Source organism: Polyangiaceae bacterium (genome assembly GCA_016715885.1).
Classification (GTDB): Bacteria; Myxococcota_A; Polyangia; order Polyangiales; family Polyangiaceae; genus Polyangium.
The window spans coordinates 230,686-288,356 of record JADJXL010000021.1; the positions used below are offsets into that span (position 1 = coordinate 230,686).

Below are 57,671 nucleotides of genomic sequence, written 5' to 3' on the forward strand. Positions count from 1 at the left end.
CGCTCTATCTCCAGACACCAAGACCGAGGTCGATGCGATCGTCGAGACGATCATCTACCTCTACACCGAGTCCCGTCGGCTTACGAAGGGCATGGCGGCCCAGTTCGGCCTCACCGGCCCTCAGCTCACCGTCATCAAACTCCTCGAAGAGCTCGGTGATCTCTCACTTTCGTCGCTCTCCGAACGCATTCGAGCGCAAAACAGCACCGTCACCGGCATCATCGACCGCATGGAGCGCGAAGGGCTCGTCCGGCGCGAACGAAGCACCACCGACCGCCGCATGGTGTTCATTCGCCTCACGGACAAAGGCCGCGAGCTTGCACGCGGGATCGAAGTCGAGCCGCTCGAGATTTTCCGCAATGCGCTCACCAGTTTGCCCGAGCGCGACGTGGGCGAACTGCTGCGTATCCTCATGAAATTACAAAAGAATGTCCTCACCCGCGTCGAAGGGGCAACGGGCTTGGGGGCCGAGGTCGAGCGAGACAAAGTGCCCGACGTCGAGCGCGAAAAGGTCGAGAAGGTGGAGGAGTCATGAAAGAAAAACTATCGCATACGTTTACGGGTGAACCAAAATCGGCCGAGGGGCGTGATCCGGACGTTTGTGTCGTCACGTGTGCGGTGACCGGCGTTCTCGCCAATCGCCGTCAAAACCCAGGCATTCCGTACACGCCGGCTGAAATCGGCGAAGAATGCAAGCGCGCGTATGACGCGGGCGCGTCGGTCGTCCACATTCACGCGCGTAACGACGATGGCTCGCCCACGTTTTCCCCCGCAGTGTTTGCAAAAATCAAAGAAGAAGTCCGATCGCGCTGCCCGATTATTCTCAATTTCTCCACGGGCACGATCCTCGAAGACGTCACCGAGCAGTGCACGTACATTCGCGAGAGCAAGCCTGAAATCGCGGCGCTCAACATGGGCACCATGAATTATTCGAAGTATTCGCGCGCGCGGAAAAACTTCGATTTCGACATGATTTTTCCCAATACGTACGAAAAAATCATCAAGCTCCTCAAAGCGATGAACGACGCCGGCGTGAAGCCGGAGCTCGAATGTTTCGATACGGGGCACACGCACGGCATCTGGCCGCTGCTCGATATGGGCGTATTGAAAAAGCCCCTACAGTTTTCCTTCATCGTCAATGTGCTTGGAGGCATCCCGGCGCACGTCGAATCGCTCCAGCTTCAAACGAAAATCATGCCCGCCGGATCGGAATGGGAGGTCATTGGCATTAGCCACGGCGCATGGCGCATGCTCGCGACGGCGCTCGTGCTCGGCGGAAACATTCGCTGCGGCCTCGAGGACCATTTGTATTTGCCGAATGGCGAGATGGCCAAATCGAACGGCGAGCTCGTCGACCAGGCCGTACGTCTCGTGCGTGGCGTTGGTCGTCGTCCGGCGACCGTGGAAGAGGCGCGGCAAATTCTGTCGCTAGGGGCAGCGCAATGACCGAGCGGCAATACGGATTCATCGAGGTCTCCGGGAAAAACCATGGGGCCTTGTGGATCACGCTGAAAAACCCGGTCAAGAAAAACGCAATTGGTCCCGCGATGGTCAACGAGCTGCTTTGGGCACTCGAAGATGCATCCAAGGACGATTCCGTTCGTTCGATCGTCTTCACGGGAGCTGGGGACGCATTTTGCGCCGGAGGGGACTTCACGCAAATGGCATCGTCCGGCCCCGGATCGGAATTGCCTCCCAAGGGCGATTATGCCGATCTCTTGCTCGCAATTGCGAATTATCCCAAACCGCTCGTGGCTCGCGTCAATGGCCATGCCATGGGCGGAGGCCTGGGGCTCGTGGCGGCATGTCATTTTGCCGTTGCGTCGCGAAATGCAAAATTGGGCACGCCGGAAATCAATGTCGGGCTCTTTCCGATGATGATCATGGCGGTGCTCGCGAGGGTCGTGCCGCAACGGCGCCTCATTGAAATGATGCTTTTCGGCGAACGAATGGACGCCGATGCTGCAGCCGCCATTGGGATCGTTGGCAAAGCCGTCGATGCCGACGCGCTCGATGCCGAAATCGAGCGCATTACGCAAAACATCGCGTCGAAGAGCCCCATCACCGTGCGCCTTGGCCTCGAAGCGTTTGCAGCGCAAGCCGATCTTGCGCTTGCCGATGCATTGCCGCTCCTTCGCGGACGTCTTGGCGCCGTGCTCGGCACGGACGATGCGCGCGAGGGCCTCATGGCATTCTTGGAAAAACGTCCACCGAAGTGGACTGGAAAATGACGCGATAGAAACGAGAGGTGTGACGTGGACATGCGTGCGCTTTTGAAGGACCTCGAAGCCCGCCGCGCGGAAGTGCGCAAAATGGGCGGCGACGACAAAGTTGCCAAACAGCATTCGCGCGGAAAATTGTCCGCTCGCGAGCGACTAACGGCATTTTTCGACGACGGCGTGTTTTTCGAGGTCGGCATGCATGGCACCCAAATGGGGCTCTCTGCAGGTTCCGACGGCAAAGACAGACCAGCCGCCGATGCCGTCGTTTGCGCCTTTGGCAAAGTCGACGGAAGAATGGTTTGCTCGGCAGCGTACGACTTCACGGTCAAGGGCGGAAGCATTGGTCACACCGGAGAAGAAAAAGTCACGCGTCTGCGCCAAATGGCGCTTCGCGGGCGCTGGCCCATGGTGTGGTTCATCGATTCCGCGGGCGCTCGAATCGACCCAGGTTCGACCCACCCCGATATGATTTCCTTGTTTGCCGGAAGCGGACACCTTTTTCGCGAACAAGTCATCATGAGCGGCGTCGTTCCTCAAGTTGCCGCAATGGTGGGTCCTGGCGCCGCCGGAACGGCCTATATCCCGGGCCTCGCCGATTTCGTTCCCATGGTCAAAGACATTGGATCCATGGCGCTCGGCGGGCCACCGCTCGTCAAAGCAATGACCGGCGAGGACATTTCCGAGCAGGAGCTCGGCGGATCAAAGGTGCATTGTACGAAAAGTGGAGTAGGCGATGGAGAATACAAAACCGACGCGGATTGTATTCTTGCAATCAAGAAATACTTGTCGTATTTCCCATCGCATTGCGAAGAACAGCCGCCGCATTTGCCGGTGACGGATCCGGTGGATCGTCGCGAGGAATCGCTCCTCGATCTGCTGCCCGAGAATCCGCGTCGCGCGTACGACATGTACAAGCTCGTCACGGCGATCGTGGATCACGGAGAAATCCTCGACATCAAGCCGCGTTTTGCTCGACAGATCATCACGTGTCTTGCGCGTATCGGTGGGCAAAGCGTGGGGATCGTGGCGAATCAGCCGAACCACATGGGCGGCGTGCTCGATGTCGATTCATCCGACAAAGCCGCGCGATTCATGCAAATCTGCAACGCCTTTGGCATCCCGCTCGTGTTCCTGCAAGACGTGCCCGGATTCATGATTGGGTCCAAAGTCGAGCATGAAGGCATCATCCGGCATGGTGCGAAGATGCTGCATGTCATGAGCGCCGCGACCGTTCCGAAGGTGACGGTCGTCGTGCGCAAAGCGTATGGCGCGGGGTACTACGTGATGTGCGGACGTGCGTACGAGCCGGATCTCATCGTCGGATGGCCGACCGCGGAAATCAGCGTGATGGGACCGGAAGGAATGCTTGGCATCGCCGCACGAAAACTTTTTGGTGACGCTGCTCCGCCTCCAGAAGTCAAGCAGCAAATCATCGACATGATCCAGCGCAATATCGACGTCACCAAGGTCGCGGGCTGGGGTCTCATCGATGACATCATCGACCCGCGCGACACGCGTCGTGCGATCGCGTGGGGGCTCGAGCTTGCCAGGCACAAGCGCATCGAACGGCCTTACAAGAAACACGGTATCATTCCCGTCTGAGTGTTCGTCGTCGGGCGGTAAACTGCTTGGAGTCTTGCGGCAGGTCAAAAGAATGTCGTGTGGGCGCGGCTCCATGCTACGCTGGCTGGGGTGCGCGTAATGGGGCGCCATTCGATCGGAAGATTGACTTTGTGTGAACGCTCCATTGTTCTGCGGCTCTGACACGGGCTGACCACGAGGAAAAAATGAACAACGACCAAAAGTTGCTGGTTCAAAAGACATTCGAGATGGTGGCTCCCATCGCGGAAGTCGCAGCCGGGTTGTTTTACGGCCGGCTCTTCGAGGTCGATCCGTCCCTGAAGCCCCTGTTTCGCGGGGATCTGAAAGACCAGGGCAAGAAACTCATGTCGACGCTCAAAGTCGCCGTGCAATCGCTCGATCGCCTCGAAGCGCTCGTGCCCGTCGTGCAGGCGCTTGGACGGCGACATCTCGCATACGGCGTTCGAGACGAACACTACGACACCGTTGGAGCGGCTCTTATGTGGACGCTCCAAAAAGGCCTCGGCGACGCGTTTACCCCTGAAGCGAAAGAGGCGTGGGAGACCGTCTTCGGCATCCTCGCCAAGGTCATGAAAGACGCGGCGAACGAAGTTGCACCTCTGTCGCTTCGCACGCCCATGTCGCGTCGCCCGTCGGCGCATGTATCAGCCACCAAGCGTCCGAACTTCCGTCCTCCCATAGCGCGTCCCTCGGGACCTCCAGGATCGCGCATGCCAAGCTCGATGCATTCGTCGATGTATCCCGGCTCCGCCGCGCCTTCATCGAAGGGCGGTAGCGGATCGGTTCCTCCTCAGCGCGTTCCCATCATCAGCTAACGAACGGTTACATCCACGCGTTCGACGAGCACGTTTTTGTCATTCGTTGCTACTCCAACGTTTCGTGGTGCGTTCGAGACAAACCTATTGCTGCCTCGAGCACATGGTTCACGTCTCGCGCAGGACATCCGAGAAGCCCTGCGATTTTGCCACGATGGATGGGCGCGTTCTCGTCCAGGATCGATGAGAACACACGCTCGGCAACATCCGCTCGCACCGCCCGAGGTCCGAACACCGGATACCCCATGGCTGCATGAAAACGCTCGTTCACGCCGCGTTTTACCGGGAAGGAAACGCTCGATGCACGCGGTATGGCCGGCGCATCCTTGGCATCCGCGAAGGCTCGCACCAGCGCCGCTCGCTGCACCAGCGCATGACCTCGCACGAGCGCCGGTACGAAAATGACCGTTCGGCCCAAGACGACCCCGACCGATGAAAGTTTGTCTCGGTCATCCGCCGTCAGTTGTGCCAGTTGCTCCTGAGCGTCTCTCGCAAGAGTCGTCCCGAGCCCCTCTTCGAGTCGATACAGAATTCCGCGAGCCGCGCCACTCAATTCGTCCGACTTGCATAGGCGTAAAGGCATGAGCAAATAAACGACCAAATCTCGGGCGAATGCCAATAAACGCCTCGAAATCCGCGACCGCGTCCCTGCGCCAAGCTCGTTCATGCCCACGAGGCGCACGTCTGGCAAAAGCAAGCTCGTTCCTCGCGCCAGCGCGCCAAGCACGCGCCCGTCCTCGAAAACGATCCGACCCTCGGGATCCAGCGATAGTTGCGTGTGATTGGCCTCGACGACCGCCTCGACCCATGACGTATCGGCGCTTGTTGGGGCATTTTTAACAGCAATCGAAGCTTTCCAATTTTCGAGCTTTTCGTACGGCTTGGAAATACGTTCTTTTGACCCTGCCTTGTTGGCCGGTTCAATGCGTATCGAATGATGCCGTCCTTTCCGCCCTTTCTCGACGAATCGTTGCACGAGCCGCTCGTGCAATGCGTCGCTCAGACGATCCTCGATGGCCGCAGTTCGAGCTTGCCAATCGGCCGCATGTTTTATCCACGTGTCCCGATGCGATACGTAGGTCCACGTGCGAATCGATTGAATGCGCGAAATCAACGTGTCGATGTCACCCGACGGATCATCGATGGCCGCGACGCGTTCCGACATCCATTGTTCGTCGATCGTCCCGCGTGCGCTTGCAAGATGCTGGTACAATTCGGCGAGCAGCGCGACGTGGGATTCGAGCAGCAGTTTGCGATAGTCGGGGATGCAGCACACGTCCCATAAAAGCTTTACTGCTTCTTTTCCGACGGCGCGTGATCGAATCCATGGATCACGCGCAAGTCGTTCGAGCGCCAGCGAATCATCCGCATGCGACTGCAGCAGCAGCGCACGGTGCGTGGGCGTTTGCCTCAGCGACGCGGACAAACCATCGATGGAACCGAGGTCGAGATCGCTGCTTCGCCACATGAGTTTTCCCACGGCGGGAAAACGATGCGCTTCCACGGCGGCCGCAAGTCCCGGTGGAATCGATAGCGGAGCGAGCGTTCCGAACGAGCCATCGGTCGTGTAACGCCCCGCGCGTCCGGCAATCTGTCCAATTTCGGAAGGATCGAGCTCTCGCGCTTCGCGCCCATCGAATTTTCGCATCGATGCGAATGCCACGTGCTTGACATCCAGATTGAGCCCCATGCCAATCGCATCCGTGGCCACGATGTAATCGACGTCGCCCGCTTGAAACATGGCGACTTGCGCATTGCGCGTGCGTGGCGACAAGGCTCCGAGCACCACGGCGGCGCCTCCGCGCTGTGCTCGCAGTCGTTCGGCCACTTCGTACACATCCTGCATGGAAAACGCGACGATGGCGCTACGTACGGGCAAATGCGTGAGTTTGTCCGAACCGGTGAAGGCCAACTTGCTGAGGCGTGGATGCTCGGCGATTTTTGCAGCCGGCAGCAGGCCCGAGACCATCGGCTTCATCGACGCAGCCCCGAGAAACCACGTTTCCCGCTTTCCTCGCATCTCGAGCAGCCGTTCGGTGAACACGTGACCACGTTGCGAATGCGCGGCGAGCTGAATTTCGTCGACGGCGACGAAGTCCACTTCTCGTTCTTTGGGCATCGCTTCGGTCGTGCAAATCCAGTAATCCGGGCGCCGGGGAATGCGTTTTTCCTCGCCCGTCACCAGCGCTACGCGAGCTTCACCGATGCGTGCCGTGACTTTGTCGTAGACTTCCCGTGCGAGCAGCCGAAGCGGCAAGCCGATCATCCCCGACTCGTGTTCGAGCATTCGCTCGATAGCGCGGTGCGTCTTGCCAGTGTTCGTTGGACCGAGCACCGCGGTGACCAATGCGCCGACCATTTTCCGCCGCAAGACTAGCGCGGCCTCGGCAGGATGCACGAGTGAAGGCTCGAGGCTGTTTTTTTCGTGATCTCGCCCGTTCGCGCCGACGGGCTGCCATGGTAGAAAGAGCGGGCATCATTTCTTGGCGCCGATGATGAGCCAGAACCCGTTTCCAGGACCGCAGCCTTTTCGAGCGACCGATCGGGCCCATTTCCACGGGCGCGAAGATCTTTCCCGGCGTCTCGAAGGGGCGATTTTGGTCCATCGCGCCGTCGTGGTTCACGGTCCATCGGGGTCTGGAAAATCGTCGCTCATCCAAGCTTCGGTGCTGCCCAACCTGCGCGATGCCGAAGACGTGCGCGTCGTGCAGCTCGATGGGTGGCCCCCTGGCGAGGATCCCACGCATTGGCTTTCGATTGCGATGCATGGCGAGCTCAAGCAAGGCTCTCCATCGGCCGATTCGTCGCCGCCCGAAGCCGTGCTCAATTCGCTGAAGCGTGCGGTTCGAGGTTCGTCCCGTATACTCGTCATTTGTATCGATCAGCTCGAACAGCTTTTTTATCCGGGCCGCGACACGAAACAAACCGAACGATTTTTCGATTGCGTGAACGACATTCTCGATTTGCCATTGCGCACGCTACGCGTCGTCATGTCGCTGCGCGAGGATTACCTCGGGGTTTTTCGCGACAGACTTCGAGATCATCGCCGCGTGCTCGGGCAAGGTTTTCGCGTGGGCCCGCTGTCGGTGGCCGAATTGACCGATTCGGTGTGCCAAACGGCGACAACTGGAGTGCCGCCGCAAGCGTGGTCGCCGGGTGACATGCGCGCGCTCATGATGCAGGTGCGCGTGCCGGGGCAACCCGAATCCGACGATGCCGAGGCGCAATCGGCGTACGGGCAAATCGTTTGTCGCGCATTGTTTCAAGAACGTGCTGCAGGTCAGACGAGTACCAATGAGGTTGCCCAAGCTGAACCCATTTTACAAAGGTATCTCGAAACCACACTTGCGGATCTCGGCGCGTTGCGCGAGCGAGCCGATCGATTGCTCGAAGATCATCTCGTCAGCGGCGATGGTGGTCGCACGTTACGTACGGAAAAGGAGCTTCAGCGCTACTTTTCGTCAGCGGATCTTCAAACGATTCTCACGGCGCTCGAAGGGGCGGCGATTTTGCACGCTGCGTCTCATCAAGGAACGCGATATTTCGAGATTGGGCACGATTGGCTGGCGCGCAAGGTATTTGAAAAACGTCAAATTCGCGAACGAGAAGAGGAACGTCTTCGTCGCGAAGAAGAGCAAGCGAGGGCGCTCGAAAAAGTGCGCAGAGAGCGTCGGGTGCTTTTCTTCATCACGATCGCTTCGCTCGTAGGTGTAGCTGGCGCTACGGCAGGCGCCCTATGGGCAGCGGCTGAAAAAAAGAAGGCCGAGCGGGCGGAGGAAGCGGCAAATCGCGCGGCGCTGGTGGCCAAAAGAAGCGAAATCGATGCCCGTGACGCTAGCATTTTGTCAGGCGTGCGTGAGCTATCGTCACGCGGAAAACTCACGTGGGCGATGAAGCTATTGCCGGAAGTCGCGTTGCCGGCAAAACGCCGAGGTTGGGTGGCTCTTGCCAGTGATCTTTTGGCAGGGAATGCTCTGCGTTCCACGCTCGAAGGACACACCGCATCCCTGACGACAGCCTCCTTTTCGCCCGATGGCAAGCGTATTCTCACGGCGGCCATCGACGGCACCGCGCGCATTTGGGATTACGAAGGTGAAACCGCACCGATTGTTTTATCAGAACATGCCGATAGCATTACGATTGCAAGATGGAGCCACGACGGCAAATACTTTCTCACAGCATCCAGGGACGGCACGGCACGTATTTACGAAGCGAGCGGCAAAGGCACTCCGGTCGTCTTGGAAGGGGCCAAAGGGCCGCTCACATATGCCGATTTCAGCCCTGACGATACGCGTGTCGTGACCGCATCTCGTGATGGGTTCGTCCGTATATATCCAGCACGTGGTAATATGCCTCCCGTTGAAATCGAGGCCAGCAAAGCGGCGGTTTATTGTGCCATTTTTCATCCGGATGGAAAACGCGTTTTTTTCTCCTCGCATGATGGTTTCGTTCAGTCCTGGGACGACAAGCCCCGCACGAAACCCGTCAAAATCGGCAAACACGAAGCCGCTGTCACGTTTCTCGCATTGAGCCCCGACAAGGTCCATCTCGCTTCCGCTTCCATCGACGGCACGGCCCACATTTGGAACATCGACCTCGCCAAACCCCGCATCGTTGCGACCATTGTTCACGACGGTCCCGTGAATCATTTGGCATTCAGCCCGGACGCGCATTACGTCGCAACGGCTTCAGCAGATCATCGAGCCAAGGTGCTTCGTATCGGTAGTGGCGATCCCCCCATCGTTCTTTCTGGCCATAAACAGTCGATTACGCAAGTCGCATTTCATCCGAATGGTAAATTCATTGCAACAGCCTCGCTGGACATGACCGCGCGCATCTTCCGTATTCGGGGCGGAGCATCCTTTACATTGCGTGGGCACGAATCCGCCGTTCGCACGATTGCGTGGAGTCCCGATGCTTCCGCCATCGTCACCGCTGCTGGTGATGGTACGGCTCGATCGGCGGATGAAACAGCAAAGATCTGGAGTACTCGAGCCATAGAGCAAATTGCGTATGGTGTTCACGGTCCTTTCACGTTTCACCAAGCGGATATCGCTGTGGATGAAATGGCGATCGTCACGGCACACGACGATGATACCGCGCGCGTTTTTCGTCGCGAGGACGGAGATGATTTCATTCCTTTGACCGGTCACAGCGGTTGGGTGCACCATGCGTCGTTCGCTCCTGACAGCAAATCTGTGACGACCGCATCGTTCGACAAGTCCGTTCGTGTGTTTCGTTTGGACAAACCATCGAATCCCATTACGCTTGGTCAGCACGAAGCCGAGGCACGATTTGCTCTGTTCAGCCCCGATGCAACGCGAGTGCTTTCTGGTGGCGACGATTCCAAGGCCATGATCTTTGCGGTCGATGGCAAGAGTGCACCCATCACGCTCGCGGGTCACCGAGATTGGCTTGTCGCAGGCGCTTGGAGCCCGGATGGTAAACGAGTCGTTACGGCGTCATTCGACAATACGGCGCGCATTTGGAATGCCGATGGAACGGGTATCGCCGAAGAGCTCGTGGGGCACAAGGCAGAAGTGGTGGCAGTGGCATTTTTCCCCGACGGAAAGCGGGTCGTTACGGCATCAGCTGATCATACGGCCCGTATTTGGCAATCCGGTCAGACGTCACGACAGCTCCTTCATGGAGGGCCCGTGTCGCTCATTGCCGTGAGCTTCGACGGAAAGTTCGTCGCGACATACTCCGGAGATCTCCTCATTCGCATCTGGCGGGCGGATTCCGATGAACAACCAATCGAGTTTGAAGCAAACGCTCCGCTCCGAGTGCTCAAGTTCGACAAAGATGGCCGAATCATCACGCTCGACGTAGACAACGCCATGCATACATGGATGATCGATGTCGACAAGCTCCGCGAGCGCATCGTGCGAGCCAACGCAGATTGTTTGCCGGCTGCAATCAGAATGCTCTACTTGCACGAAATCGCGACCGTTGCGGACGAGCGATATGCTTCATGCAAGAAAAACCCATATCAGATGCCTTGGTATCTGCCGGTCGACCAGGCGGTGCTGGCGGTGGATGCCAACGACGTCGCCTATTCCCTGCACGCGCCCACGCTCGAGGATTACGCCGCGACGGAATTGGGTCGAGACTTGGTTCGCGTCAAAGTCGTGGTAATCCCCAGCGACGCCGCGGTTGAAGTCGACGGCGTTTCCGTGCCTCGCAAACACGGCGTCGTCGTATTCGTCGCAAAAATCGGCCAAGTGCGAAAGCTACACGTGCAACGAGGCGCCAAGCATCGGTTGTTCGACATCAAGATATTTGCTGACCGTGCTGAACCGGCGCGTATCGATCTGAATGACAAACCTGCGGCGACCGTGACTCCAAGCTCGACGAACCAAACGCGAAAAGAGCCCGCAAATTCTTTGCTACCGGAAGAAATGCAATGAACCGACGAAGTCGGTTACAGCACGTCGAACGGATCCCGATCTTCAGCGCTCAGTGCGATTTCGACTCCCGGAAGCAGCGAAGCCAATCTATCTAGAATTCGCCCAAGTGCCGCTCGTTCGCTGTTCGAATGCAGCGCACACACGACCGTCAATCCTGCTTTGGCTGCGCGTAATGCATCGTGATGACGCATTTCGCCTGTCAAATACAGGTCCGCGCCTTGCGCGAGCGCGTCGTCGATCATATTTCCCGCGGCGCCAGCGCTTGCTGCGACCGTTCGAGCATCGCCATCGTGCGGCCCAGCGACGAGCAGCGCGGAAATGCCGAGACCTTGCTTGATGCGAGCAAAAAGCTCGGTGCGCGGCGTGGGTTTGTCCAGCATTCCAATGCGTCCGAGCCCCAGCATTTCGCCTTCGGGAGCGGGACCGAATTTGGCGCCCGGTGCGCGCATGGGCCTGCGCGCGGATAGGCCCAGCACATCCGCCAAGAAATCATTCGTTCCACCTTCGGCAACGTCGAGCGCCGTGTGGTGCGAAAAAATCGCAATCCCATCTCGAGCAGCCTCGAAGATTCCACCACCCGCGACGACACGCTTCATCGGATCGAAAATCGCAGGGTGATAGGCGACCACGAGGTTTGCTCGTTTGGCACGCGCTTCCGCAGCCACGGCTGGGGTATAGTCGATGCACAGAAGCATTCGATCGACGTTCGCGGAAGGATCGCCCACGAGGAGGCCAACGTTGTCCCATCCTTCTGCAAGCCGCAGCGGAGCAATGGAATCGAGCACGACGAGGATGTCAGCCAGACGCATGCGCGCATCTGTATCACGTTTCGCTTCGCATGTACCGCCAAAGTCGCGTTGGAATCGAGGGCGAAGCTCGAATTTCGCGGCGTTCGCGAGGGGTCCCACCGTTTGATCCCGCGGAGCGGGCGAGTTTGGGAACGCGAGCGTCGCGAAATTCGGGCTTCGGCCGGGCTCACATCTTGGCAACCGATTGACGCATAACGCGCCGTCGGATATACGATGAGCGTTTCGAACGATTCGTCGAGGTTTTACGTGGTTCTTCCCGTCTTGGATGATGCTCTGCTCCGAACCATCGACGACATTCGCGCTGGGCGGCAAGCCTCCGACCGCATTTTCGACGGGCTATTTCCCGAACCGGTTCGCCGCGTGTCGTCGCGATTTTGGACGCCCATCAACGTTGCGAGGAAGGCGGCCCATCTATTGGCGGAAGGTGACGGCCCGGTGCTCGATGTGGGCGCCGGTGTCGGCAAATTCTGCATCATTGGCGCTCTCACGACGAACGCTGAATTTCACGGCCTCGAGCATCGAAAGGAGCTCGTATCGATCGCCAACGCCGTCATTGATGTGTTGGGTTTGTCCGAGCGTGCCCATGTTTTTCACGGGACCCTCGACGACGTCGACTGGTCACGTTATTCGTCGTTTTATTTCTGTAATCCTTTCGAGGAAAACATTTTTCCGGACGCGCGGCGTTTCGATGAAAAGGTCCCATTAAGTAAAACCCGATTTCATCAAGATACCGCGCGCGTCGAACGGGAGCTCGATGCGGCGCCTGTTGGCACGCGGGTCGTCACGTTTCACGGTCTCGGCGGACGAGTGCCTGCGACGTATCGGCTCATGCCCGAGAAAACCCGCGGAAACCCGCTCATGCGAATGTGGATCAAGGTTGAAGAAGGAAGTGCGGAAGGTCGGGGCACCTTCGATGGTTGGATCGATGAGCGCTAACATGGAGATGCAGAAAAATAGGCCCCTCGTCGCCGAGGGACTCGTGAAGCATTTTGGCGACAAGGTTGCCGTGGCGGGGCTCGACCTCGACATAGGCGCCGGGGAAGTCGTTGGTTTGCTCGGGCCGAATGGTGCGGGAAAAACCACGGCCCTCCGCATGCTCGCGGGCATTCTTCGCCCGACGAAGGGCAAGGTGGTCGTCGGCGGCGTGGATCTTGCCGAAAAACCGCTCGAAGGCAAAACCATGATTGGATTTCTCTCGGGTGATACGCAGCTATATCAGCGCCTTTCGCCACGTGAAACGCTTCTTTATTTTGGGAGGTTGCACGGTTTGTCCGAATCGCACCTCGCCGCGCGTATCGATTCGCTCGTGCACGATCTCGAAATGCAGAGTTTTGCCGATCGCCCATGCGGAACCTTGTCCACGGGTCAGAAGCAGCGAGCGAACATTGCCCGCGCGTTTTTGCACGAGCCTTCGGTGCTCATTTTGGACGAACCCACCAATGCACTCGACATTCTCTCCGGCAGATTCATCGTAGAATCCATTCGCAAGGAACGCGCAGCCGGTCGCGCCATTCTATTTTCCACGCACATCATGAGCGAAGCGGAATACTTGTGCGATCGCATTGCCTTCATTCACGAAGGCCGCGTCGTCGACGTGGGTGACGTGCCCGCGCTTTGCGCACGCGCCGGAAGCGCAAACAATCTCACCGACGCGTTTTTGCATCATGTGCAGCAAGGCCAATCCGCCCAATCGGAGCAAGGGGGTGCGCTGTGAGGCTATCGATTGCGCTGGTCGTTTTCCGCAAGGAAATGCTCGAAACGTTGCGCGACAAAAGAACGCTCGTGAGCCTCGTTTTTCTCCCGATGCTTCTTTATCCGCTTTTTGCGCTGCTCATGAGCCGTTTGGCCGACTCCGACATGCAGGAGCTCGAATCGCGCCGTTCGCGCGTGGCGGTATGGGGAACGCTTTCGCCCGAGGTCGAAGCAGCCCTCACCGAAGACAAAAAGATCGAATTGATTCCTTGGCACAATGTGCCCGACGAACTTCGCGAATCCCTCGAAAAAGGAAGCATCAAGCCGCCCGAGCCTCCTCCAATTGGCGAGCCCGAACCATCGGCCAAAAGGAAAGGCGTAACGGCAGCGCCCAAGGAAGATCGTCCGGACGAACGCGTCATTTTGGCTGCTCGTGAAGTCATAGGAAAGCGTGGTATCGACGCGGTCCTCGTGCCATATCAGGGTTTTTCCGACGCAGTGGGGCAAGGGGGGCTCGGCCGCGTCGCCATCTATTACGATTCGGTCTGGCTCGATTCGGATTTTGCCGATACGCGTCTCACGAATGCGCTCACGCGGGCGCGCGAGCGTTTGCTCGTAGCGCGCGAAGGAGCGCGGGGGCTGCCTTCGGGTTTTACCACGGGCATTTCCGCGACGTCGAGGAACATTGCGCCCGATGAGCGCCGTGTGGGCAAATTCTTGGGCACGATCATGCCGATGATGCTCATTCTCATGTCGCTCATGGGTGGCTTTTTGCGTGCGGCCGACATGACGGCGGGGGAAAAAGAGCGTGGTACGATGCAAACGCTCTTGTGCGCGCCGATTTTGCCCATTGAAATGATCACGGGAAAGTTTCTCACGGTATTCGTCGTTTCGCTTCTCACGGCGCTCATCAACGTGGTGAGCTTGGCGCTTACCCTGCGCCGGCTCTTACCCGGCGAAATAGATGTCCCAATGTCGGTACACGTGCTGACATTTGCATTGCTCGTTCCGGTGACGTTCCTCTTTTCTGCATTGTTCCTCGCGGTCGCCGCCTTTGCGCGTGACTTCAAGGACGCGCAGAACCTGCTCACGCCTCTGTATTTGCCCGTCATGCTTCTTTCCATGCTGACTTCGCTTCCGGGCATGGAATTGACGGCGGCGACGTCGCTCGTTCCGCTGCTCAATGTCGCCTTGCTCATCAAAGCGATTTACCTTGGCGATGTATCGTCGGATCTCGTGCTTTTCACGCTCGGCTCGTCGACCCTTTATGCGGCATTGGCCCTCATTTTTGCGGCGCGTGTTTTCGAGCGTGAAGACGTTTTGCTTGGAAGCGGTCGAGGGTCTCTGCGCGAGTTTTTTGCCTGGAAGCGACAAAAAGGTGGCGTTCCGTCGCTCGATTTGACGGTTTTTGGATTTGCCGCCATTCTCGTCGTGACGTTCTACGCGAGTATTCTTGCGGAAAAGACGACGAATCAGACGGCTCAGCTTCTTGGCACGCAATTCGGCTTCATGCTCCTGCCGCCGATCGTCATTCTTCTCGTGTCGGGAGCATCCATTCGCGAAACATTTGCACTGAAAGCTCCACGCGCACGTGCGCTCGTGGGCGCGGTGCTCGTGGGTTTGTCCGGAGGAGCTGCGGTCAGTGCGCTTGCAATGAGGCTCGTTCCGGTTCCAGAGGCTTTCGCGCAAAAACTCGAGCAAGCGTTGATGCTCGACGGGCAACCGTTGTGGGTGCTGCTTTTCGCCGTGGCGCTCACGCCTGCAATCTGCGAGGAAGTATTATTTCGAGGTTTTCTGTTCTCGGGGCTTCTTCGAGCCGGTCCCGTGGTTGCGCTCATCGCATCGTCGTTGCTGTTCAGTTTGGCGCACGGATCCATTTATCGCCTCGTGCCGACGGCGACACTTGGATTCATCATCGGTTTCGCGCGATGGAAAACCGGATCCATCGTTCCTGGCGTCATCATTCATTTCATCAACAACGCGATTGGCGTCACGATTCTTTATGCGAAGCCGGCGTGGGTCGATAGGTTGGTCGTGGGAAACCAAATACCCCTGTGGCTCGGAGCTCCGGCGGCCGTCGTTCTCGCGGCTGGTTTGCTATTGATGCGTCAGCCTAGGCCCGAGGATCGAGCTGGCAAGTGACGTCGGCGCGCCGACGTCACCCTCGAGCTGCTGCTCGAGGCGGCTCTTCGGGGAGTGCTTCTTTGTCGTTGCTGCGTGCAACGATGCTGCCGAATGCACCTGCGGTGAAGAACATGATCAAGCTGTAAATCGCGGGCGGAATTGCCATCGTGCCGTTGTTCAGGAGTAGCGGGCTCGATGCAATCGCAATGGCGAGCGTGCCGTTGTGAATGCCGATTTCCATGCCAATGGCCGTCGCTTGTCGCTTGGGCAAACGCACGAGAAGGGGGACGCAATATCCCACGGCCATACTCGTGAGATTGAATGCGAGCGCAGCGAGCCCCACTTGGCGGAACGATTCGACGAGGGTCGCGCGTTCCTTCAATACGGCCGCGATGATGATGAGCGCGAGAAAGATGGCCGACACAATTTTCACCGGCTTCTCGAGCTTCTTCGATAGATCAGGTTTCTTCGCATTGATGAGCATGCCAATTCCTACGGGGATCAGCACGATGGCAAAGACCTGAATGACCTTGTCGAATTGCAAGGGAATGCTTTTCCCCGCTCCGTAAAACGCTTCGAGTGAAAAGTTCACGATGAGCGGCAGCGTGAACAGACTCAAAATGCTGTTCGTCGCGGTGAGCGTAATGTTGAGCGCAACGTCACCCTTGGCGAGATGGCTATATAAATTTGCCGTTGCGCCGCCGGGAGATGCCGAAAGCAGCATGAGGCCCACGGCCAACGCTGGGGGTAACGCGAATGCGCGTGCGATGCCATAACAGGCCACCGGGAGCAGCACCGTTTGGCAGAACAGCCCCACGAATACGGCCTTGGGGTACACGACGACGCGCTTGAAATCCGCGGTCGTCAAACTCAGCCCGAGCCCCAGCATGATGATGCCGAGGGCGATGGGCATGAACACCGCCGTCAATACATTCTGTTGCATGGCGGCCGAGCATCGCACGGGTCGCGCGACGAACGCAAGATGCTCGTCCTAAAAGTGCTCCGCGGCTTGACGCGCATCGAAATCCCGAAGGATAGTCATGGCATGAAAAGCACGCATGCCTTCCGAACGCAATCGGTTGTCGTTGCCTCGCTCCTCCTGTTCTCGGCGGCAGGTTTCGGCTGCTCGGCCCAGAAGCCCGAGCCTGAGGTCGCTTCGTCGGCCGCGCAGCCGGGTTATGCCCAGGACTATCCCGGGGCGGTCGAGCAGGTCATGAAGGATTTCGGCCGCGAAGACGACGACGCCAAAACACTTTCGTCGGGTTTTTCTGGCTATGACAAGGAGCTCAAGGCGCCCGATTGGAAGCTCGTGGGTGATATCCACCGCAAAGCGAATGACGCGGGCCGGAGCCGAGCGTATGTCGATCGCAATGAAGAGATCGAAGGAGCGAGGGCGTTTTTCACGGCGGAGCAGGATGAGATCGTAAAAAAGGTCGGCGGCTCGGCCACCTATGCGTGTAAGCAAAAGGGTGCAGATACGGATCTATCGGGTACGGTGTCACGCTCGCTCTCCGAAGTCGTCGAAAAACAGCTCGAAAAACGTCTGCGCGAGCGCAATGCGGCGCACGAGATCATCGATCGGCATCGCAATGAATTGAGCAAAGAAGATGCAGCGAAGCTCGAAGTGCAAGCGGATCAGATCGCCCGCGCGAGCTATCTCGTGCACATCGCAATGGTCGAGGAGAAAGTCCGGCTGCGGGCGCTGCTCGAGGAAGCCGAGCAAGTAAAGAAGACGCTCGACGATTACATTGCCGAGGAGCGCGTTCATGGAACGAAATCGGACAAAGAGGCCGACAAGAAGGCGAGCGACGCACGGATCGAACGCGCCACGCAGGCAAAGGCGCAAGTCGATGGAGCGCTCGCACAGGGGCGCGAAATGGAGCAGAAAATGGAGGAGCGTATTACCGCCGCGCAAAAGCGGCACAAGGAAGCGCTCGACGCGCTGCTTGCCGTGGAAGACAAGAAGGCAAAGGATTCGGGGCAGATGAAATGAGCTAGCGAGCTGCTAAAGTCCGCTTTCGGCCTTGACCACTTTCAGCTTCGAATTGTCGTAATACTGAACGTGGGCCCAATCCTTGAATGATTTCCAGTCCCCACCCCAATACAGGCCCTGCTTCTTGCCCTCTTCGCCAAGCGCTTTCCAAAAGCCCGAGCTTTCCGCTGACGGATTCCATGCATAACGCACGTCGATGATGTCGGCGGCATAGGCATTCGGCGTCCCGTCCTTTTTCTGCGCATTGTGAAAACTGAACTTCACGGTCGTATTGCCTTTTCGGTATAGCTCGAGCTGCACTGCAACCGACCGCCACGCAAAGAATACCTTCGGCTGAAAACCGCGCTGTCGAAGCCCTTCGAGCACTGCTTCGACTTTCGGACGCATGGCCGGAAACATGCTCGCAATCTTTTTCTCGTGCGCCCACTTCGAACTATCGCCGCTCCATTCGGTGAGCGCGGGTGCATTCGTCGTTTGTGATGCAGCACCGGTGCCGGATAAGCGTCTCCAGGACCCGCCATCGGGTTCGATGAGCCCATCGGGGCGCGACATGAAGGTCGATTGGAATTTTCGAATGGCGCCGACGGTGCCATTCCCACAAAGCCCGTCTACGATGCCGGGATCGTACCCTTTGGCTTTCAGCAGCGTCTGCACCGTTTCGACGTCGTTTCGCAGATTCCGCCCGTTTTTTCCAACCGATCGCAATAGCGTGCTCATGCCTGACACCTTGCGCGCAAACGTTTCGTGACGCCGCCATCGGACCCCAATACGTGCGCGTTGTCAATCGTCACGAAGTTTCGAGCTGCTCTTCGAATCAGCACGCTTGACGCAGACAAGGCATCCGGATAAGGCTTTCATGCGCCCATTTACGTGCTGCCGAAGGCGCCGCGCCGAGGAGCGGGTTTCATGCCGATTTTGGAGCTTTCGTTTGCGTGTGGAGAGTCGTCGTTGTCCGTGCGCCACTTCTCGGTGCACGAAGCGATCTCGAGCTTGTTCATGGTCAACGTCGTGGCTCGATCCGAAAGCCCATCGATCGATCTCGAGCCCATCATTGGTCAAACCGCAAGCCTGAAAGTCGTGAGCGGATGGGCTCACGCGCGGCTCGGAGGTGTCAGATCGTGGTCGGGTGTCGTGAGCACGATCGAACAAGTGCAGGCCGTTCAATTGGGACAGCAAGGCAAGGAGCTTTCGACGTACTCGCTGCGCATCGTGCCGAAACTTTGGCTTTGCACGCAGCGGCGCAATTACAAAATCTTTCAACACCAAACGATCCCGGACATCGTCGATCAAGTGCTCGACGAGTGGGACGTCGAGCGCACGTGGGAAATCGATCGCGGGCGTTACCCGAAGCTCGAGTACAAGGTTCAATACGGCGAGACGGATTATGCATTCATCAGCCGGCTCCTCGAAGAAGCCGGGATTTGTTACGTCTTTCCGGACACCGACGGAAGGGAATCGAAGCTGGTTTTGAGTGACAAACTCGAGGCGAACGCGCCGCGTCCCGGCGGCGCTCTGCCCTACGTCGACAACCCGAACCGTGAATCCGAAAAGGAATTCGTCACGCGCGTGCGCCTCGCACATTCGGTCAAACCCGGCGCGCACGTGATCCGCGACTACGACTTCCGAAACCCCATGTTCGCGCTCTTCGGAGATGCTCCAAAAGCCGCAGGGCCAGAGGCGAAATACGAACAGTATCATTACGAGCCCGGCGCATCGCTCGTCGAAGGTGGCAAGGGTGGCGGCACTCCAGCGGCGGACGACAAAGGCGTTGCGCGCTACGAACAATCTTTTGCAAAAGGGCGCGCCGAACGGATGCTCGGGGGAGTTCGGTCGGACAAACGCGTCGTCTCTTTCGATACGAACACCATCGACCTTTGTCCGGGCCAGATCGTCAGCATCGATCGACATCCGCATGCCGAGGTTGGGGATGACAAACGGTTGCTCGTGACCGAGTTTACGGCTGAAGGAACGCCGGGCGAAGAGTGGTCCATGTCGGCATCTGCTGCGTTTGCCGACGCGCCGTATAGGCCGCCGCAAAAGACAGAAAAGCCGCGCGTCAATGGTGTGCAGAGCGCGGTCGTCGTAGGTCCGAGTGGCCAGGAAATTCACACCGACGAGTTCGGACGAGTACGCGTTCAGTTCCCGTGGGATCGCGACGGAAAAAACGATGAAAACAGCTCGTGCTGGATCCGTGTGAGCCAAGGTTGGGCTGGCACGGGTTACGGCATGATCATGATTCCGCGCATCGGGCACGAAGTGCTCGTGGGATTTCTCGAGGGTGACCCGGACCAACCCATCATCGTCGGGCGCGTGTACAACGCAAAGCAAGCCGTGCCGCACAAGCTGCCCGACAACAAGACTCGATCGACGTGGAAAAGCGACAGCTCGCTCGGTTCCGACGGCTTCAACGAGATCATGTTCGAAGACTTGAAGGGCCAAGAACTGGTCTACGAACAGGCGCAAAAAAACCGGCGGCGTCTCGTCAAGAACGACGAAACGATCACGGTTGGACACGACCGGCAGAAGTACGTGCAGAACGACGAGTTTGACAAGACAGACGGGTTTGTCCGAGTGTATGTCGGCAAGGATCAGGACATCGTCGTCAAGCAAGACAAACGCGAGCGCATCGAGGGAAACAGCCACCTCTACGTGATGGGCAAGCGCAATCAGCGCATCGAGGGCAATCAGTCGCTCGAAATCAAGGGAGATCGACACGAATTCATCGGCGAAAGCCACGCGCTCGCCGTGACGAAGGAAATTCACATCAAGGCGGGAACGGCGCTGGTGATCGAAGCCGAGGATCTGACGCTGAAAGGACCCGGTGGCTTCATTCGCATCGACGGCAGCGGCGTCACGATTCGAGGCACCAAGGTGTACATCAACAGCGGCGGATCCGCTGGAGAAGGCGCGGGTGCTTCGCCCGAGGCGCCGGACGAGGCAAAAGAAGCGGTCGTCGACGACGTGAGCAAAACGCTCATTGGGCAATGAGGGGAGCGTAAAGATGCCTCCTGCTGCAAGAATCACGGACAGGCACGTATGCCCGCTGCATCCGCCGAATGTCATCGTCGCGGGTGAAGCCACGGTCATCGTGGGATATCAGCCGCAAGCTCGGGTATCGGATTCCGAGGCGTGCGGCGCGGCCATTTCGGCAGGCGAAAGCACGGTCATCATTGGCGGCAAGGACGCTGCTCGAAAAGGCGATCCAACGTCTCATGGTGGAACCATCGTTTCGGGGTGTCCGACGGTGATCATTGGTTCCAATCCGGCTGCAATGCTTCAGACGGACAAACCATTTTGCGAAGATTGCGCAAAGAAAGCGGCGGAACGAGCGGCACGGCAACGCGCCGGGAGAGGTTCGTCGTGACGCCGCGGCTCATCGTGGAAGTGCGTTACGGCAAACTCGCCGGGACGAAGGCCGTCGTCGATTCATCGCGGGTTTTACGGGTTGGCAGGACAGACCTTGCGGATCTCGTCATTCCGCACGACGGAAACATGTCGGGCGTTCATTTCGAGATTGAATGGGACGGCAGCCGCTGCTTCATGCGCGACGTCGGCAGCGTATCGGGCACTCGGCTGGGGGGACAGCCTGCAGCGCACGGCGAGGTATCGCATGGAGGCTGGATCCAAGCTGGCGAAACGGATTTCATGGTGTACGTCGAAGGCAAGACGCCTCCGAAGCGACGCAAGCTTGCCGAACCCGAGCGGGATCGAGAAGAAGCGCGTATTCGGGCGGCGGAAGAAGCGCTTGGTTTATTGCGTGCCGAAGCTGCAAAAGCGCCACTTTATGCGGTCGTCGATGGAGCGCGGGATCGGCGTATTCTCGAACTTGCGAGGCAGCACGTCGAAACGCATCAATCGCTGTACGAAGGGCTTGCTGGCGAAAACTTCGAGGACATGGCGCCGCATCTCGTGGGGCCCATGCGCGCAGGCTCGGCGCTGCTCGACCGATTGGTATTCGAAGGTTGGGGCAAGCGTTGGGGGATCTATTGCACGTCGTACGACAAGTTTGTCGCGGTGCGCCGGCACTTTCGCCGATTTTTGATGGTGGAGCTCGAATCGAGACACGAAAAAGTCTATTTCCGCTTTTACGATCCCGGCGTATTTCGTGCGTTTTGGCCCACTTGCAATACGGCACAAAAACGCGAGCTCTCCGAGGGGCTCGAAGAAATCATCGTCGAAGAAGAAAACCTGTCGGCGTCCGCCCTTTTGCGTGCGGATCGCGCTGCGCGGAGGGCGTAGGATCATGCATGCGTCGAAAGGTTATGCGTTCTTTATCGGCTCGAGCTTCATCGCTCGTGCCAACGTGGAGTGAATCGCCGTGGCAACGCTCGAGCTTTCCCTTGCATCCAAACAACGCGATGTCTACGTGCGACAATTCGCGGTTCGTGAATCCATATCCAATCCCTTCACGATCAACCTGCTCGTCCGCTCGCCCGATCACAGCCTCGATTTCGACGCCATCGTCGGTCGTCCGGCGTCCTTTCGTATGCATGCCGGATATGCCTACGTATCGGGCGGCGGCGCACGGGCCTGGAGCGGCATCGTTTCGCATGCGGAGCAGCTCGAGGCATTGCAAGATTCTGCCGGAACCGAGGGGCTTTCCACGTACACGATTGAAATCGTGTCATCGCTTTGGCTTCTGACGCATCGCCGTGGTAATCGCACTTATCAACATCTGTCCATTCCGGACATCGTGACGAAGCTCCTGGGCGAATGGCAAATCCAGCCGCAATGGCGAATCGATCGCGGACGATACCCGAAGCTCGAATACAAAATTCAATACGCCGAGAGCGATTACAATTTCATGTGCCGGCTGCTCGAAGAGGCGGGCATTGCCTTCACGTTTGCCGAAGAATCGGGCGTTCCCATATTCGGTGACGCTTTGCAATCCAATGAGCCGCGACCGGGGGCGGCCATTCCTTATGTCGATACGCCGAACGAATCCTCGCAAAAAGAATACGTGACCGAGGTTCATTTTGGGCGCGAGGTTCGTCCAGGGGCGGCGACATTCCGTGATTACGACCCGCGCAAGCCCGACGTGGCGCTTTTCGCAAAAGCTCCTTCGTCCAAAGGCGTCGAAGGTAAGCTGGAGCAATACCATTACGATGCGGGCGCTTTTTTTGCAGAGACGGGCAAAGCTGCTGGCACGCCCGCCGCGGATGATCAAGGATTCGCACGCCACGATCCAGCCTATGGCACCGCGCTCGCAACGCGCAGCCTGGAAGGCGAACGGGCGGGTGAGCATACCATTTCATTGGTTGCAAATACCTTCGATTTGGCACCGGGCACCGTTTTTTCGATAGCTCGGCATCCGCATGCAAAAATTCCTTCGAGCAAGCGACTTCTTTCCGTAGCATCGAAGCTCACGGGCAGCGACACGGGGGATTTTCGTCTTTCGGTCGAGGCGCATTTCGCCGACGCGCCTTATCGACCTGCGCGCCGCACGCCGAAACCCGTCATTCATGGGTTGCAAAGCGCTACCGTGGTGGGTCCTTCGGGTCAGGAGATTCATACGGACGAGTTTGGCCGGGTACGTGTGCAATTCCCTTGGGATCGCGAGGGCAAAAACGACGAGCGTAGCTCGTGCTGGGTTCGTGTGAATCAAGGCTGGGGCGGATTGGGATATGGCATGGTGACGCTTCCGCGCATTGGCCAAGAAGTGCTCGTCGCTTTTCTCGAGGGCGATCCGGATTTTCCCATCGTCGCGGGTCGAGTGTACAATGCCGCGCAATCGGTGCCCTACAAGCTGCCGCAACACAAGACGCGAAGCACCTGGAAAAGCGATTCGTCGCTCGGATCCGACGGATTCAACGAAATCATGCACGAGGACCTCGCGGGCAACGAGCTCGTGTGGGAGCAAGCGCAAAAAGATCGCACACGAATCGTCAAGAACGATGAATTCGCGACCATCGTCCGCGATCGGCAAAAGCTCGTGAAAAACGACGAAGACGAGCAGACGTTGGGCAATCGTCAAGTGCTGGTCGGCAAAGACTTGGATGTCGTCACGAAGAAAAACAAAAACGAGACGTATCAAGCGGACGTTCACCAGGTCGTCAAAGGAAGTCGGCGGGAGCGAATCGATGGCAAGCAATCGCTCATGGTGCAAAAAAGCCGGCACGAAAAAATCGAGGGACGCAGCGGGCTCGTGGCTGGCGACGAAATTCATCACGTCGCGGGAGAAGATTGGGTCGGCGAGGCGGGGGCGAATGCGACGATCAAAGCTCCGGGTGGGTTCATTTCATTGCACGGCGGGGGCATCACGATCGTCGGAACGATGGTGTGGATCAACGAGCGTGGTGAACCTGGGGACGGCCAGAAGGCCAAACCCGAAGGGCCATTCGAAAAGAACTCACCCGACGATGAATCCAAGGGCAAAACCAGCGAGAACGAAGGTGACCATTCTCCGCCCGCGGGAATGGGATTGGGCGAATTCGATGACGCCATGAATTCCGAAAGTGAAGACCTACTGTCATGAACGTCTCGGAAACACAAGAAAAGGCCGTTGCGGGTGGCGATAGCGGAGGAGCAGTCCAGAAATGCGCCATCATCGTCGTCATCGATCCTGGGCACGGTGATCGGCTGAAAGCGAAAAATCCCATCGATCCCGGCGCGGTATCGGGCAAAATTTACGAAAAAGACATTGCGCTCGACGTCGCGAAACTGCTTCGAACGAAGCTTCAAGCGAAAACGGACGTAATCGAGGCGGTGTATTTGACGCGCGAAGGCGACATCAGCGAAGTATTACCGCGTCTGCGCTGGCGCGTGGACATTGCGAAAGAAAAAAAGGCAAACATCTTCGTGAGTTTGCACCTCGATGCGGCATCAGCATCCGCGTCGGGACAATCCACGCTGTACCATCCTTCTTATGACAATTCGAAAAAGCTCGCGACGTCCATCGTAGCGCAAGCCAAGGTGGTCAAGAGTCGAGGGGCGAAGTCGCGCGATAACCTCTACGTCATCAATTTGAGTCGATTCGGCAAGGAGACGAAAGCGTCGGTGCTCATCGAGCTGGGGTTCATCTCGAACGATACGGATCGTGCGTCATGCCAAACCAAAGGAAGCGACATCGCGGCCGAAATCACCGAGGGCATCGTTTCGTTCGTGAATGCGAACAAGGCCATTTTCAGCAAGTAAACCCGGCGATCATCCATTCTTTGCGGCAGCCGCGTTACGGTCGATGTACGTGACCGTTCCGAGCGCCAGAATGCGGAGAGATTCGCGGCGCGCTTCGTATTGATCTTGCCACGGGTGCAATTCACCAATGAGCCGCGCGCGAAATCGGCGAAACATGGGCAATTTCTTCGCGATGTCCACGGGAGCATAACCGACGAGTGGCTGGTTTTCCGCGGACAAGCGCAAGAGCACGCGCAGGAAAGTGTCACCCAGCACGTCTCGCTTTTGATAATGACGACCTCCGAGGAGCGCTCGCTCGGCTTGCACATCCAGCGCATCTGCCGGTAGTCCCTTCTTTTCCCGAACAAACGCCTCGCGAATACGGCTGGACAAACCTTCCGGAACCACCGGCGCCCATGGAGCGCTCGACCGACTCAGAAACTTGTCCGCAGCTTCGACGGCAGCTTTGAGCGATTCGTCCGTGGGGCCAACGAGCGCTGCAGCGGCGGCCGAAAGCGCGCGCAATGTTTCGATTTCGTCGAATGGTGTTTCGACCTCGCAGCCGACGAGGATGATGGGCGTCGCGAATTTCCCATCGTCGCGAATCGCTTCGTCCATCAATTCGATCACACCGGGTTCGTCTGCTCGTTCGCCGCGCGCAAGTATCTCGAATATCTCGCGACGATCTTCGATTTCCCAAGCCTCCTTGCCCGCAAGCACGTCGTCGATCGCTTTGTCCGGACCTCGTTGTTCGAGCTCTGAAAGAAGCTTTTTCCACGCAGGGACGCGGCGGATTCGCGGCACGAAGGAAGGCTCGAACCACACGAGGTGCAAAAGCTCGCGGCTGACCGTGGGTTTGTCCGCGACGTCGTCCGTTGCAATCACCGAACGCAGCTCGCGGCGCGGTGCGCTCCATGGACGAACGCCCGCTGCATCATTCGAGGCTGCGAGCGCTCCGCCATCCGATGCAGCTTCTTTCGGTACGGGCGCGGCTGCGATTGTCGCTGCCTGCGTTCCAAGCGTTTCACGGGGCGCTGCGACGGCGCCCGGCGTACCGCTCGCCCATGGGCTCGCGCTCGTCGCGGCGTTTTCCGGGTTCCGATCCGACAAACCTCGCGCCTGGGACAAGACGACAGGCGGCGCGACCGGAGGCGGTTGCGGCGGCGCGCTCGAGGAAAGCGGCGGCGCGGGCGCAGAAGACACCGGCACGGGCGGAGCGAAGGGCGGCGCGGCGAGAGCAACGGGCGGCGCGCCCGGCGCAGGAGCAACGGGCTTTCCGGGCAGCGCAGAACGCGGAGCCGTCGGCACGGGGGGCGGCTTGATGCCGGGTGGTCGTGCGGTGGTTTGTCCGGGACTACTCGGCCACGGAGGCCTGGATGGCGGTGGAGGTGGCGCTTGTGGAATGGGTCCACTGAGCGGTTGGAAGGGAAGATCAAGCACGGGTGACGAACGCATCGGCTCGCGCACCGGCGGTGGATCCGGTTCGAGGTTTGCGGCAAACGGTAGACCGCGGCTCACCTTCAACTCGTTCAACGATATCGTGCTGGTGATGGTCTCCATGCCATTGTCGTCCTCGTTTTCGAGGTCTTCACCGACCATGGCTTGCGCTATCGCGGCAAACGTCATTTCTTGGCCGGGGCTTTCCATGCCCACGAGCACGCGGCCGGGTTCGTCTCGACGCACCAGCGGGACGACGGCGCGCCACGTGAGCGTCGCTATGCCGCGATCGGTATCGATCCACATCGTATCCGCATGAGCAGGCACGCGCTGCGCAGGTCCAAGGCCGCGATCGACGAACACGGCAGGGCGAATGCCTGGCAAGTTCGTCACGAGACGCGCATACTCGGGATGCAGGTTTTCGAGCACGATACGCTCGCTTTCGCGAAGCACGCTCACGAGCTGGTCCGATGGTGCTGCATTGTAGTAAATGGCGCTTGGACCATCGAGTCCCTCGCCGACGGCCTGCGGTGCGCGGGCGACGATGTCGGCTCGTGATGGCCAATTTGCAGCAATGGGCCCGTATCCAACGGGCGGAATGAAGTCGTCGACATTCGACACGTGCATGCCGAGCGGTTGCAGATTCGGCACGATTCGGCGGCCATAAGCATCGCGAGCATCGGCCCGTATGCCCACGGGGTTGTTCGTATGTGGTCCGCCACCAGCTCGTTCCCACGAGAGGCGCATGCGCGAAAACCGCTGTCCTTCTTGGAGCGATCCGTCGGGCAAAAATGTTCGATCACAAAAGACTTCGATGCTCTTGTCAACGTCGCCGACGATGAGTCGCGTGACGAGCGATCGCACGAGTTGTTTGTTCGGCGCGTAGGCGTAACCAACGAGCGTCACTTCGGGGCGCACTTTTGCCGGCACGAGATCGCATGGCGCGCGCACGCTTCGGTTCGGATCGTCGTCCCAATGATCATCCGCTTCGTTGATCGCTTCTTGCTCCGGGGCGATCACGGATTCGCCAGGCTTCAGCCGATACGTCGTTTTGCAGACGACGACGAGGACGAAGCTTCCGCGTTGTTGCCACACGGAAGACCCCGTGCGTACGGGGCCGACCGAAAGGATTTGCATCGGGCGAAGTTTACATCAAGCCCGGAGCCTGTCGGTCAAGAATCAGCTTGCGCGTCAACGCATGGCTACGTGCGCATACGCGTTGCCAAATCCAAGAGGCTTTGCGCCGATCCGCCATGACCGAGCGCCTGATTGATGCCGCGGCACGCGGTCCAACAACGCTGGCATTGCGAAACAATATCTTGTTTTTTGCGGAGTCGCTCATGCAGCTCCGACAGTGACGCCTCGCGAACGTTGCCCACGCTTTCGTCGATGCGCTCGATGCAAGGCGATACGTTGCCTACGTGATCAATGTTGAATCCCGTCGTACCCGCGCTGCACGTGGGCATGGGACCTTCGTTCAAAAAATCATCGATGCGCGCAAAGTAATCGCGAAAATAGCGCAAATGTGGATACTTCTTCCATAAATGCAGGACGTGATCGGTGACGCCCATGGGTGGCATCTTGTCGGGACCGTCCTTGGCCCGACGATATCCCGAAATGGAGAGCAGCGTGAGTTGATGCCCCACGCCATGCGCTTTGCTTTGCAGTAGCAGCGCTTCGAGGTCTCGCCAATTGTTTTCCATGAGCACGGTCATCACGTGCACCTGTTTGCCCCCGCGCGGAGCGGTTTGTCGAAAAATATCGACGGCTTTCCATGCGCGATCGGTTGCTCCAGACAAACGACGTTTGCCGTCATGGCGAGACGCATCCGGATAATCGATTGAAACATTGCCATGCACGAGGCCCGCGTCCCACAATGCTTTGGCCTTTTCTTCCGTGACGAACCAACCATTGGTAAATAGGGCCGTGATGTGCCTTTTCGACAAAATTCGGACGATCTCGACGATATCGGGCCTCGCGAGCGGCTCGCCTCCTTCGACGGAAATCACGAAACAACCAAGCTCGGCGAGCTCGTCGGCGATGCGCTGGAATTCGTCGAGCGATAGTTCCTGTTTTGGCGGTGCAGGATGAGGCCAAAAGTCGCAAAAGCTGCACTCCATGTTGCAGCGATTGGTCACTTGAATCAAACAAGAAAATGGCTTTCGTTGGAAAATGGTCGCCGCAAAAATCGCGTCCTTTTTCAATTGCGCAAGGCTCATCCGAACCTCCATCCACCCATGGCCTGTTTTCCAAGCCGCTCGGTTGCGTCACGCACGATGGGACCCACTTCGCGATATTCATCCAAAATCGCGCCAATGCGATTCACGACCGTATCGATTTCCGCATCCGTGACCGTGAGCGGCGGCTCGAGCTTCAACACGTTCCATTGTTGACTCGCCGGCTGCGCGATAATTCCGTCTTCGAGTAACCGAACGGCAAGCCATTGTCCAAAAATGCGCTTTGATACTGCCTCGACGATTTGTGGCAAGGCTCGGTGCAAAAAGCCGCCTTTCTCCGTCGGACCAAGCTCGATTCCGACGAACAATCCGCGTCCGCGCAATTCACGCACGAGAGGATGGCCGGACAAACGCGCGTTCAATTTTTGCATGAGGGCCGCGCCCTTCGTTTTGCTTGCATCCACGAGCTTTTCGTCATCCATGATGGAAAGGACCGCCGATGCCGTACGACACGAAAACGAATTGCCCGCGTACGTCGAACCATGCAAATCGAATCGTTCCATCGTTCCGAATGCACGTTTTTGCAATTCGGGCGTCGTGAGCGTCGCCGATATGGCCGTCATGCCTCCGCCGAGCGCTTTGCCGAGCACCAGGACATCCGGGAAAAACCCCTCGGCCTCGCACGCAAAAAGCGTCCCCGTGCGACCAATTCCCGTTTGCACTTCGTCGAGCACCAGCAGGGCTCCATATTTACGGCAAAGGTCCTGCGCCGACCGAAGGTACCCGTTCGGCGGCATCACCATGCCACCTTCGGCTTGAATGGGTTCGACGAGAAATGCGGCCGCATTGCGCTTGGAGAGCACGCGTTCGAGCGCTGCCAAGTCGCCGAAGGGCACCTGTTCGCATGCAGGTAAAAGCGGCTCGAATAGCTCGCGCATGCGAGCGACTCCGTCGACGGACAAGGTTCCAAGGTTCAAACCGTGATATCCGTTTTGGCAATACACGAGCGTTTTTTTGCCCGTGGCGGCTCGGGCGAGTTTGAGCGCGGCTTCGACCGCATCGGAACCGGTGCATGAAAATAGACACGACGTGAGTGGTCCCGTGCGACGCGTCAGTTCTTCGGCAAGCTCCGCCGCGTGTACGGGAGGGCCGACATGGACGAGGTTCGGGACGTCTTCGAGCAAAAAGTCCCGCATCCTTTCGCGGAGCACCGGATGATTGTGGCCCATGTTGTGGGCGCCGAATCCTGCGAGAAAATCGAGATACTCGCGGCCTTCGTGGTCCCACATGCGCGAGCCCGACGCTCGCACGAACACGCGCCCGTACCCGAATGCGCCAAGAAGCTTGACGAACGCGGGATTGATGTGCTTGGCGTATTTGTCGACGGCGGGGTGCGAGGAAACGGGGGAGGGCATTGGCTTAGTAGGTTTACGCGAGATGGTGGGCGGTATCAAGACGTGATCACTTCAAAATCCCGCTTTTCGGTTTGCGCAGGGGGGGCAGGTTCGTTTCGCCCAGGCGCTGCCGCAAATTCACCTCGATCATCGTCGACAACGAAGACAATGGCAGATCGTTCGGATCCGTGCCAAAGGGATTCTCGATTTCGTCACCAATCGCATCGAGACCATAAAACGCATACGCAACGATCCCGACGACCACCGGCGTGAATGCTCCGACGGTCTTCACGATGCCGAAGGGCAAAGCAATGCAATAGATCGCGACGATTTGGTGAATCAGCGACGTGTACGACAGCGGAATCGGCGTGCTCTTGATCCGCTCGCAGCCGCCCTGAATGTCCGTGAGCGAAACGAGGCTTTTTTCGAGAATGGGCAAATGCATGGGATGGACCCAGCCCTGCCGATAAGCGTCCCGGAATCGGTCGCCAAGTCGCTGCAAAATGGCGATCGGACGATTGACTTCGCGACGTAGTGCCTCGATTTCTTCCTTCGCAATGAACGGCGCGAGGTCTTCGACCCGATCTTGATCGCGCAAGTGGTGTTTCAACGCGTGCACATAAGCAATCACCCGATGCACCATTTCTCGCTGATACGCACTTATTTCCTCGGCATCAGCACCGGGCTTGGCAGGCTCGGTCGGCGACGACGCTCCCACGATCGTCAAAATCTGCCGAGTGACGCTGCGGGTCGTATTGACGAGACTTCCCCACAACTTGCGGCCTTCCCAAAATCGGTCGTAACTCGTATTGTTCCGAAAACCAAGGAAGATACCAAGCGCCAAACCCATCAGTGTAAATGGAATCGTCGTCAGGTCAGGATGAAAATAGTGCACGTTCAAATCGATGACCGTGATGACGACAGCCAAAAGCGTCGTGAAGATCAGCCGGCCTCGCATGCGTTCGAGGGCCGTGCCGCGGTATCTGAACAGCAACTTCAACCAAGAATACCGTTTTTCCTGAACCATCATGATGAGGCACCCATGTTTCGACGCAGTACCATGGACCGATCGTGCACCAAAGAAAATTACGCCATGCCGTAGGGCTTCTGCAATACCGTGTTCGTCACCGCCGTCAAACGTGCTTCGGACGCTTCCAGGCGCCCGCGTAGTTGCTCGAGCCGCTCGGGCAGATCTGCCAATAGGCTTGGAAGTCGATCCGCAGGTCCCAAGGCCGAAAGCTGCGCAAATGCTTCATCGAGCCTCGAGCGAGCGGAGCTTTGTGCATCACGCGCAGCCTGCAAAAAGGACATGCGCCAAGTCGATTCGGCGGCTCGCTCCGCCCGCGACATCCATGCATCGGCAGTCGAAAGCCGCTCTGCCGTATCGCGGATTGCCGAAAAAAGTGTATCGAGATATTGAATGCCCGCCAAGGACTCCTCAATTTACGCAGCGTTTTCCGTACGCGCCGAAAGTCCTTCCCGCAATGCTCGACCTACGTCTCGTGAGATGTGCTGCGCCGCTTCGCGCGCCGCCGCGCACAATCCACCCATAGCAGCAAAACCGTGCGTCAGCGAGCCAAAACAATGCTGGCGCACGGTAATTCCCGATTTCTCGAGCCGTTCGGCATACGCCATGCCTTCGTCACGAAGCGGATCGAATCCAGCGGTGTACACGAGCGCCGGGGGCAAACCTCCAAAATCGTCTGCAAATAGAGGTGATACGTCGACTTGACGCCGCGCCGCCGGATCATCTCCAACGTAATGGTGGTAAAACCATTCCATGCTTTCTGTCGTCAAGAGCCAGCCTTGACCGAAGGTTTTATGGGACTTCATTGCGCACGAGCCGTCGACCGCGGGATAGACGAGCACTTGTAGCGCTGGCCTTTGCGTATCGTTTCGCGTTTTCCGCGCCACGACGGCCGCGAGATTGCCTCCCGCGCTGTCACCCATCACGGCGAGCCGAGTTGGATCCATGTCGAAGTCGTTTGCTCGACGCGCAACGCAGCGAAACGCAAGCGTGGCGTCATCGACGGCTGCAGGGAAGGGGTTTTCTGGCGCGAGCCTGTAATCGACGGCGATCACACGCGCGGATGCATCGCGCGCAAGGTGTTGACAGTGGCGGTCGTGCGTATCGAGGTCGCCCAAGACAAACCCGCCACCATGATAGTACACGATGCCTGGCGAAGGTTTGGACAAACCTCGAGGTACGTACTTCCGAGCGGGCACGCGTGCTCCGCCCTGCTCGAGCACCAAGTCTTGCACATGCACGTCGGGGCAGGCGTCGTCTTCGATCATCAACTGCGATTCCGCCATCGTCAAGCGTCCCTGTTCCGGAGAGCCGCCTGCAATGTCCGTTGCTCCGATGAGGTCACCTATGCCCATGAGCACGGCGAGGGATTCGTCGCACACGTTGCCTTCGATGGGGCGCGCGCGCCATCCGATGAGACGTGAGCGAAGCAAAGGGGAACGCACCAAACGCGGGCCGAGAGCGCGCATGATGCGTGCGCGTGCGCGAGCGAGACGAGACAGTCGCATGCGTGCAGCGTATCGGACATCGAGCCGAGTGGCTACGTGAAGTGAAGATGGACGCGTACGTCGAGCCGCGGTAGGCTCGATCGTCGAGGCACACGTGATGCAAACGGTGACAAGGCTGCTGTGGCGATGCTCCATGATGAGTGCCGTGGCGCTCGTGCCCGCATGCAAGCGCGATGCACCGCCGGCTCCTGCGGCGCAATCCATGCCGAGTCAGTCTGCGCCCGCTGCGCCGGCGTCGGCTGCGGCGGTCGCGGGGCATCACGCTTCGCCGCCGTGGTTCGACGGTAGCGTCGATCAGGCGTTTGCCCGTGCACGAACCGACGGATCGCTCGTATTTCTTTATTGGGGTGCGGCTTGGTGCCCGCCATGTAATGAACTGAAGGCGCAGGTTTTCAACAAGCCCATTTTTGCAGAAATGGTGCGCGGGTTCGTCCCGGTATACCTCGATGGGGACACCGTCGATGCGCAGCGCTTGGCCGAAACATTTGCCATTTCGGCTTATCCCACCATCGTGATCCTCGATCCGGACAAACAAGAGCTATTGCGCCTCGGCGGGAGTCTCGATGCAGGTGAAGTCGAACGGGCACTTGGTTCCGTGCGCAGCAAGGGCCAAAGTTTTCGGGCTGCGATGGGGCGTTTGGAATCGAAAACCCCCACGGCCGATGATTGTAACGTGCTTGCGCATACGGCTTGGGAGCTTTTCCCCGAAGATCAATGGCCTCTGTCAAAGGTCATGACGTCATTGCGTTCAGCCGTGGATGCTTGTCCGGCCAAACTCATGCGCGAGCGGGCGCTTTTGGCTTCTACGCTCGTTGGATTGGCGTCCATCCACCGAAACGACGCAAACGTATCTGTCATCGTGAAGCAAGTCGCGGCGAACGTGCAAACGCGCCTGGACCTCATTCTTGCGAGCGAAGAGACGGCGTGGGCGGCCCGCGCGTTCGTGAACAATCGCGCGAGCGACGTTGCAGAATGGATCGAAGGGAAAAACCCGTCATCATCGACGGCGGGGTGGAAAGCAAGGTGGCTCGAAGCGGCAGCGTGGATTCGTGCAAGAAAGGAAGCTTCGGTGGACAATCGTCTTTCCACATTTCTTCCCATGCTCGATTTCGAGCTGCAAGCCAATCCGGACAAACCCATATCGGAAGCGACACGCACCACCATCGTTGCTGCGGTCGAACGAGCCGACGCGGAGGCAAAAACGCAGGCCGAACGACATGCCGTCGTTTCCACTGCGGCCTACATGCTTCGTCGGGTGGGTCATGCCGATCGAGCGAAAACCATGCTCTTGGCCGAGGCGGAGCGTTCCAACACGCCATTCTATTATTACAGCAGCCTTGCGGCGCAAGAACAAGCGCTCGGGCACATGGACGAAGCGCGCACGTGGACGCGCAAAGCACGAGAAAGTGCGACCGGGAGGGCGACAAGGCTACAATGGATAACGCACGACGTTCAATTGAACGCAAAACCGAACAATCCAGAGGAACGTCGTTACGTGTTGGCCCTGGCGGACGAGTTTTACGCGCTTGCCACGTCGATCGACGATGGGTTTGTGGGAAGAAACCGTCTGCGCGCTACGCAAATCAGAAAAACCCTCGATTCTTTGCAAGGGGACGATGTCAAGGAATTGCTTGCTCGGCACAAGGCCGCATGCGAGAAACTCGGGCCATCTGCCAAGGCCGCGTGCCAAAAGCATTTCGAATGAGGCGAGCATTCAAACATTGACGAGAGCAGCCACATGGGAAGCGATCCGAATCGAAGACACGATGACGCCGATGGCGACGTAGCGATCAAACGCGAGCGCAAGGTTGCCAAAGCAAAGCGGTACCAAGTCGTATTCCACAACGATCACTACACGACGAAGTGGTTTGTTGTGGATGTGCTCGAACGTTTTTTCCACATGGGCGAAACGTCGGCCTTGTCCTTCATGATGGCGGTACACAACACCGGCCGAGGTGTCGCGGGCGTGTACACGAAAGACATCGCCGAATCGAAGGTCGATGCCGTGCACGATTATGCCAGACAGCACGGAATGCCGCTACGGCTGACCGCTGAACCGGAAGAGTGACGCCTGATCAGATGTGTGACCGCGGGAGCCGGGTGATTTTTTCGGCACTCGCGGTTCCCCCAAACTCGCCCGCTTCGCGGGCTCAAACAGTGGGACCCACCACGAGCGCCGAAAAAATTCACCGGCCTCCCTTCTACAAGTTATCTATTCTTGCCCGTCAGCCCGGCTCCACCCAAAATCGCCTCGACCGCTCCGCCGACCGCGCCCACCATTTCCCCAACTTTGCCAAGCACCGCGCCTGCCGTGCCAGCTACCTTGTCCACAGCGCCCGCCGCCGTATCCAGCGTTTTGTCCATTGCATCGAGGCCCTTGTCCAGAACCTCGTCCACCTTTGCAATCACCTTGTCCGACGTTTCCAATAGTGCCGCGCCAAACTCGTTGACCGCTTGCACGGCGCCCGTTTTTTCGAGCAACGCTCCCAGCGCAACACCACCGAGCGCTCCGGCAACGTCAGCCATCGATACAGGAGCCGGAGGCGCCCCTGGGCCGCCAATCACGACCGTTTTCACGCCATCACACACGAAAGCGCCGCATGTCGTCTTGTCGCCAACGCGCACGAGCTGCATGCCGTGAACGCTCACCGTCGGACTGCCCATTGCAATGGGTTGCGCCAAATGCGGCGCGCACGGTTGAGGGAGCGACGGCGCAAATACCGCGAATTGTCCCGGTCCGAGCATCACGTCGAATGCTCCCGTGGCAATGGCGCCCGTCGTGATGATGGGAATCATATCCATGAGCGAAATCATGGATATGCCAGGAGCCGCTCCAAAGCCGGCTCCCACGGCCGCAGCACCGGCCCCGCCAAGACCCGCCGGGCCTACGACATGCGCGCCCAGAGCCGACGCAACCATTGCAGCGCTCGGCATGACCATGGGAAGCGCGGCATGCGCCAATCGAGACCCAACTTTTGCCGCCAGCGCGCTAGAACCCATAAAAGCTCCTCAAGTGGATTCCCCGGGACGAGGGAAACGAATGGTGGACATGATACGATCGAAAAGCGGATTCATTTGATCCGCATCGGCTTTGGCCATCGTGGCATTGAAACAAAATACCGTGCGCCTCCGCCCGGCGGCCATCGCCAAACGCTGTTCGAGTTTGCCCGCGGAGCCTTGCCAGGAAAAACGTAATTCGACTCCAGGCTGTCCGCCGAACGTCGTTTCCTTTCGTTCGTCGAGCTCGAACCCTTCGAGCCGCTTGGACAATTCGGCAAGCTGTTTGTCCGCGTACGATTGAATGGTTTCTTCCGGTCCCAGCGTATCCCGCGTCATCACCACGTTCGGCGCCGTGCCTTGTCCCGGTTTGGCCGGAGCAGCAAATGCAACGAGCGTCCGGTCGTCCCAATGACGCGGCACATCGAAGGTAACGTCGCGGCTTTCGTAACGTGCCATTTTTCTCGCTCGACTTTCAAATCACGGCAGACCGCTTCACGAATGCCTCACCGAGCTCTCCCCACGGACGCTCGTACACGGCATAACCTTTTTGCGACAGCGTGTGGACGAATGCATCGCCCGAGGAAAACCCATTCATTTGGGCTTCGACGAGGTGCGCATTCAGTTCGCCTGCGGAGAGCGGCGATGCATTCTGGGTTTTCAGGATGAACATCTGCCCTTCGCTCGGGCTTTGGAAGATCGTCGCGCCGCCTGAGCTTTGATTGAGCGCTTGCGCCACGTCGTCCCCGGTAAAACCTCCCGCGCGCGATAACATTTGCCCCATGGAACCCGAATCCGGTGCGCCCGGAATGCCCACATTCGGCCCCGATATGGCCTGCGCCCCGTTTGGCACGCCATTTTGACCAAAAATGTTTTGAAGCGCCTGTTTTGCAGCCTCCGCGCCGCTTTCGGCTTCGTTCGCGGATGCTTGCGCGGCATCGTTCGAGCCGCCTTTGCCGATGTCTTTGAGGTCGCCCCAAAAATCTTCCGCCTCGTCCTTGATGTCGTTCCAGGCTTCTTTGGCGTCGCCCTTGATGTCTTTGGCAGCGCTCTTCGCATCCTCCGCCGCCTTTTTCGCTTCGCCCTTCAAGTCTTCGATCGTCTGCTTGGCGTCCGCTTTTGCCTCATTGAATGCAGCTTTCGCTTCGTCCTTCGTTTGATCCCACGTCGCTTTGGCCTCGTCCTTGGCCTGCTTCCACGTGTCCTTGGCTTCTTGCCACGTTTGCTTCGCTTCTTGCTTCGTCTGATTCCAAGCGTCCTTCGCTTCGGTCTTGGCTTCGTTCCAAGCTGCTTTCGCCTCGTTTGCGAATTCCTTCGGAAGGGCTTTGACGTCTGCGACGACTTCCTTTGCATCCGCAATCGTTTGCTTGACCGTCTCTTTGGCGCTTTCAATCGTGCCCTTGACTTCGTCGACCACGGCTTTGGCCTGCGCCTTCACCTCTTCGACTTGGGCTTTCGCGGCCGCCTTCCATTCCTCGACTTTGCCCTTCCACTCGGCAACCTTCTGCTTGACTTGCTCTTTGGCGCCTTCGATCTGCCCCTTCAGCTCTTCCACGCGCGCTTTCGCCGCTTCCACCTGGGACTTGGCCATTTCGATGATATCGGTGGCCTGCTTCTTCATTTCCTGGAACTTCTCGACGGCCTGGTCCTTCATGGCCAAAACGCGTTCTTTGATCTCTTGAACCTTGGCTTTGGCCTGTTCCTTGAGCTCGCTAATGCGCCCTTTGATTTCGTCGATCTTCGCTTTGGCCTGTTCCTTGACCGCTTCGATGCGTCCCTTGATTTCGTCAATCTTGGCTTGCACGCGGGCTTTGGCTTCTTCGAAGCGCTCTTTGACTTCGTTCACCTTGCCCATGACGGCAGCTTTGGCAGCTTCGAGTTTGCCCTTGAATTCTTCGACGAGCGCTTCTGCGCGCGCTTTGGCTTCTTCGAGCTTCCCGCGCAATTCTTGAATCTTGGCTTGCACTTGCGCTTTGGCCGCTTCGAGACGCGCCTTGACTTCCTCGAACTTCGCAATGGCCATTTGTTTCGCAGCTTCGGCCCGAGCGCGAAGATCTTCCACGGCGCCGCGGATTTTTTCTTGCACGTCGCCCACGATTTCTCCGGCGCGAGCACGCAATTGCTCGATACGATCCGCGAGCTTTTGTTGTTCGAGCGCCACGCGATCGAGGATGTTCGACACGAGCATCGTGGGCGTTTCGAGGATCTTGTCGATTTGCGATTGAATCTGTTCGTTGATCGATTCGGGCATGAGCAAATAGCCCGGCGCATCGGCAATCGATTTCGGCGGAATTTCGAGCAGCTTCTTGAGCGCTCCTTCGATGGCCTCTTCGTCGAAGCCGCCGGGGATTTCATCGAAAATGGGCGCTTTCAGCGATTTCGCCACCGACTTGATCGCGTCGGGAATTTGAAGGTCGGCCAAAGCAACCTCCAGCGTTCCGAGCGTCATCGGAAGCGGGGCTCCGCCGCCCGCCGTATTGAGCAGGACGTTGGGAGCTCCATCGATATGCACTTCCTTGCCGGCCAAGGATGCGAGTCCTCCCGAGCTGACTTTGATGCTGCCGCTCGCGTCGAGGAAAATATCGCCGTCAGCGAGCGTGAGGGATGCTTTTCCGGTCGACAAGACGACGCGACCATTCGAGAGGGACGCACCGGTTTCGCCGAGCTGAATGTGGCAATCGCCGCCGACGACGAGAATGTCGTTCTTTTCGACGCGTGTCGTGCGTGAACCGACGATGTGCCACGTTTGATCGGCACCGATTTTGTGTTTTTCATTGGCCCCGACTTGGACGTCGAGGTCTTTGCCGATTTGCGTCGATTGGTTTTCTCGAATGACTTCGTCGCGGTCTTTTTGCGCGTGAACGATGACCTTTTCGCGTCCTTTGGCGTCTTCGAACGTGATTTCGTTGAAGCCGCCCGAACCTGGCGAAGAATCGCTCTTCCAGGACGTTTTTGTCTTGTGGTCGGGCAATTTGTACGGATGCGGGGACGTGCCGTTGAAGAGGCGTCCGACGATGATGGGTTGGTCCGGGTCACCTTCGAGGAAGTCCACGAGCACTTCTTGGCCGATGCGCGGAAGAGACGCCATGCCGAAGCCTCGGCCGGCCCAAGCTTGGCTCACGCGCATCCAGCACGAGCTTTCGTCGGTGTACTTGCCTTCGCGATCCCAATGGAATTGCACGCGGACGCGGCCGTGTTCGTCGACGTGAATTTCTTCGCCCGCAGGACCGACGACCACGGCGCTTTGCAGGCCGCCCATGCGAGGTTTCGGGGTCACGAGCGACGGACGGTACGGATCGTCGGCAAAGACGGCCATACCCGTGCTCACCCATTCTCCTTCGCTCGTGCCTTCCAGCGTGCGCTGGATCATGAGCAAGCGTTTGTCCGGGCCGAGGTCGGCGCGAGGATGCGCGTCGATGCCGAAAATTTCACCCGGCGCAAGTGACAATGCGGTCGTTTGAAAGAGGACTTTGCGACGGCCTTGACGTGCGGCGTCGAGTCTTCGGGTGGCGAGTGTTTTTCCTTCACGTTCGTCGTGGCGGCCCGGATCGATCACGAATGCGCCGGGAGCGTACGCGTAGCTTTCGTAGCGAGATTCGGAATCGAGCGAGCATTTGGCGTCTGCGATGAGCTGAAAATCGGGGCGGCGGCGGAAGTCGTGGTCGCGCAGCGTGACGCGGCCCGGACGAACTTGATGCGAGATCTTGACGCCCGTGATCGCATCGACGCCTTTGGCGTGTTCGAGGTTGTTGATGTAGAGCAGCGATCCTCGTGAATCGCGCACGCCAGGATCGGCGACGAGGACGAGTTGGCTGGGTGCTTCGCTGCCTGCTTCGGGCGCGCGGAAGTGGTAGTTGATGCCGGCTTCTTCGAGCAGACGCGACAGAAATGCAAAGTCGGTCTCGCCGTACTGCACTCGGTAGTCGAGTTTTGGGAAGGCGGCTGCATCGAGCTCGAGGACGGGTTCGATTTCCCAATCGGCGAGCAATTTCTTGGCGATGTCGGGGACCGACAGATGCTGGAAAATGCGGTTGTTTTTGCGGAGCGACGTACGCGTCAGCGCGGGGACGATGCGCACGAAGTACGTGGACAAACCGTCGGGTTCGACGTCGACTTGTTCGGCGAACTGAACGATACCGCTCCAGGCGAGGGAGCTTGCGACTTTGAAGCCTGCGCCATGACCGACGATTGCGTCGAGATCGATGTCTTCGTCTGCCGAGCGAGCGACGATGGAGATGTCGAACGGAGTCGACATTTCCTCGACGACGGAGAAGCTGCGGACCGACAGGTTGATATCGGGGGCGGCGAAGCGAAGTTCGAGGTTATCCATGGCGGGGATGTCACGATACTCGAAGGTGATTCTTTCGGGAAGGGGGAACCGATTGGTGCCGATGCCGTGACGAGCAGTCGCGCGGAGCTACGAATACCCGTGGCGACGACGAGTTCGGGCTCCATGGACACCAACTGGGAGGAAGAACGGATCATGGCGACCAACGGCAATGGCTCATCGGAGATACGTAAGCTGAGGCAGCTCGTGCGGAGCATCCGCGTAGCCATGATGACGACCTGCGCTGAAGACGGCTCGCTTCACAGCCGTCCGATGGCGACGTGCGAGATATCCAGAGATGGATCGTTGTGGTTTTTCACCTATGCCAACACGGGCAAAGTGCAGGAGATTGGGCAAAACCATAAAATCAACGTGAATTACGCCGACCCCGAAAATGACCGGTATGTCGCGGTTGCGGGCACCGCTGAGGTGATCCGCGAGCGCGAAAAGATGGAAGAGATATGGTCGCCCAGGCTGTACGAATGGTTTCCACAGGGGATCGACACGCACGACATCGTGCTCTTGCGCGTCGAGGTGGAGCGGCTGGAGTATTGGGATCTGAATGCGGGGAGGTTCTCGAATTTGTTCGAGCGTCTTCGGGGAGCGGTGCTTCACACGCCGGTTTTTCCTACCAAACACGGCTACATCGAGATTGGTCACGCGCAATCTGCCCCGCGCCCGCCAGCATGATGCCGATGACGAGCGAAGACGGTGTACGAGAAGGACGAACCCGTGCGCGTGAACGCATCGGAGCTGCTAGGCAAGACTCGCACTGGGTGACCGACGATCGAACGTGATGATGTTGGCGATGCGGGAAGTGCGTGTCGCAGGGTACGGCGCATGTCGAAGGTAAGCAGGTTCGGCCGTGCCGCACATTGCAGTGTGCAGCAAGGTGGTTCAGCGAACGCAACAGTTTTTCCAAGGAGCGCTTGACAAACCTTCGCGGGCGTTTCACGATGCCGCTCGTGCTTGCCCAAGCATCGCCGAGGAGGGCCGGTAGTAAGGGCACGGTGCCGGCGCGCGGCCGGGGCGCTCTCCCTCGTGCCGCGCGCTGGCACCTTGTTCTTTTTTGATGATGGGATCGGATTGAGGCCGGGCCAGTGCTTGAACGCTCGCTCCGCGCGCGTGGGACGCGCGCTGCGCGAGGCCAGTCACGATGGGGGGCTCGCAGGCGGCCCTATAAGTGTTTTGGCCAAAGGCCAAAACACGGGCCGACTGCTCTGCCCCCCATACCCCCCGGGATCGGGTTGAAGCCTCGATCAAACCAATTGACACGGCCCGCGTAGCCTGGTGGTAGCATGCACCTCGATGGAGGTTCTTTCGCTTGGACCGCTCTATGCGGCCGGTCTTCCGTGGCAGCGGCAAAACCGCGAGTGGATGCTCACGGTCGTTTGTAAAGCAACGTTTGATCTCGTTCCGGGTGAGCTGCGGCTTTCGGCGGGACAGGAACCCATCAACGAGAGCGACAACCATTGGGACGACGACGTGCGTCGTAGCGTGTACGCGCCAAGCGACATGCAGCCTTTCAAAAAAGGCGCCGATGTCACGCTCGTCGGCAGCGCCTACGCGCCTCACCGTCAACCTTGTCGATCCGTGCTCGCGCGAATGGTCATCGGCACGATCGACAAAGCCATCGAGGTTCATGCGGACAGGGCGTGGTCGGGGGAAGCGCAAATCACCGATGGCCCGCCCTTTACGCAAATGCCCCTGCGATACGAACGTGCCCAAGGGGGACCCGGAACGCCAAACCCCGTGGGGCTCGTGATTCAACCAGGGCCCCTGCCGAACCTGCACCCAGCGCGTCGAGTTGGCACGCTCCAAGATGATGGATCGCCCGTTGGGTTTGCCCCCATCGCTGCAGGGTGGCCTCAGCGAGAAAGTCGGCTTCGTCGTCACCGTGGCAGTTTCTCCCATACCGATTGGTTCACACGCCCGCTGCCCGACGACATCGAAGTCGAATATTTCAACGTGTCGCCTGCGGATCAACGCCTCGTGGAAATCGCTCCCGAGCACGAGTTCGTCTTGGAAAACATGCATCCCGAGCATGTGCGGCTCGCGGGGCGCTTGCCCGGCGTCAAACCGCATGCATTCGTCGAGCGTCCTCGCGGGCCGCAAGAGTTGACGCTCGTTGGAGATGGTCTTTGGTTCGACACGGACCGAGCCATCTGCACGGTGACGTGGCGCGGGCAATTGTCGCTGGCTAGCCGGGACGAACGGGGCCGCGTGCTCATCGTCATGCCGCCGCCGCGACAGAAACTCGGATGGGAAGACGTGCAGCGATTGGCTCACGCGTACGCAGCGTCGAAGTCCGCGTCGAAGTCGGCGTCGTCGAAGTCCCCCGTGGCGCAGGCGCCGACTGCAACCCCGCGCGCTGCATCTGCGGCGCCTTCGCGGCCCGCCGAAGTGCCTCGAGGACGGAATGTTTTCGAGGAGGATTCCGTTGAAACCGCCGTGCTCTCGTTCGATGAATTGGCGCACATCGAGAGTGCAAATGTGCCGCATTGGTTGGCTGGTCGCGTTGCGCGGCCCGCTGGCCCCGCTGCGCCTGCGCCCGTTCAACCAACGCCTGCCGCGCCTGCGGTTGCGCCTTCTCCCATTGCAGCGGCGCCCGTAGCGCCAGCGGCGAGCCCCCCTCCGCTGGTGACGCGACAAGCGCCCGTTCCACCCAAAGTAACGGCTGCTCCGGTGACGGCAGCGTCCGTTGAATTGCCACGACAAACCCCAGTCGATACGCCCCCGGCAGCACCTGCACCTCCACGCGAAACCAGTCCCTGGGCTGCAGGCGCGGCGGCAGCAGGCGCCATGGCGCCGACGCATACGCCCGTAGCGGCGCCCATCGTGGCGTCTCCCGCTCCCGTCGAAGAGCCACGCGCGCATGCTCCCGTGCGTGCGCCACGAAGGGCGAGCGTGGACGTCGTGGATTTGTTGTGGTTCGATCCTGCAAGCGTCCCACGAATTCGAGCGGCATTTCCTGCCATCGTGGACGAGCTCGAATTCGAGCCGGTCGATCCGAAACACGATTTACCAGTGGACGATCCGAACGCATCGCGGGATCGTCATGATGTTTTCGGTGTGCTCACGCGTGCGCAATCGACGGATGGCCGGGGTTTGGCGCGGTCGATGCTCGATGCGGTCAGTGAGACGGGTCGTTTTACTCCGCCCGTCGTGGCCATTGCGGGTGAAATTCGTTTTCCGTTCGACGAAGCCGAACATCTGGCTGCGATGATTGCTGCCATTTCACCGCTCGTGACGCCCGAAAACAAGAAACTCGAAGAAGCATTGGGCACGGCGCGCGAGGTGATGAAGACCCCCATCCTTCAGGCGCCGTCGAATATCGAAGCCGTCGTGAGCGAGCTTCGAGAGGCGCTCCGACAAACCAAACGGGCCGCGACGATCACGCAGCTCGATGCGCATATCGAACGGGTGCTTCTCGAGCAACGAAAATATCAAAAACGTTCCGTTTTTGGAGACGAACAGATCCGGGCATTGTGCGTGCCTGCCGGCGAAAATACCGCGATTCCGACGTATCTGCCCGCATCGCTTGCGAAGATGTTGCCCCTCGTCTTACGGATGAAAGTTCGGCTCTTGGCAGAAGCTCATGCGCAGCAGGATCAATACGAATCACACCCCCACGCATTGCGTTTGCTCGCGCTCGGGCGCGTCGTTGCCATCGAAGGATGGCGGTGAAGCGAATCGATTCGGACGACGGGCCTCCGTAGAGACCCATCGTCCGAATCGATGATCTACCGCGGGTGGACGATCAATCCCACCGATCATTCCAATTGTTCCAATGACCGTAACCGCCGCGGTGTCCGCGGTAATGGTGGCCGTATCTGCGGCCGTGGCCCCAGCCATGACGGTACCTGTCGTGGTGTCCGTAGCCGCGATAACCGTGGTGCCCGCGATACCCATGGTACCCACCATAGTACCCACCGTAGTAGTTACGGTGGCCGTAGTAGCGCCCGTGATGGCCACCGCGGCGCCCACCACGACCCCAGGTCTCCAACGCATAGCCCTCGGCGTCCGTGAATTCATCGGTTTCCGAATTGGCGGCGATTGCGGCGAAGGACTCTTCGGCAACGGCGCTTTCGTCGGCGCTCGCGACGTCGTTTTCCTCGGTCGGATCTTCGACTTCGGCATAACAACCCGTAGCGGAGAGCGACGCCGCGACGGAGATGGCCAGAAGCGCTGTGAATTTCGAGAAGTGAGTCATATTGGGCCTCCATTCCTTTCGGACCGGACCATCCAAATTCTGCAATACGGCGTTTCGTCCGCTGCAAAGCTTGTCTGACCGTACGAAAACTCTTTGGCCCGGACGGCCGTTCGTAAAGCGACCCCGACGGTCGATTTTGTCCAAGATGGCAAATGCGAGAATCCGCGGCGTCTTGGACGGAAATGGCTCGATTGCGGCCGAATTGTTGCCGTTCATTTCCCGTAATAAATAATTTTATTGATTTCCCGCATGCGCTTGCTCGCATTGGAGCGGGTCGTTGTCACCCATTGAGCACAAAATGAGTCGAACGATGGATCTCCGTAGAGATCCATCGTTCGAATCGATGGGCGATTATCTATCGCTGATGGATGATCACCAGCCCCAGAGGCCACCGTAGCCACCGTAGCCACCGTAGCCACCGTAGCCACAATAGCCGCCGTAGCCGCCGTAGCCGCCCCAACCGCGGTACCCGCACCCGCCGTAGAATCGGCGGCCATAATAGGGGTAGTACCCGCCGTAGAAGCGCGGATAGTGGCCGCGATAGAACCCACCGTAGGGATATCCACGGTAGAGGTGGCGCCGATAGCCACCGTAATAGCCACGGCGACCCCACGACGACAACGCAGATTCGTCTTCGCCAGTGGCTTCGTCACCCAAATTGGCCTCGGCGTCGGTCACGGCGAGGGCTTCGTCGGCAGCGCCTTCATCAACGCTAGCGACGTCGTTTTCCTCGGTCGGATCCTCGGCTTGGGCATAACAACCCGTGGCGGAAACCGAAGCCGCAACGGAAATGGCGAACAACGCGGTGAGTTTCGAGAAATGGGTCATTTTGGCCTCCTCATTTCCTTTCGGACCGGACCATTCAAATTCTGCATCGCGGCGGTTCCGCCGCTGCAGAGCTTGTCTGGCCACGCGCGAACTCTTCGGCCCGGGCGGCCCTTCGTAAAGCGACCTCGACGTTCGATTTTGTTCTGCCCGGCAAATGCAAGAATCTGCGGTGTCGTGGACGGAAGCGCTCGGTTGCACCCCCATCGCTGAATGCCCGTTTGGGTGTGTCGAGAATTTCGCTGGTATCCCGTTTCCAATTGCGGTAGTTCGTCCCGGATGACGACCGAGCAGCTACGACAGAGCGTTGCGACAGCGGATACTCACGGCGTAACGTCGGCGAGCGCAGCGCGAGTGGATTCCGTGGATGCCCTGCGGGGCCTCGTCATGATCCTCATGGCCGTCGACCACGTGCGCGATTTCATTGGGCAGTCGGTGCCATTTCGCGGGATCGATGTCGTCAAGACGGGGGCGCCGCTCTTTTTGACTCGATGGATGACTCACTTCTGCGCTCCCGTTTTCGTATTGCTCGCCGGGACCGCCGCGTTTTTTCAATCTGCGAAAGGAAAATCCCCGAAAGAACTATCGCGATTTTTGCTCACGCGAGGCCTATGGCTCGTATTCCTCGAGATCACCGTGGTTCGATTCGGCTGGCAATTCAACATTTCGTATGCCTTCACCGCTCTCCAAGTGATCTGGGCCATTGGCGTGAGCATGATCGCGCTCGCGGCGCTCGTGCACCTGCCCGTGCGCGTCGTCGGTGGAATCGGTCTCGCCATGATCGCCACCCATAACCTGCTCGATGGTATTTCCCCGGATCAATTGGGATCGTGGGGCGCATTGTTTACCCTTTTGCACGTCTCGAAACCCCTGCAAATCGTCCCAGGCCATTCCGTCTTCGTGGTGTACCCGCTCGTGCCGTGGATTGGCGTGATGGCTGCCGGGTATGCGCTCGGCGCTCTCGCCCACGTCGATTCCGAATTGCGACGGCGCCGCTTTCTGCAGCTCGGCGCCGCATGCACGCTAGGGTTTTTCTTGGTACGCGCACTCGACGTCTACGGTGATCCTGCGCCCTGGGTTCGTTACGATAACCCCATCCACAGCGCCCTGTCGCTCCTCAATTGCACGAAATATCCGCCGTCCCTTGCGTTCTTGCTCATGACGCTCGGCCCCGCGCTGCTCACGCTGGGCCTCATGGAAGGACGCAACCATGTCGGCAAGCGTGTTTTTCTCGTCTTCGGACGTGCGCCGCTTTTTTATTACATCTTGCACTTGTACTTCATTCACGTGCTCGCAGGTGCATTGTTCATCGGCACGTACGGCATCGAAAAAGTCATGAAGAGCCGCGGCACGTTCGGCATGCCCGCTGAAATGACCTTTGGTTTGCCCGTCGTCTTCGCAAGCACTGCCGTGGTCGTGCTCTTGCTCTATCCCCTCTGCCGTTGGTTCGCCGATCTCAAACGACGCCGTCGCGATCTGTGGTGGCTGAGTTACTTTTGACGTCGCAACGCCGCGGACACACGAACGGACGTGCACAAGAGCCTTGGCATCGAGGCGCTTTTTGGTGCACATTGCGCCGCGACCATGAAGCCTCTCCTCGTCACCAGCGCTCTGCCCTACGCCAACGGCCATCTCCACCTCGGTCACGTGCTCGAGTACACGATGACGGACATCTTCGTTCGTTACCAGCGGATGACGGGGCGCCGCGTGATCTACATCTGCGCCGACGACACACACGGCACGTCGATCATGATTCGCGCGCGCAAGGAAGGCCGCAGCGAAATCGACGTCATCCGCGACATGAGCATCGCGCATCAGCGTGACTTCGACGCATTCAACATCCAGTTCGACCACTATGGCAGCACCAACTCGGATGCCACGCGCGACGTGTGTCACGAAATTTGGAAGGCGCTTCGAGCCGCCGGGCGCATCGTCGAACGAGACGTCACGCAACTCTTCGACCCCGTCGCCGGCACCTTCTTGGCCGATCGGTTTGTCAAGGGAAACTGCCCCAAATGTGCTGCACCCGACCAGTACGGCGACAGTTGTGACAAGTGCGGGTCGACGTATGCGGCGACGGACCTCGTGGACCCCAAGAGCACATTGTCGGGGGCAAGGCCCGAAGTGCGCAGCGCCGCGCATCTTTTCGTTTCGATCGAGCCTGATCGACCGTTTTTGACCGAGTGGGTGCAATCGGAGGGGCGAGTGCCCAAGGAGGTGGCGAATTATCTTGCGGGCCATTTCCTTGCCGAGCCTCTTCGCGATTGGGACGTGTCTCGTCCGGCGCCTTATTTCGGTTTCGAGATTCCCGACGCGCCCGGGCATTACTGGTACGTTTGGTTCGACGCTCCCATTGGATACATTGGCACGACGCGCGAATGGTGCGCGGTGCATGGCGAGAGTTTCGACAAGTGGTGGCGCAGTGACGAGACGGAGATCGTGCACGTCATTGGCAAGGACATCATTTACTTCCATACGCTCTTTTGGCCCGCCATGCTCAAAAGCGCGGGGTATTCGCTGCCCACGAGGGTGCAAGTGCACGGGTTTCTCACGGTCAATGGCGAAAAAATGTCCAAGAGCAAAGGGACGTTCATCCTCGCACGTACGTACCTCGACCACCTGGATGCGTCGTACTTGCGGTATTATTATGCGAGCAAGCTCGGGTCGCGCGTGGAAGATTTCGACCTGAACCTCGAGGAATTCGTCCAAAAGGTCAATTCCGAGCTCGTCAATAAAATCGTGAATTTGGCGAGCCGTTCGTCGCGATTCGTTGCGAAAACGGGTTTGTCCGCGGAATATCCCGACGATGGAGGACTATTCGCGGCAGCGGCGAAGGCTGGAAACGAAATTGCCGAGGCGTACGCGTCGTTCGATTTTTCGCGGGCCATTCGGTTGATCGTTGGGCTCGCCGACCGCGCCAATGAATACGTCGATCGTGCGGCTCCTTGGGCGCTCGCGAAGCAGCCTGGCAAAGAAGCCGAAGTCCAAGCGGCGTGCACGGTGGCGCTCAATCTGTATCGACAAATCGTGCTTTACCTGCAGCCCGTCTTGCCGAACCTCGCGGCTGCATCCGGGGTCCTCTTGAATTGTCCCATGGACCGATGGGAGCTTGCGAAAGCGCCACTCGTGGGGACTCCGGTTGGGCGTTACGAACACTTGATGAAGCGGATGGAGATGGAAGCGGTGGAAAAGATGATTGAAGCTGGGCGGGCAGGGGCAGCGTCGGAATCGGAAGCGGCAACGACGGCGACGACTGACGGCGCTGCGCCGGCCGAAGATTCCGGGGATGCGCTCGCGAAGGAACCCATTGCGCCCGAGTGCACCATTGAAGATTTTACGAAAATCGACATGCGTGTGGCGCGTATCATTGCGGCGGAGGAAGTCCCCGGAGCAAAGAAGCTCTTGGGGCTGACGGTATCGCTGGGTGGGGGCGTGACGCGCAAAGTTTTTGCGGGGATCAAGGCGCATTACGATCCGAAGGCGCTGATTGGAAGGCTCGTCATCGTGTGCGCCAATCTGAAACCGCGACAAATGAAGTTCGGCACGAGCGAAGGGATGATCTTGGCGGCAGGCGACGGGGATTCGTCGTTCGTGCTGTCGCCCGACAGCGGCGCGAAACCGGGCATGCGCGTGCATTGACGGCATCCTCGCGCATCGTGCGTGGGCAGAACGGCGAATGCGCTCATTTTTTGAGCTTCTGATCCTTGCTCCCCCACCGCACTTCGATCTCCTCGCACTTCGCTTTCACGATGGCCTTCACCAGCGCAGCAGGCAACGGTTTGTCAGGCATGAACTGGATGGCGCCCTTGCTGACGGTGTAGTCCTTCAGCGCATCTTTGAAGTCAATGGGGACCGAGCCATAAAGGGCGCAATGGTTTTTTGCGGCACCGATGTAGAGCATGGGATGGCCCAGGAACTTGAAGGCCGGCATGCCGTAGCTGAAGTGCTCCTCGATCCCTGGCACAGCACGCACGATCTGCGTGCTCAGCTTCTGCAGCGCCTCGCGCTGGTCCTTTGGAAGGGCTGCCAGGTAGTCCGAAATGGCGGCGTTCCCCTTCCCGGCTGACGTCTTCGGGACCTTGCGCTCAGACTCCTTGAACGACAGCCCCTTGGTCTTCAATGCGGCGAGCAGCTTGGGCAAGCTGGACGGCCCCATGCCGTGCAAAGCCATCACTTCCTGCTGCGTGCGCTGCGCCAGTTGCTGCAACGTGGTAATGCCTGCATTCTCCAAGGCGCGCCGTGCAGGTGCGGCGAGCACGGTCGACCAACTGCTTTTCTGGGCCTCGTCTGCGTCGCATTGCGGACAGGTGGGGCAATTGCTCGTCTTGGTGAAAGCGTGACCGTTGGGGCAGGTGCGGGTACTCATCTCTTCCGTTGCTGATGGTTACACGAAGTTCGACGCCTGGGGCAAACAAAACGCCATGCGGGGCCATTGCGGCGACTCCGCGCGTTCGAACGTCGCGAGTTCGGTACTCCTGCTTGACTTTCCGTCGGACGGGAGTCGTGGTATCATTGACGTACATGCGCCCCCCGCCTGCCACGTTGGTTGCATCGATGCGGTCCCTGCATTTGCGCCTCCAAAGCGACACGCAAGAGCAAATTGCGCAAGCGGCATCCGAGCTTCAGGGCCAGGAGCATCCTGCGGTTGCGCTTGGGCTCGCGCCGCTGACGATTTCTTCGCATCCGTCCGTTGCCCGCTGGGCCGCGAAGAAAATCAACTCCGTGCTTGATCGATTGGACGAAGGCGGCATTTTGTGGCTTGCGAGTCAAGGCCGTCATTTCGATGTGCCGGACAGCCCTTGGCAGCAGAAATGGCGCGACTTGCAACCTCGTGACGTCCGTGCGCTGGAGGCGTTCGCGGACACATCGGTTGGCGTTTTGGGTTTGGCGAGCATGCATTCGAGCGGCTACGTTCGACAAAAGTCTATCGAGCGGCTTGCTTTTTACCGTGGAAAGTTGGCCTTTGCATTTTTGCTCGTGCGCATCAACGATTGGGTAAAACCCGTACGAGCGGCCGCGCGGCTGGCCATTTTGGGACGATTGCTCGAAGCGCGGGAAGGCGATCTCGGTCGGTGTCAAGAATTGCTGGAAAACATTCTTCTCACGGATCGTATCGAGCACTGGGGCCGGGACGATCATCGATCCATTCGCGAGGCTATCGACAAGACACTCATGAGCGCTGCATTCGGAGCGGTCATGGAGCAAGGTTTGTCATTCAATCGTAGTGTTCTGCGAGGGCGGATGTATCGGTTCGCCTTGGAGCGTGATGCCAATAGTCCCGCTCCGATTCTCATGCGGGCGATGACTTCGCGCATGAACACACATCGTCTTTGGGCGGCTCGAGAAGCAACGAAAAGGCTTTCGGGTGACGAATTACGGCGCATCGTGGAGCTCATGCGGCGGGATTCGCAGGCGATCATCCGATACGAAGCCGTGTTTGCCTTGGCGGTCAAATTGCCGCCCGTGGATCCAGCAATTCTCATCGAATCTTTGGTCGATCCCAGTCACGATGTGCGTTTTTTGGCGTGCCATTATTTGGCGAAGCACGGTTTCGATGCGCGAGCGCATTATCTTCGAGCATTGAGCTCATCTGGCGAGCTGGAACTTGCGGCCATCGTGGCCGGTATTGGTGAAAAAGGAAAAAGTGGGGATGAAGCGGGCGTATTGCCGCTCCTTTCGCATCATGATCCGAACGTGCGAGCTGCGGCGGTGTACACCGTGGGCAAGCTCGGGCGACGCGACGACATGAATTGGCTCGTCGCGGCGCTCCGTGATCCTCATAAATTCGTCGTGCGCGCTGCGGCGAAGCAATTGGAAGAGCGTATGCACATCGTCGATGCATCTTTTATGAACGGCTGGTATTGGGCCGAGCCGCGCTTGTCGCTGAAGAGGCGAGCCATTCGTTTGGGGGCGCGAATGGAGCGATGGGAAGCGCTCGAATTCTTGCTTGGAGCCGTGCACCATCCAGAGCGCATCCTTTGTCGCGACGTCGAGTTCGAACTCGTGCGATGGTCGCAAAGGTTCATCGATTGGTATGCTGCGCCAAAAGAAGCTCGCATTGATCGATTGCAAAACGCGGTCGCCGCCGCGCGAGGTCTCGTGGGGGACGAAGTTCTCGACTGGGTTGCTCGTAAGATTGTGGCAAATCGAAAGCGTTGAACGTGGAGAGACGATGGACACGCCGCTTTGGTCCAATGGATCGGCGGTTTACCTAGGCCACGCCGCTCGTAGTGCGTCGCCCATCGAGCGAGCTTCACCTTCGTCGTAAACGTACACGCCAAACTCCCACGAGAGCACGCGCGCAGGACGCGCATCTTCGCCATCCGAATCCACAGGAATCACGTGCACGTGATGGTGCGGAAACGAATTGATGCGCTTCTTTGGCGCTCCGAGCGCTGCGACGAAAATACGCCGAGGTTGGCAAACCTTTTCCAACGCTCGAGCTGCTTCCCACGAGAGACGCTGAACACCGGCGTATTCTTCCCATGACAACGAAGAAATCGATTCGACATGCCGGCGCAAAATCACGAGCAGATGCCCAGGTCGCGTGGCATATCGATCGAGAACTGCAATGGCCACAGGCGATTCGGCCAATCGCTCGACATCATGAGGCATTCCGTCAACCATTGCGCACATCGCGCAGCCATCGTATCGGGCGGTCCACGATGCCGCTTCAGCCTCGACTTTGGCCAGCGCGGATGGTTTGTCGATGTACGGCATGATGATTCAAAACGTCCCATTCCACTTCGGCTTGACGACGCGTGGAGGCGGCGAAGGAACGAGCGTTGCAGGGCGCGGAAATGTCGCCGTCGGAACGTGCGTGAAAGGTTTGTCGTACATGCGTCTTTCCCGTAAATCGTCGACGAGCGCGTCGAGCGTCGTCGTCAACGGCAAGTACGGGGAATCCGCAAACGCCAAAGCCGCTTCGTACACTTGGGAAGTAAATCGCAGATTGGGCGGTTTGGTCCAGACGTTTGTCGCAAGGCGCACCATCCATTTTTGCCAGTGCTCATCGCGAATCGGATACATTTCGAGATGTTTCGAATATTGTTCCAGGGCGTTCGCTTCGGCTTCGAGCTCCGCAGCGATCTCTTTCGTTCCCACGGAATAGGAAGCGACCATCGATTCATTACATATCACGTATTCGCGATATGCCAATCGTTCATTGGGCCCAGCCATCGACAGCCGGTATCCCGTCGCTGGTTTGTCTTGGACAAAGTACACGGCCGCAATGCGTTCGGGGTGAGCGAGAGCATTTGCCATGGCCACGGGTTGATTGTTCGCGTCGACCACGAGCATGTCATTCGAGCTGATTCGTAGGATCACGAACCAGGCATCGGGCTTGAGGACCACTTGAATGAGCTCATCACCGTACGATTCGCCGCCTATGCCAAGGCGCGTCGCGAAAGGCGCGGGCCAAGCGAATCTTGCGCGCGCAAAGGCCTGTGTGCGGAGCACCTTGGCCAGCGGATCGTTTGTCTTGGCACGTTGATCGAGCACTTGGTCGTAAAACGACGCCCCGTGCTCGGGTGATTCGGACCGTGTGAGCAGCACGCGATCCTTTTCGAGCGCCTCGATTTGTGCACGTGTCGTCCACGTGTAAAGCGTTCGTCGCGCGATGTTCGGCAAGGTCACCACGTACGGCTCGAGCGCTTTTGCAACGGAGGCCTCGTCTGGATCGGGTGCCGCGGATGCGGCCGGACTGGCCGAGGTTTGTCCCGGCGATACGGCGGGCTGCGTGATCGATACGTCCGTGGATGCAAAAGGTGCGGGAGCGGATGAACGGTTGCATCCGACGCTGCCGAGCGCGATGAGGGCGCTCGTGCCGATCGTCGTGGTCGTCGTTCGAACGCGAAGTGATCGGCGCCGTGAGCTCATGACGTGAGGATACCAGACGACGGTGAAGAGCAGCATGCCATATGAGCACCTCGTCGAGCCGTTCACGTGGGCCTGTGAGCATGCTCATGCGAGCGGTGGCGCTTGCAACGGGTTGCCCGTCGAAGTCGCGAATGCGGAAAAGATTGACGATCCAACGTACATGGGGCACCATCCGAAAAACTCGATTGGCGAGGGAAGCGGTCGCGAAATAGGGACATCGAAGTCGGGGTATGCTGGAGGCTGGGACGAAGATTGGCGCATATCGAATCGACCGCCGTCTTGGGGAAGGCGGGATGGGCGAGGTGTATGCTGCGTTCGACGAGACGACGGAAACGCCGGTCGCGCTGAAGGTGCTCTCGTCGGACGCCGAAAAGGATAGGGAAGCCGTCGGCAGATTCAAGCGCGAAGCAAGTGCGCTGCAAGCATTCAAAAACCATCCCGGCGTGGTCGAGGTGCTTGATTTCGACAGAACGGCGGACGGAGTCGTTTACCTGGTCATGGAATTGCTCGACGGCCAAACGCTCGCGGAGTGGATCCGAAATCAGCGTGAATCGATTGCATTGGAGGACGCGCTGACGATAGCAAGGCAAATCGCGGAGACGATGGCCGACGTGCATGATGCCGACGTCATTCATCGCGATTTGAAGCCCGGCAACGTAATGCTCGTGTCGGACGAAAAGGAGCGCCTTGGAATCCGACCGAAAATATTCGATTTTGGCATTGCCAAGGTCCACGTGCTGACCGGCGACGACGAACAGGCGACGACGCTGCCGAAAACGCGCGGGTTCATTGGAACGCCTCGGTATGCCGCGCCCGAGCAATCGATGCCGGGGAAAGCGAATACGGACAAGATCGACGTGTACGCGCTCGGGCTCATCTTGTATGAAATGCTCGCGGGCAAACGGCTTTTCGAATCGGAGGACGGATTCGAGGAAATCTACAAGCGGCACAACATCGAGCCGGGGGTGCTGAGCGAGCTATTGCCGGAGGTGCCTCGGGGATTGGTCGAGCTGATGGGGGAAATGCTGGCGAAAAAGCCCGAAGACCGTCCGACGATGCGCGCGTGTGCGGCTAGGATGGCGCGGGGGTGGGAGGCTGAGGCGAATGCACGGCGCTCGAAACGCATGAAATACGTTGCGCGTCGATGGTCGGGCACTGTCGCTGTGATGATTGCGGGGGCGGGCATCTTAGGCTTAATGTGGCGGACGCAATTTGAATCTGAAACGATCACCCAGCCCCAAAATACAATTGAGGAGTTGAAAACCGACACACAGCTGACCAGTACATGTAATGATAGCATTATCGATGCAGATTGGGAGTATGGTCGAATTGCGAATACATTGTCAATTCGCAAGGAACAGCTACTTACGTATCACCGGGAGCTGATGCAGTCGACCGCTGCCGCAGGGTCGCTCGTGTGCATGATCAAGGTGGAACACCGCCTCAGCGATCTCGAACGCTTGCATGGAACACTGGATGCGGCCGAGAATTACGTGAATGCAGCGAGGATTCGGATTGACCATGGGCTTGCAAAGGCGCCCAAAGATGCGCAATTGTCACTCGAGCGTGCGATGAATCTTTCCAAGCGAGGGAAGCTGCGCTTGGCTAAAGGCGACACTTCCGCAGCCCTTTTCGATTTCGAAAATTCGATTGCAGTGCTAGAGGATCGAGGTGTAAAAACAGACAATGAAAAGTCGATGCTTGCGACGAGCTGTCTCGAGCTTGGCGAAGCCCAATGGTTGTCCGGCAACGCCAATGCTGCGATGAGGGCGTATGAGAAGGCCATTGATTTACGCCGCTCAGTCGCTTCGACCAACGACCCCTATTGGAAAGCGATGCACGTAGAAGCATTGGTGCTACGGTCAAAATTGAGCGCCGAAGCCAACAGCACGATTGACGATTTGAAAAAGGCCGACTCTGCAATGCAAGCACTGATCGAGACGGCGGAACATGATTTGCTGTACAGATTCATTCGTGCAAAAATTCATTTGCAAATTGGAATGATTCACAAGCGTCGGCACGATTTGAAGCGCGCGACCGACTCTTTTCAAGCTGCTCGCGACATTGCCTCGGCGCTGCGGAAGGGTGCAAACGAGCACAAAGAGTATGGATTGCTCCTCATCGATACGCTTGGCGAATTATCGCTCATTGCCGGTGAAGAACACGACTTTACCTTGAAAACATCGTTGGACAATCGACGCTGCGATGTTGCGAAAAACTTCACCGCCCAAGATGCACTCGACAAACGTTTCGACCTCAAAGGGTGCAGTTGATTACGAACAAGACCTGTGACACTTAGATAACGTATCGTCGCATTCCTTGCCCGCACACCTCCCCAAAAAATCTTTCGTCCATGCGGTGGATTTGCCTCGCCACGGAATCAGTCCCTGGCGAAAGGCAAACGCGCAATGACCGAGGCTCCTCAAGCTCGATCGGTGTATCGTCACCCACAGTCCGCTCGACCCGTGATGCTTCACCACATCCGATCACGGCCGCGATTTCGCGCTTGTCAAACACCGAGGGATGCGTACTCTCGTTTGCCTTCGACCATGGCGAAACCACAAAAGCCGAAGAACATCGACGACCTGATTGCGAAAGCGAAGGCGGGCGATGATGCTGCGAAAAACGAGCTTTTCAAGTGGGCCAGGAAGTTCATTCAGGACAAGGTGACGGTTCGCACCCAGCGAACCCACGTTCGACCGTCGGACATTGTGCAAGATGCCGCGATGAACGCCGCACGGGCGCTGAAATCGTTCCGAGGAAGCACGTCGGAGGATTTCGAGAAGTGGCTCGCGACCATTGCATTCCGGTCTGGTGCTGAATCGATTCGCGACGCCGAGCGTGAAAAACGGGATGTTCGCCAGCAGCGCTATATCGAGGACATCAGCCCGGAGGGGCTCGCGGGGCATCAGAAAAGTCCCAGCCAAGCGGTCGCTCATGAAGAAACGCGGCTTCAAGTCGCCAGGGTGATCCTCGAGGATTTGCGACCCGAGCAACGGCACGCGATTACGTTGAGGCTCATCAAGAAATTGCCCGTGGCGATTGTCGCTCGGCAATTGAAGACGACCGTGCCGTCGATTGACAATTTGATTCGGCGCACGGTGAAAAAGATTCGCCAGCGGTGTCAGACGGATGCCGAGCCCAAAGCGGGAACGACGACGCCTGTTTCGCGCAATGCGCGTGCGGCTGCGTTTGTCGAGTACATGCGCAGGTGCGACGAGGGAGCCGAAATCGATATCGACACGTTCATTGCGGAAGTCGCGCCGGGAGACCAAGATTTGCGCTCACTTCTCGAAGTGACCGAACAAATACGCTCCTTCGATTTGCCGAATTCGGACGACGAGGAAGACGAATGACGTTACTCGAGCTGGGGACCAGAATCGAAAGCCATGAAATCGTCCGATTCGTGGCGGCGGGCGGCATGTGTCTCGTGTACGAGGCGCGGTCCATGGGCGGCACGAAGTCCGTTGCCATCAAGGTGCTGCACGAAATGTGGCTATCGGATCGCGAAATCACGCAGCGTTTCTTGAATGAGGCGAACGTGCTTCGCACGATGCACCATCCGAACATCGTGCGATTGTCGAGTGCTGGGATTCTGCCATCGGGCCAGCCGTACATGATTCTGGAATGGCTTCCGCTGCACTTGGCCGATCTTTTGCACGCGCGTCAAGCGGGACTGGGCCCCAAGCTTGCTGTACGTATATCGATTCAGCTTGCGCGAGCTCTTGTGCATTTGCACGCGCAAAACGTCGTTCATCGTGACATCAAGGCGGCCAACGTATTGCTCGATTCGCAAGACATTGCCACCGCGACGGTTCGCCTTGCCGATTTGGGATTGGCCAAGGTTGCGCCCGAACGTCGGAGCTTGGCGGGGATGAACGTTTCGACGGGTCATGGAAAACAATTCGGCACCTGGGATTACATGGCGCCCGAGCAATGGATCAAGTCCAAGACGGTGGATGCGAAGGCTGATGTGTATTCCCTGGGTGTTCTTCTATTTCAAATGATTTCAGGGGGCTTGCCATTTGTTGCGGACGATGACAATCAGATCATGTCGATGCATTTGTTCGAGGCGCCGCCATTGAAGCGTCTCGGTGCCGAAGTTTTTCCGGCGCTGCGGGCGCTTTTGGGGCGCATGCTCGACAAGCTTTCCAAGAAACGACCGACGATGAACGAAGTGCTCGAGCGGCTCGAAGAGATGGCGAATTAGGAAAGACGAAGGGGCAAAACGATGGCAGCGAATGATTTGCAGATATTGATTGTGGTGGATGTTCGGCCGGGTGTATCCGTGGCGGAGCTGAAAGCATTGCTCGATATCGATCGTGAAGATCGAAAGATCCTGCGGCTGAGCGATTATGGTGCACCGAAGTTGCCGCCGCCCGAGGAGCCTCATGATGTGGATTGGACCTCATTGGGAATGGCCGTCGAAGCGGTTGCGGAGGAAGTGCATCGCCTGCAAAAGCAATACGAAGCGAATACGACGGTCGTGTACATCGGTGGCAAAGCGCCGTTGTCGACGTTTTTGCATTTGGGTTACAAGTTCTCCGGTTCGGTGTCGCAGGTCTTTGTCTTGAATCAAGCGCACAAATCGGGGCCGTGGCAAAAGTTTTTGGTCGGCGCTCCGGCGACGGATCTGAGCACGCCGCGCATGTTCGACCCGCCCCGCGGAATACCACAGGAGCCGTCGTCTTCGGATGCGCGACTGGGCATTTTCATTGATACCGCGGGACGCAAAGAAGATCTCGACCCGATGAAGGCACTGATTCGCGAGCAAAAAGAAAGCGTCGGTGACTTCGCGCGACTCTCGGCGGGCGAGCCATTGCATGTTCAGCCGCTCAACATCGACGCAATCGTGCGCGATTTGTCGCAATTCATGTCGCAGGTGACGTCGTTTTGGCCGGAGCGTCGCGGTACGGCCTTATTTGCAGCGGTTCCGACGCAAGTCGCCGTTGCGATCGGCCGCGCCATGAGCGCCAATGTGACGGGTCGCGACGTATGGCTGACCGAATATCGACACCCACGGTACGAATTCGTCTATTCGTTGCCATTCGAGCCTCAGGCCGAGCCGAGCATTCCGAAGACGGCGGAGGCTGTTTTGGCTCGCCGCA

The 57,671-nt window shown here is 58.6% G+C and carries 44 protein-coding genes (2 of these 44 only partly in view); 26 read left to right on the forward strand and 18 right to left on the reverse strand.

The window, feature by feature from the left end; all coding sequences use genetic code 11:
• From IPM54_31950 to IPM54_31970, 5 genes are all read left to right on the forward strand, one after another.
• A protein-coding gene (locus IPM54_31950) for a MarR family transcriptional regulator (GenBank protein MBK9264400.1) crosses the window boundary here: on the forward strand, nucleotides 1–535 show its 3' portion. It extends 113 nt beyond the left edge of the window; the window shows 535 of its 648 coding nt (coding positions 114–648); its start codon lies off the left edge, out of view; its stop codon occupies nucleotides 533–535.
• Nucleotides 532–1,446 carry a 3-keto-5-aminohexanoate cleavage protein gene (locus tag IPM54_31955; GenBank protein ID MBK9264401.1) on the forward strand — a complete coding sequence of 305 codons (915 nt, stop codon included), beginning with the start codon at nucleotides 532–534 and terminating at the stop codon, nucleotides 1,444–1,446. Before IPM54_31950 ends, IPM54_31955 begins: the two co-directional genes overlap by 4 nt.
• Nucleotides 1,443–2,231, forward strand: a complete 789-nt coding sequence (locus IPM54_31960; protein ID MBK9264402.1) for an enoyl-CoA hydratase/isomerase family protein — start codon at nucleotides 1,443–1,445, stop codon at nucleotides 2,229–2,231. Before IPM54_31955 ends, IPM54_31960 begins: the two co-directional genes overlap by 4 nt.
• 30 nt (nucleotides 2,232–2,261) lie before the next feature.
• Nucleotides 2,262–3,824 carry an acyl-CoA carboxylase subunit beta gene (locus tag IPM54_31965; GenBank protein MBK9264403.1) on the forward strand — a complete coding sequence of 521 codons (1,563 nt, stop codon included), beginning with the start codon at nucleotides 2,262–2,264 and terminating at the stop codon, nucleotides 3,822–3,824.
• A 185-nt stretch (nucleotides 3,825–4,009) separates the two neighbouring features.
• Nucleotides 4,010–4,639, forward strand: coding sequence for a hemin receptor (locus tag IPM54_31970; protein ID MBK9264404.1), 630 nt, complete (start codon nucleotides 4,010–4,012; stop codon nucleotides 4,637–4,639).
• A gap of 49 nt (nucleotides 4,640–4,688) precedes the next feature.
• On the opposite strand, the gene IPM54_31975 is transcribed toward IPM54_31970, so the two are convergent.
• On the reverse strand, nucleotides 4,689–6,998 hold the full coding sequence (locus IPM54_31975; protein MBK9264405.1) for a helicase: 2,310 nt from the start codon (nucleotides 6,996–6,998) through the stop codon (nucleotides 4,689–4,691).
• 133 nt (nucleotides 6,999–7,131) lie between these two features.
• Between IPM54_31975 and IPM54_31980 the strand changes: the two genes are divergently transcribed.
• Nucleotides 7,132–11,049 (forward strand): WD40 repeat domain-containing protein, encoded by a 3,918-nt coding sequence (locus tag IPM54_31980; protein ID MBK9264406.1) that lies wholly within the window; start codon nucleotides 7,132–7,134, stop codon nucleotides 11,047–11,049.
• 14 nt (nucleotides 11,050–11,063) lie between these two features.
• Here IPM54_31980 and IPM54_31985 read toward each other — a convergent pair whose 3' ends face one another.
• A complete protein-coding gene (locus IPM54_31985) occupies nucleotides 11,064–11,858 on the reverse strand; it encodes a Nif3-like dinuclear metal center hexameric protein (protein ID MBK9264407.1) in 795 nt (264 codons plus the stop codon).
• 213 nt (nucleotides 11,859–12,071) lie between these two features.
• Here IPM54_31985 and IPM54_31990 point away from each other — a divergent pair, with 213 nt between their 5' ends.
• Genes IPM54_31990 through IPM54_32000 form a run of 3 tightly spaced genes read left to right on the forward strand, consistent with a single transcriptional unit; the run spans nucleotide 12,072 to nucleotide 15,692 of the window.
• Nucleotides 12,072–12,794 carry a class I SAM-dependent methyltransferase gene (locus IPM54_31990; GenBank protein ID MBK9264408.1) on the forward strand — a complete coding sequence of 241 codons (723 nt, stop codon included), beginning with the start codon at nucleotides 12,072–12,074 and terminating at the stop codon, nucleotides 12,792–12,794.
• Between the two features lie 7 nt (nucleotides 12,795–12,801).
• Nucleotides 12,802–13,572, forward strand: a complete 771-nt coding sequence (locus IPM54_31995) for an ABC transporter ATP-binding protein (GenBank protein MBK9264409.1) — start codon at nucleotides 12,802–12,804, stop codon at nucleotides 13,570–13,572.
• On the forward strand, nucleotides 13,569–15,692 hold the full coding sequence (locus tag IPM54_32000) for a CPBP family intramembrane metalloprotease (GenBank protein ID MBK9264410.1): 2,124 nt from the start codon (nucleotides 13,569–13,571) through the stop codon (nucleotides 15,690–15,692). Before IPM54_31995 ends, IPM54_32000 begins: the two co-directional genes overlap by 4 nt.
• A 16-nt stretch (nucleotides 15,693–15,708) precedes the next feature.
• Here the strand turns inward: IPM54_32000 and IPM54_32005 are convergent, their stop codons facing one another.
• Nucleotides 15,709–16,617 (reverse strand): bile acid:sodium symporter family protein, encoded by a 909-nt coding sequence (locus tag IPM54_32005; GenBank protein MBK9264411.1) that lies wholly within the window; start codon nucleotides 16,615–16,617, stop codon nucleotides 15,709–15,711.
• Nucleotides 16,618–16,656: 39 nt separating this feature from the next.
• Here IPM54_32005 and IPM54_32010 point away from each other — a divergent pair, with 39 nt between their 5' ends.
• The gene (locus IPM54_32010; GenBank protein MBK9264412.1) at nucleotides 16,657–17,667 is read left to right on the forward strand and encodes a hypothetical protein; all 1,011 of its coding nucleotides are present in this window, start codon (nucleotides 16,657–16,659) and stop codon (nucleotides 17,665–17,667) included.
• Nucleotides 17,668–17,679: 12 nt separating this feature from the next.
• Here IPM54_32010 and IPM54_32015 read toward each other — a convergent pair whose 3' ends face one another.
• A complete protein-coding gene (locus tag IPM54_32015) occupies nucleotides 17,680–18,384 on the reverse strand; it encodes a M15 family metallopeptidase (protein MBK9264413.1) in 705 nt (234 codons plus the stop codon).
• Between the two features lie 189 nt (nucleotides 18,385–18,573).
• On the opposite strand from IPM54_32015, the gene tssI (IPM54_32020) reads away from it, so the two are divergent.
• The 5 genes from tssI (IPM54_32020) to IPM54_32040 all read left to right on the forward strand — a co-directional run bounded on the left by tssI (IPM54_32020) (nucleotide 18,574) and on the right by IPM54_32040 (nucleotide 24,801).
• Nucleotides 18,574–20,655 carry a type VI secretion system tip protein VgrG gene (gene tssI, locus IPM54_32020; protein MBK9264414.1) on the forward strand — a complete coding sequence of 694 codons (2,082 nt, stop codon included), beginning with the start codon at nucleotides 18,574–18,576 and terminating at the stop codon, nucleotides 20,653–20,655.
• A 13-nt stretch (nucleotides 20,656–20,668) separates the two neighbouring features.
• Nucleotides 20,669–21,031, forward strand: a complete 363-nt coding sequence (locus tag IPM54_32025) for a PAAR domain-containing protein (protein MBK9264415.1) — start codon at nucleotides 20,669–20,671, stop codon at nucleotides 21,029–21,031.
• Nucleotides 21,028–21,906, forward strand: coding sequence for a DUF4123 domain-containing protein (locus tag IPM54_32030; protein MBK9264416.1), 879 nt, complete (start codon nucleotides 21,028–21,030; stop codon nucleotides 21,904–21,906). Before IPM54_32025 ends, IPM54_32030 begins: the two co-directional genes overlap by 4 nt.
• Nucleotides 21,907–21,985: 79 nt before the next feature.
• Nucleotides 21,986–24,142, forward strand: coding sequence for a type VI secretion system tip protein VgrG (gene tssI, locus IPM54_32035; protein MBK9264417.1), 2,157 nt, complete (start codon nucleotides 21,986–21,988; stop codon nucleotides 24,140–24,142).
• Nucleotides 24,139–24,801, forward strand: a complete 663-nt coding sequence (locus IPM54_32040; protein ID MBK9264418.1) for an N-acetylmuramoyl-L-alanine amidase — start codon at nucleotides 24,139–24,141, stop codon at nucleotides 24,799–24,801. The genes tssI (IPM54_32035) and IPM54_32040 overlap by 4 nt, the downstream gene beginning before the upstream one ends.
• A gap of 9 nt (nucleotides 24,802–24,810) precedes the next feature.
• On the opposite strand, the gene IPM54_32045 is transcribed toward IPM54_32040, so the two are convergent.
• The 6 genes from IPM54_32045 to IPM54_32070 form a co-directional block, all read right to left on the reverse strand.
• Nucleotides 24,811–27,354, reverse strand: a complete 2,544-nt coding sequence (locus tag IPM54_32045) for a DUF2169 domain-containing protein (GenBank protein MBK9264419.1) — start codon at nucleotides 27,352–27,354, stop codon at nucleotides 24,811–24,813.
• Nucleotides 27,355–27,419: 65 nt separating this feature from the next.
• A complete protein-coding gene (locus IPM54_32050) occupies nucleotides 27,420–28,436 on the reverse strand; it encodes a radical SAM protein (GenBank protein MBK9264420.1) in 1,017 nt (338 codons plus the stop codon).
• Nucleotides 28,433–29,809, reverse strand: coding sequence for an aspartate aminotransferase family protein (locus tag IPM54_32055; protein ID MBK9264421.1), 1,377 nt, complete (start codon nucleotides 29,807–29,809; stop codon nucleotides 28,433–28,435). Before IPM54_32055 ends, IPM54_32050 begins: the two co-directional genes overlap by 4 nt.
• 46 nt (nucleotides 29,810–29,855) lie before the next feature.
• Nucleotides 29,856–30,815 (reverse strand): hypothetical protein, encoded by a 960-nt coding sequence (locus IPM54_32060; GenBank protein MBK9264422.1) that lies wholly within the window; start codon nucleotides 30,813–30,815, stop codon nucleotides 29,856–29,858.
• Between the two features lie 59 nt (nucleotides 30,816–30,874).
• Nucleotides 30,875–31,219, reverse strand: coding sequence for a hypothetical protein (locus tag IPM54_32065; GenBank protein MBK9264423.1), 345 nt, complete (start codon nucleotides 31,217–31,219; stop codon nucleotides 30,875–30,877).
• Between the two features lie 12 nt (nucleotides 31,220–31,231).
• A complete protein-coding gene (locus IPM54_32070; protein ID MBK9264424.1) occupies nucleotides 31,232–32,197 on the reverse strand; it encodes an alpha/beta hydrolase in 966 nt (321 codons plus the stop codon).
• A gap of 259 nt (nucleotides 32,198–32,456) precedes the next feature.
• Here IPM54_32070 and IPM54_32075 point away from each other — a divergent pair, with 259 nt between their 5' ends.
• Together IPM54_32075 and IPM54_32080 are read left to right on the forward strand one after the other, a co-directional pair.
• Nucleotides 32,457–34,028, forward strand: coding sequence for a thioredoxin family protein (locus tag IPM54_32075; GenBank protein ID MBK9264425.1), 1,572 nt, complete (start codon nucleotides 32,457–32,459; stop codon nucleotides 34,026–34,028).
• A gap of 33 nt (nucleotides 34,029–34,061) precedes the next feature.
• A complete protein-coding gene (locus IPM54_32080) occupies nucleotides 34,062–34,391 on the forward strand; it encodes an ATP-dependent Clp protease adaptor ClpS (GenBank protein ID MBK9264426.1) in 330 nt (109 codons plus the stop codon).
• A gap of 140 nt (nucleotides 34,392–34,531) precedes the next feature.
• Here the strand turns inward: IPM54_32080 and IPM54_32085 are convergent, their stop codons facing one another.
• The 3 genes from IPM54_32085 to tssI (IPM54_32095) are packed head-to-tail and all read right to left on the reverse strand — an operon-like array spanning nucleotide 34,532 to nucleotide 39,650.
• Complete coding sequence (locus IPM54_32085) at nucleotides 34,532–35,323, reverse strand: PAAR domain-containing protein (protein ID MBK9264427.1); 792 nt, start codon at nucleotides 35,321–35,323, stop codon at nucleotides 34,532–34,534.
• Nucleotides 35,324–35,332: 9 nt separating this feature from the next.
• On the reverse strand, nucleotides 35,333–35,779 hold the full coding sequence (locus IPM54_32090; protein MBK9264428.1) for a DUF1795 domain-containing protein: 447 nt from the start codon (nucleotides 35,777–35,779) through the stop codon (nucleotides 35,333–35,335).
• A 16-nt stretch (nucleotides 35,780–35,795) separates the two neighbouring features.
• The gene (gene tssI / locus IPM54_32095; GenBank protein ID MBK9264429.1) at nucleotides 35,796–39,650 is read right to left on the reverse strand and encodes a type VI secretion system tip protein VgrG; all 3,855 of its coding nucleotides are present in this window, start codon (nucleotides 39,648–39,650) and stop codon (nucleotides 35,796–35,798) included.
• 123 nt (nucleotides 39,651–39,773) lie between these two features.
• On the opposite strand from tssI (IPM54_32095), the gene IPM54_32100 reads away from it, so the two are divergent.
• Both IPM54_32100 and IPM54_32105 read left to right on the forward strand, forming a co-directional pair.
• Entirely contained in the window at nucleotides 39,774–40,337 is a 564-nt protein-coding gene (locus tag IPM54_32100) for a pyridoxamine 5'-phosphate oxidase family protein (protein MBK9264430.1), read from the forward strand.
• Nucleotides 40,338–40,955: 618 nt separating this feature from the next.
• Nucleotides 40,956–43,334 carry a DUF2169 domain-containing protein gene (locus tag IPM54_32105; GenBank protein ID MBK9264431.1) on the forward strand — a complete coding sequence of 793 codons (2,379 nt, stop codon included), beginning with the start codon at nucleotides 40,956–40,958 and terminating at the stop codon, nucleotides 43,332–43,334.
• Between the two features lie 73 nt (nucleotides 43,335–43,407).
• On the opposite strand, the gene IPM54_32110 is transcribed toward IPM54_32105, so the two are convergent.
• A complete protein-coding gene (locus tag IPM54_32110) occupies nucleotides 43,408–43,860 on the reverse strand; it encodes a hypothetical protein (GenBank protein MBK9264432.1) in 453 nt (150 codons plus the stop codon).
• A 372-nt stretch (nucleotides 43,861–44,232) separates the two neighbouring features.
• Nucleotides 44,233–44,688, reverse strand: coding sequence for a hypothetical protein (locus tag IPM54_32115; GenBank protein ID MBK9264433.1), 456 nt, complete (start codon nucleotides 44,686–44,688; stop codon nucleotides 44,233–44,235).
• Nucleotides 44,689–44,964: 276 nt separating this feature from the next.
• Here IPM54_32115 and IPM54_32120 point away from each other — a divergent pair, with 276 nt between their 5' ends.
• A complete protein-coding gene (locus tag IPM54_32120; protein ID MBK9264434.1) occupies nucleotides 44,965–46,185 on the forward strand; it encodes a DUF1624 domain-containing protein in 1,221 nt (406 codons plus the stop codon).
• A gap of 84 nt (nucleotides 46,186–46,269) precedes the next feature.
• The gene (gene metG, locus IPM54_32125) at nucleotides 46,270–48,324 is read left to right on the forward strand and encodes a methionine--tRNA ligase (protein MBK9264435.1); all 2,055 of its coding nucleotides are present in this window, start codon (nucleotides 46,270–46,272) and stop codon (nucleotides 48,322–48,324) included.
• Between the two features lie 43 nt (nucleotides 48,325–48,367).
• On the opposite strand, the gene IPM54_32130 is transcribed toward metG, so the two are convergent.
• A complete protein-coding gene (locus tag IPM54_32130) occupies nucleotides 48,368–49,051 on the reverse strand; it encodes a DUF1801 domain-containing protein (GenBank protein ID MBK9264436.1) in 684 nt (227 codons plus the stop codon).
• A gap of 188 nt (nucleotides 49,052–49,239) precedes the next feature.
• Between IPM54_32130 and IPM54_32135 the strand changes: the two genes are divergently transcribed.
• Entirely contained in the window at nucleotides 49,240–50,844 is a 1,605-nt protein-coding gene (locus tag IPM54_32135) for a HEAT repeat domain-containing protein (GenBank protein MBK9264437.1), read from the forward strand.
• Nucleotides 50,845–50,892: 48 nt separating this feature from the next.
• On the opposite strand, the gene IPM54_32140 is transcribed toward IPM54_32135, so the two are convergent.
• Together IPM54_32140 and IPM54_32145 are read right to left on the reverse strand one after the other, a co-directional pair.
• Nucleotides 50,893–51,405 (reverse strand): HIT family protein, encoded by a 513-nt coding sequence (locus tag IPM54_32140; GenBank protein MBK9264438.1) that lies wholly within the window; start codon nucleotides 51,403–51,405, stop codon nucleotides 50,893–50,895.
• A gap of 6 nt (nucleotides 51,406–51,411) precedes the next feature.
• A complete protein-coding gene (locus IPM54_32145; GenBank protein ID MBK9264439.1) occupies nucleotides 51,412–52,563 on the reverse strand; it encodes a hypothetical protein in 1,152 nt (383 codons plus the stop codon).
• 230 nt (nucleotides 52,564–52,793) lie between these two features.
• Here IPM54_32145 and IPM54_32150 point away from each other — a divergent pair, with 230 nt between their 5' ends.
• From IPM54_32150 to IPM54_32165, 4 genes are all read left to right on the forward strand, one after another.
• Nucleotides 52,794–54,836 (forward strand): serine/threonine protein kinase, encoded by a 2,043-nt coding sequence (locus tag IPM54_32150; protein MBK9264440.1) that lies wholly within the window; start codon nucleotides 52,794–52,796, stop codon nucleotides 54,834–54,836.
• Nucleotides 54,837–55,112: 276 nt separating this feature from the next.
• Nucleotides 55,113–55,919, forward strand: coding sequence for a sigma-70 family RNA polymerase sigma factor (locus IPM54_32155; protein MBK9264441.1), 807 nt, complete (start codon nucleotides 55,113–55,115; stop codon nucleotides 55,917–55,919).
• Complete coding sequence (locus IPM54_32160) at nucleotides 55,916–56,773, forward strand: serine/threonine protein kinase (protein ID MBK9264442.1); 858 nt, start codon at nucleotides 55,916–55,918, stop codon at nucleotides 56,771–56,773. The genes IPM54_32155 and IPM54_32160 overlap by 4 nt, the downstream gene beginning before the upstream one ends.
• A gap of 21 nt (nucleotides 56,774–56,794) precedes the next feature.
• Nucleotides 56,795–57,671: the 5' portion of an SAVED domain-containing protein gene (locus IPM54_32165; protein ID MBK9264443.1), read on the forward strand. Its footprint extends 890 nt past the window's final position; the window shows 877 of its 1,767 coding nt (coding positions 1–877); its start codon is at nucleotides 56,795–56,797; the stop codon falls past the right edge of the window.

Coding starts and splice junctions, on each gene's coding strand:
- IPM54_31955 (MBK9264401.1), top strand. CDS start 532: ATGAAAGAAAAACTATCGCATACGTTTACGGGTGAACCAAAATCGGCC.
- IPM54_31960 (MBK9264402.1), top strand. CDS start 1,443: ATGACCGAGCGGCAATACGGATTCATCGAGGTCTCCGGGAAAAACCAT.
- IPM54_31965 (MBK9264403.1), top strand. CDS start 2,262: ATGCGTGCGCTTTTGAAGGACCTCGAAGCCCGCCGCGCGGAAGTGCGC.
- IPM54_31970 (MBK9264404.1), top strand. CDS start 4,010: ATGAACAACGACCAAAAGTTGCTGGTTCAAAAGACATTCGAGATGGTG.
- IPM54_31975 (MBK9264405.1), bottom strand. CDS start 6,998: ATGGTCGGCGCATTGGTCACCGCGGTGCTCGGTCCAACGAACACTGGC.
- IPM54_31980 (MBK9264406.1), top strand. CDS start 7,132: ATGATGAGCCAGAACCCGTTTCCAGGACCGCAGCCTTTTCGAGCGACC.
- IPM54_31985 (MBK9264407.1), bottom strand. CDS start 11,858: ATGCGTCTGGCTGACATCCTCGTCGTGCTCGATTCCATTGCTCCGCTG.
- IPM54_31990 (MBK9264408.1), top strand. CDS start 12,072: ATGAGCGTTTCGAACGATTCGTCGAGGTTTTACGTGGTTCTTCCCGTC.
- IPM54_31995 (MBK9264409.1), top strand. CDS start 12,802: ATGCAGAAAAATAGGCCCCTCGTCGCCGAGGGACTCGTGAAGCATTTT.
- IPM54_32005 (MBK9264411.1), bottom strand. CDS start 16,617: ATGCAACAGAATGTATTGACGGCGGTGTTCATGCCCATCGCCCTCGGC.
- IPM54_32010 (MBK9264412.1), top strand. CDS start 16,657: ATGCTCGTCCTAAAAGTGCTCCGCGGCTTGACGCGCATCGAAATCCCG.
- IPM54_32015 (MBK9264413.1), bottom strand. CDS start 18,384: ATGAGCACGCTATTGCGATCGGTTGGAAAAAACGGGCGGAATCTGCGA.
- tssI (MBK9264414.1), top strand. CDS start 18,574: ATGCCGATTTTGGAGCTTTCGTTTGCGTGTGGAGAGTCGTCGTTGTCC.
- IPM54_32025 (MBK9264415.1), top strand. CDS start 20,669: ATGCCTCCTGCTGCAAGAATCACGGACAGGCACGTATGCCCGCTGCAT.
- IPM54_32040 (MBK9264418.1), top strand. CDS start 24,139: ATGAACGTCTCGGAAACACAAGAAAAGGCCGTTGCGGGTGGCGATAGC.
- IPM54_32045 (MBK9264419.1), bottom strand. CDS start 27,354: ATGCAAATCCTTTCGGTCGGCCCCGTACGCACGGGGTCTTCCGTGTGG.
- IPM54_32050 (MBK9264420.1), bottom strand. CDS start 28,436: ATGAGCCTTGCGCAATTGAAAAAGGACGCGATTTTTGCGGCGACCATT.
- IPM54_32055 (MBK9264421.1), bottom strand. CDS start 29,809: ATGCCCTCCCCCGTTTCCTCGCACCCCGCCGTCGACAAATACGCCAAG.
- IPM54_32060 (MBK9264422.1), bottom strand. CDS start 30,815: ATGGTTCAGGAAAAACGGTATTCTTGGTTGAAGTTGCTGTTCAGATAC.
- IPM54_32075 (MBK9264425.1), top strand. CDS start 32,457: ATGATGAGTGCCGTGGCGCTCGTGCCCGCATGCAAGCGCGATGCACCG.
- IPM54_32080 (MBK9264426.1), top strand. CDS start 34,062: ATGGGAAGCGATCCGAATCGAAGACACGATGACGCCGATGGCGACGTA.
- IPM54_32085 (MBK9264427.1), bottom strand. CDS start 35,323: ATGGGTTCTAGCGCGCTGGCGGCAAAAGTTGGGTCTCGATTGGCGCAT.
- IPM54_32090 (MBK9264428.1), bottom strand. CDS start 35,779: ATGGCACGTTACGAAAGCCGCGACGTTACCTTCGATGTGCCGCGTCAT.
- tssI (MBK9264429.1), bottom strand. CDS start 39,650: ATGGATAACCTCGAACTTCGCTTCGCCGCCCCCGATATCAACCTGTCG.
- IPM54_32100 (MBK9264430.1), top strand. CDS start 39,774: ATGGACACCAACTGGGAGGAAGAACGGATCATGGCGACCAACGGCAAT.
- IPM54_32105 (MBK9264431.1), top strand. CDS start 40,956: ATGGAGGTTCTTTCGCTTGGACCGCTCTATGCGGCCGGTCTTCCGTGG.
- IPM54_32110 (MBK9264432.1), bottom strand. CDS start 43,860: ATGACTCACTTCTCGAAATTCACAGCGCTTCTGGCCATCTCCGTCGCG.
- IPM54_32115 (MBK9264433.1), bottom strand. CDS start 44,688: ATGACCCATTTCTCGAAACTCACCGCGTTGTTCGCCATTTCCGTTGCG.
- IPM54_32120 (MBK9264434.1), top strand. CDS start 44,965: ATGACGACCGAGCAGCTACGACAGAGCGTTGCGACAGCGGATACTCAC.
- metG (MBK9264435.1), top strand. CDS start 46,270: ATGAAGCCTCTCCTCGTCACCAGCGCTCTGCCCTACGCCAACGGCCAT.
- IPM54_32130 (MBK9264436.1), bottom strand. CDS start 49,051: ATGAGTACCCGCACCTGCCCCAACGGTCACGCTTTCACCAAGACGAGC.
- IPM54_32135 (MBK9264437.1), top strand. CDS start 49,240: ATGCGGTCCCTGCATTTGCGCCTCCAAAGCGACACGCAAGAGCAAATT.
- IPM54_32140 (MBK9264438.1), bottom strand. CDS start 51,405: ATGCCGTACATCGACAAACCATCCGCGCTGGCCAAAGTCGAGGCTGAA.
- IPM54_32145 (MBK9264439.1), bottom strand. CDS start 52,563: ATGAGCTCACGGCGCCGATCACTTCGCGTTCGAACGACGACCACGACG.
- IPM54_32150 (MBK9264440.1), top strand. CDS start 52,794: ATGCTGGAGGCTGGGACGAAGATTGGCGCATATCGAATCGACCGCCGT.
- IPM54_32155 (MBK9264441.1), top strand. CDS start 55,113: ATGGCGAAACCACAAAAGCCGAAGAACATCGACGACCTGATTGCGAAA.
- IPM54_32160 (MBK9264442.1), top strand. CDS start 55,916: ATGACGTTACTCGAGCTGGGGACCAGAATCGAAAGCCATGAAATCGTC.